Consider the following 41528-nt stretch of genomic DNA (forward strand, 5'->3'; position numbering starts at 1 on the left):
GGATCGTCGCCACCGTCGTCCGGCAGCGATGGGGCAGGCTCATCAGGGGCAGGAGGCAGTCGGCCTCGGGAAGCGGCTCGCCGCGCGCCACCAGCGCGTCAACGCCCGGAACGCCGGTGAGGAGACGCTTGAGCGGCGGCTGGCATTCGAAAATGGTGCGGGCGCCCATGGCCTTGAGCACGGTCATGTAGCGGATGAATTGCACGGTGTCGCCGAGCCCCTGCTCGAAATGGACCAGGATGGTCTTGCCGTTCAGCGGGCCGCCGTCCCACAGCGGTGTGTCGGGACGGTCGCGGTTCCATTGCCAGACGGCTTGGCGGGTGCGCCATTCGTACTCGGCCGTGCCCTCCGCGAAGTTTCCAGCGGTGAGCAGGCTGACGCCGAGGTTCTTGTGATGCTCGGCGGAGCCCGGCTCAAGCCGGACGGCCCGCCGGTAGCTCACGGCGGCCTCCTCCGGCCGTCCTTGCGACAGGAAGGCCGCGCCCCGGTTGTTGTTGGCCGCCGCCGCGCCCGGTTCCAGCAGCAGAGCCAGCCGGTAGGCGGCTTCGGCCCGTTCGGGCTCGTCCACGGCCATCAGCGCGTTGCCGAGGCTGAACGCCGCGTCCGGGTAACCGGGCCGCAACGCCACGAGACGGAGAAGCGGCGCCACCGCCTCCCCGGTCCGACGGTGCTCGACGAGCAGCGACGCCCATTGGAACAGCGTGTCGGCGTCGTCGGGCCGCAGGCGATGGGCGGCCCGCAGTGCCACCGCCGCGCCGTCTCCACGCCTCAGCCCGCGCAGCACCAGCCCCAGGACGAACCAGGCCACCGGATGCGCCGGCCGGATCGCCGCCGCCGTTCGGAAGGAACAGGCCGCCGCTTCCAGCGATTCGGCGTCGACATGACGCAGTCCAGCGCCGAAGCACCGGTCGAACGCTTCGCCGGCCCCGTCGAACGTCGCCTCGATCACCCAACCTCTCCATCCAATCGGTCGACCCGGCAAATGGGTTTGGAATTGCCGCGCCCGATGGTAACCCTTTTCCCGATGATTTCACGCTCCGCACGCCTCCTCGACGGTCCGGGAGGGGCGGCGGCACCGAGGGGAAGCATGAGCACGGCCCGGCATTTCGCGTCCCCCGCCGAAGCGCTGGGCTATGCCTTGACGCTGCATCAGAACGGCCGGCACGCCGAGTGCGGTGCGGTGTGCCGCGCGATTCTGACCGTCCAGCCGGACCACCACGGCGCGTCCTTCCTGCTGGGCGTCGTTGCCTTCACGCTCGGTCGGATCGAAGAGTCGCAGCGCCACCTCGCCGTCACCATCGCCCTGAAGCCGGATCTGGCCGACGCCTGCTCCAATCTGGCGCTTCTGCTGCGCCGCCGGGGCCGTCTTGCCGAGGCGGCGGCGCTTCAGGCGCGGGCGATCCGGCTGGCCCAACAAGCCGATGCAGGGCAGGCTGATGCTGGACCGATCACCACTCTGGGCGGGATGCTCCGCGAACTGGGCCGGGTCGCGTCGGCCCGCGCCGTTCTTCGCCGGGCGGTCGCGCAGGCCCCGGACGACGCCGAGGCATGGCGCGAGTCCGGCCATGCGCTGCGCGATGCGGGGGAACCGGGTGCGGGGGCCGTCGCCTACGCGCGGGCCTACCGGCTCGACCCCAGCCGCACCGAATCCCTCGGTGACCGGCTCCATGCCGCCCTCTCGTACTGCGACTGGAGGGGGTACGACGCTCTGTGCCAGGAGGTCCTGGCAGTCATCGACAGCGGCCGGGGGATCGCCCTGCCGCTGCTCACCCTGCTGATCGACACCGGCCCGGCGCAGCAGGACCGCGCCGCCCGCCATTTCCACCGCGCGGTGGTGCAGCCGGCGGCGCTTCCGCAAGCCGCCGTTCCGGCGGCGCCTCCCCCCGGCGGCGGCGGGCGGCTCACCGTCGCCTACCTCTCCGCCGACTTCCACGAGCACGCCACCGCCTATCTGGCAGCCGAGCTGTTCGAGTTGCACGACCGCGACCGCTTCCGCGTCGTCGCCTGCTCCTACGGTCCCAACGATGGCAGCCCGACGCGCCGCCGCCTGGAGGCCGCCTTCGACGCTTTCTACGACATCCGTGGATGTGATGCGGAGCGGGTGCAGGCGCTGCTCGCAGCCGAGGGTGTCCACATCCTGGTTGACCTCAAGGGCTACACGCGGCACGTCCGCTTCGACCTGCTGGCGCGCCGGCTGGCGCCGGTCCAGGTCGCCTATCTCGGCTATCCCGGGACGATGGGCAGCGACGTCATGGACTATGTGATTGGCGACCGCTTCGTCACGCCGCCGGAGCATCAGCCCCATTACCGGGAGCGGCTGGTCATCATGCCGGACTCTTATCAGGTCAACGACCGGCGCCGGCCGCTGGACGCCCCCGTGCTGGACCGTGCCGCCTGCGGCCTGCCGCCGGACGGTTTCGTCTTCTGCGCGTTCAACGCGCCGTTCAAGATCACCCCGTCGCTGTTCGGGCTGTGGATGCGCGTGCTGGCGCGGGTGCCGGGGAGCGTGCTGTGGCTGCAGCAGCCCGGCCGGGACGGTGCGGACAACCTGCGGCGCGAGGCGGCGCAGCGTGGGGTCGATCCCGGCCGTCTGGTTTTCGCCCCCCACAGGCCGCAGGCCGAGCATCTCGCCCGCTATCGTCTGGCCGACCTGTTCCTCGACAGCTTTCCCTACACCGGCCACACCACCGTTTCGGACGCTCTATGGATGGGCCTGCCGGTGGTGACGCGGATCGGCGACACCTTCGCGTCGCGCGTCGCCGCCGGCTTGCTGAACGCCGCCGGCCTGCCCCAGATGGTCACCACCAGCTTCGACGGCTACGAGGCGCTGGCGGTGCGGTTGGCCGGCGATCCGGCGACGCTCGCCGCTTACCGCCGCCGCCTCGCCACCGCGCGGGCGACGGCCCCACTGTTCGACAGCCCCCGCTTCACCCGTCACCTGGAGCGCGCCTACCGGACGATGTGGGACTGCCACGCCGCCGGCCTGCCGCCCGCGTCCTTCACGGTGCAGCCCCTGTAGCCACCAGTTGTTCCAGCGCGGCCCGCACCTCGGCGACGATGGACGTCCAGTCGCCCGGCGCCGCCTGCCGGAACAGGCGCATGGTCGGGTACCAGGGGGAGGTGTCGCCGCGCTCCAGCCAGCGCCAGTCGGCGATGTCCGGCAGCAGCGTCCAGACCGGCCGGCCGAGCGCCCCGGCCAGATGGGCCGGCGCGGTGCAGGAGCTGATGACGAGGTCGAGGCTCGCCATGATCGCCGCGGTGTCGGCGAAGTCGGCGATCTCCGCGCCGAGGTCGGTGAAGGACGGCGGAAGCGGCCCGCTGCGCTCCAGATCCTGCCGCCCGGCCCCCTTCTGCAAGCCGAAGACTGCGATGCCCGGAACCTTCAGCAGCGGCCGCAGGGCGGCCAGCCCCGGCGAGCGCCGACGGTCGTCCTTGAATTCGGGGTTGCCGGCCCAGACCAGCCCCACCCGCAGTCCCGTCCGCGGACCCAGGCGCGTCGCCCAAGCCGCGACCAGCGCCGGTTCGGCGCGCAGGTAGGGGACCTCGGCCGGAACGGTCGCCAGCGTGGTGCCGAGGCGGTGCGGCAGGCTGAGCAGAGCGGCGTGGGCGTCGTGCGGCGGCGGTGCGTCGGACCGGCCGACGACTCCGTCCACGCCGGGGAGCGTGGCGAACAGGCGGACGAGCCGGTCGTCGCATTCGACGATCACGCGGGCGCCCCGGCGGCGCAGCAGGGGTGCGTAGCGGGCGAACTGGATGCCGTCGCCGAGCCCCTGTTCGTCGTGCAGCAGGATCGTCAGGCCATCCGGGTTCCCATCCTCCCACACCGGGGTCGTCAGGCCGCGCGGCGCGACCTGACGGTCGGCCAGACGGGTGCGCCATTCGTATTCCCGGAATCCCGCCTCCAACTCGCCGCGCAGCAGCAGGCAGGTGCCCAGCAGGGTGTGCGCCTCGGCGTTGTCGGGAGCGCGGTCGAGGAGGCGCCGGCATTGGGCCTCCGCGTCCCCCATGCGCCGCAGCTTGCTGAACACCAGCCCGAGGTTCAGCCGGGCCGAGGTGAAGTCCGGGTCGATCGCCACCGCCCAATGCAGCATGCGGGCCGCCTCCGCGTCCCCGCCGGTCCGCAGCGAAAGGGCAAGCCCCAGGTTGCTGAGCACGCCGGGCTCGGCGGGGGCCAGCGCCAGCGCCCGCCGTCCGACGCCGACCGCCTCGTCGTGGCGGCCCATATTCTTCAGAGCGATGCCCAGGTTGGCGCGGGCGCGAGGGTCGTCGGGGGCGAGGCGGACCAGCTCCCGCAGCACGCCCTCCGCCTCGCCGTAGCGTTGGCGCATCAGCAGCGTGTGGGCGAGATGGAAGCGGTGGAAGGTGCCGAAGGGATCGAGGACGATGCAGCGGCGCAGCGGTCCGTCGGCCTCCTCCGGCGCGTTGCGGCCGAGCCGCTCCATCGCCAAGGCATGGAAGGCGTCGATGGAGGCGGGGTCGAGGACCAGGGCACGACGATGCTCCGACCCGGACTCCGCAATCGGCTCCTCCGGGACCGGTGGGCCGGCGTCCGGCGAGATCCAGCCGAGCGCGCGGAAATGGTCGATCCGCTCGCGGATCAGCCGGGGGAAACCGGCGTCGATGGGGACGGGCGCCAGGGACGTCCACATGCCGGGAACGGCGCCGCCGTCGAAGCGCCCGGTGGCGTAGAAGCGGTCCAGCCGTTCGCGGTTCGCCGCCGGGTCCTGATCGAAGGCCGCGATCATCTCGCGGTGCGCGAAGGCCTGCAGCTTGGCGCGGAAGCGCTCGATCCCGCCCATCCAGGTGAAGTGCCAGCCGGCGTCCGGGACGACCCGCCCATGCCCCAGCTTGGTCAGGTAGCGGGCGCGGTTGGCGCCGATCCGGCGGATCAGCTCCCACGGCGCAGCGGCCACCGACACCCAGGGGTCGGGCGATTTGAGGTCGAGGAAATAGAGGAAGATGTCGAGGTGCGGCGCGAACAGCGAGCGGCCATCGTCCGGTTCCCGGCGCAGCCGCTCCACCACCCAGGGGCGGAGGATTTCGTCGGCGTCCGAGACGACGATCATGTCCGTTGGATCGCAGCCGTCGAGGCCGCGGATGATCGCGTCGCGCTGGTGGGCCTCGCGCTGCCACGCGAAGCCGCCGGGATCGTCGTTGACGACGACGTGGATGATCTTGTCGGCGTAGGCGGCGAAGCGCGCGCGGTTTTCCGCGTAATGGAGGGGTTTGGGATCGCCGGCGTGGGTGAAGGTCGCCTCGACCAGGACGAAGCGGTCGACCACCGCGTCCAGCTCGGCCAGCCGCACCTCCAGAAGGTCCAGCTCGTTGTAGAACTGGAAGCAATCGTAGATCCGCCGCCCGCCGGGTGGCGGGGCCGCGGGCGGCGGCGTGTCCGTCAGCGTCGTGACGTAGGCGAACCAGGCGTCGAACCCGCGCAGCGTCGTCCAGACGGCCGAGCGGTTCTCCTCCGTGTTGTGGTCGAGCCGCAGCGAACGCTCGATCAGCGCGATCAGCGCCCGCGCCTCCGCCCGCCAGGCCTGTTCCTCTTTGGCCGGGGGGCGGGCGTTCAGGTGGGCGCCCAGCGCGTCCAGCAGGCGCTGCTGCGCATCGGCCAGAGTGGCGGTGACGGCCGCCCCCGTCGTGCCCGCTGCGGCGGCGTCCTTCCGGTTGCCTCTCAACTCATCAAGCCACGCCAGCCAGTCCCCGGCCCTTCCGGCCCAGCTCATTTCGGTGGTGACGTGATCGACCTGTTCGCGAAGCTGGCGGGCGGTGGTCGCGCCCTCGTCGCGCCACTGCAGCAGGGCCGTCCGGGCGGTCTCGGCGAAGCGGACGGCGTGCTCCGCCGGGTCCTCGGGGACCGGGATCAGCCGGGCGAAGCCGGCCGTGGTTTCCGGCAACGCCCCCAGCGCGCTGGACACGACGAGGCAGCCGGCGGCCAGCGCCTCCATGACAGCGATGCAGGAGGTCTCGGCGAAGCGGTTGGGGTAGGCGAGGCCGGTCGCGCCGCGCAACGCCTCGGCCAGGGCGCCTTGGGAGACCGCCCCCACATAGTCCACGCCCTCGGTCTCGCGGCAGCGCCGGTAGAGGGCGCCGTAGGGGTCGCGGTCGGCGGGAACCTGATAGCCGTCCAGGCTGGAGAACACCCGGACGGTGGTGCCGGGGATCGCCGCCCGCAGGCGGGGAACGCTGTCGAGCAGCACGTCGAGGCCGCGGAAGGGCGTGCTGGTGTAGGCCAGGACCGGCGGCCAGGGCTTCGCCGCCCTGATGTCGGCCCCCGGCGGGAACAGGCCGGAGAAGGCCGGGGCAATGCCGTTGCGCAGGATGCAGCAAAGCCGGCGGTCGAGGCCGAAGGTCGCGAGGTAGCCGTCCATCTGCCAGCGGCTGACGAAGGCGTAGCCGTCCCAGCAGGCGCGGGCCTCCGGCTCCGCGACGCATTGCGCGGCGGGCTGGTCGATGGCGTGCTGCATCCACAGGATCAGCTTCCGCCCGCCGTCCAGCGCCGCGCGCAGCCGGGTCAGCGCTTCCGTCGGGCAGCCGTTGAGCAGCACCACGACGTCGAAGGCGCGCAGGCCCTCCCAGGACACCGCGCCGGCAGGAAGGCAGCGCACCCCGCGCACCAGGCCGGGCGTCCGGGTGCCGTTGACCAGCGTGACCTCAAGCTTGGAGGCGGCCAGCGCCTCCGCGAGGTAGCACAGGGCTGATTGCGAACCGCCGAGCGGGTGCAGGCGCGGCGTGTCCGGCGTGTAGTCCCCACCCGCCGGGTCGAGAAAGGCGATCTTGACGGTCATGCTGGCTCGGGCTGGCTCGCTCGCACGTGATGGCTGGCGCTGAACAGCGGCTCACACTGTGGATCGGTGCCCGCGTTCTGCTATCCTACCATCCAAGGCCGTGGGCAAAAAGGATGGGCAAAACGGATGTGCGGCGCGTGACGGAGTCGGCAGCGGTGGATGGGGGGACCCCGCGCGTGGAGCAGAATCCGGCGCAGAATCTGGCATTGACGTGGCAGCTTTCGGAAATCCACGGCTGGGGTCTGGTCGGCGTCCACACGGCGCTGCATCTGATCGACCGGGGACGGCCGCCGCTCCTGCTGGAAAAGCCGCTTCTGTCCACCCTGCGGCCGGAGAACCGGGAAAAGCTGGAAAGCCTGATGGACGGCCATCGGCAGATCACCGCCATCGCCGACCGGTCGGGCGACCGGATGCTCGGCCTCAACGACTGCACCGTCCTGCACGCGCTCGGCAACGGCTTCGTCGCGGGACCGTTCTCCGCCCGGTTCCGCGGCAGCCGCAACGTTGGGGTCATCGCCTTCGAGGACACCCGGTTCGACGAGGACACGCTGCGCCGCGCGCGGAGCTACGACAAGCTCGTGGTCCATTCTGAATACAACAGGGCGCTGCTGGCCGAACAGGGCATCACCGACGTCGGCTGCGCCTTCCAGGGCGTGGACCCGGACGAGCTGGCGCCGGTCCCGTCGGCCCGGCGCTTCGGCGACCGCTTCGTCGTCTTTTCGGGCGGGAAGGTGGAGTTCCGCAAGGGGCAGGACATTGTGCTGGCCGCCTTCCGCCGGTTCCACGAGCGCCATCCCGACGCGCTGCTGGTCACCGCGTGGCACAACCCCTGGCCGCACACCTCCGCCGACATCGCCGAGTCCCCACTGGTGCCCTCCGCCCCCGCCGTTGGCGACAACGGCAAGCTGCGCATCGTGGAATGGGCGATGGACTGCGGCGTGCCGCCGGAGGGCTTCGTCGACATGGGCTTTCTCGGGCGCGGCCAGATCGCCGCCATCCTGGCGGACTGCCACGCCGCCCTCTTTCCCAACCGTTGCGAAGGGGCGACCAACCTCGTCGCCATGGAGGCGATGGCCTGCGGCGTGCCGGTCATCCTGTCGGCCAACACCGGTCATCTCGACCTGATCCGTGATGGCAACTGCCTGCCGCTGTCCCGGCAGGACCCGGTGCCCGACCCCGAATCAGGTCAAGGGGGCCGGCGCCGCGGTTGGGGGAATCCTCCGTCGAGGAAGCCGTCGCCCATCTCGAAACCCTCTACACCGACCGCGCCGCCGCCCGCGCCCGCGCCGACACGGCGCGGGCCTTCCTGCGCGGCGAGCGGACGTGGCGCGCCTTCGCCGAGGCCTTCGTGGCGGCGGTGGCCTAGGGATGGCACGGGATGCCAAGGCCCCCGAAGGCGGCCCGATCCACCGGCGGGCGCTGGCGAACGACCCGGCGGACGCGGTCGCGTGGCAGCACGCGGCGCTCGCCGCCCGCACGGCGGGCGACGGCCTGCGGGCGATCGCGCTGTTCGTCCGGGCCGCCCGCCTGCACGGTGACTTCGAGGCGCTCGGCCGGCAGATCGGGGAGCACCTGACTCTCGCCGCCGGCCGGGCCCTGGCGCAGGTGCAGGACGGGACGGCCGACGAAGCGGCGGCGATGCTGGAGCCCTTGGCGGGCCTCGTCCCGCCACAGGGCGACCTCGCCCGCGCCCTGGGTATCCTGCGGCTGGTCCAGGGCCGCGACGCGGAGGCCGAACGGCTGCACGCGGCTGCGAATTCCGGTGATTGCGGGTTGGGAGTCGCTCTGCGGGGGATCGCGCGCCACAAGGCCGACACCGACTTCCTCGGCACCGTGGTGATCCCTGCCCACCGGATGGAGGACACCATCGAGCGGGCGCTGGACAGCGTCGCGGCGGCGGCCCGCGTCTACCGCGAGACGGTGCGGAACCCGCGGGCGCAGGTCCATGTCTGCGTCGTCGACGACGCCTCCCCCGACGAGACGGCGTCGCGGGTCCTGCGCTGGGCGCGGGCTCATCCGGAGCAGAGCGTCGCGCTGATCGCGAACAACCGCAACCAGGGGGCGGGCCGGTCGCGCAACATCGGCGCCGCCGCGGCGCTGGGCCGGTACATCTGGTTCCTCGACGCCGACGATTATTTCTTCGAGCGGCATTTCGTGCTGACGGCAACGGTGCTGGACCGCACCCCCGACGCGGGGTTCGTCCGCACCGGGATGCACTTCGACACCATCGACGGGGAGATCACCCCGGCGTGGCGCGAGGCGTCGGAATTGAGCTACCCCTGCAACCTTTGTGTACGGCGCGCCTGCCATGAGATGATCGGCGGCTTCCCGGAGGAGGCGCCGTTCCACCCGGCCGTGGCCGACGACGTGGCCTACGGCCGGGCGCTCCACAGCATGTTCGGCGGAGTCCGGATCGTGGAGAAGACGGTCCATTACACGATGCGGGCGGACAACGCCCTGGCGCGGCAACGCCAGACGATGACCAGCGGCGTCAAGCCGACGGAGCAGGTCGCGTCCGACCCCCGCTTTGTGGCGATCGAGATACTGACCCAGCGTCGCCTCCACGCCCTGAAAGCCAGGAGAGACGCTTTTCTGCGCGACGGCGGCTGGACCGGACCGCCGTTCCTCAGGGCCAAAGGGGAGCCCGAGGGACCGCCCCCGACGCCGGTAGCCGCCCCGTCGGAAAGCCGGGACGCCCCGCGTGCCATCGACCTCGTCGCCATTGATCTCGTCGCAGTGGCGAAGGAGGCCATCCAGACCGGGCAACTCGACCGTGCCGTCGCCGCGCTGACCCGCGCCGCCTCCGAGGACCCCGGCCGCACCGAAGCCTGGTTCGAGTTGGGGTTGCTCGCGCACCGGCTTCGGCGCGACCGGCTTGCGCTGACGGCCTTCCGGGCGGTGGCGTGCCTTCACCCCGGCGCGGCCGCCGCGTGGTGCAATCTCGGCTCCATGCTGATCGACGCCGACGCTCATGCCCAGGCCGTCCCCCGGCTGCGCCGCGCCCTGGCGCTCCAGCCGGGCCATGCCAATGCCCAGTGCCTGCTGGGTCGCGCGACCCGGCGGCTCGGGCAGGACCGGCAGGGGGCGCGGGAGTTGGAGCGCGCGCTCCGGTTGGACCCGATGCGGCCCGATCTGAACGCGGACTGTGCGATCGCCGTCTTGGCCCTTGGCGACGGAGCGGGTGCTGCGGAGCACGCCCGGCGGGCGCTGCGGCTCAGCCCGGAGCTGTACGGCGGCCACGCGGCGCTGGCCGCAGCCCTGGAATCGCTCGGCCGCCCCGACGCGGCGCTGGTGGCCTGGGAGCGGGCGATCCGCTGCAACCCTGGGTTCGGCGAAGCCTTCACGCGCCGCGCGCTGTCCCTGCTGGCGCGGCGCTGGGGGCCGCCTCCGGCGCCTGCCCCGGCGGGCGGGCCGGGCCGCCGCCTCGCCTCGACCGTCCTGGGGCTCAACGGGCGGTTCGGCAACCAGCTTCTCCAATACGGCGCCCTGCGCCTCTACGCCGCCCGGCACGGCCTCACCCTGGAGGTTCCTCCCTGGCTCGGCCGCCACCTGTACGATCACGACGATCCGCTGCCCGGTCCGGCGCTGCCGCGCGTGGCGGAGGCGGAGGGGGAGGCCGCCGTGACCGCTTCCCTCCGCGGGGAGCCCTCCACCGTGTTGGCGGACCGCGAGGTGTCCGGCTATTTTTGCGGCGACACCACACCCCTGGCGCCGTTCAAGGAGGAGTTCCGCGCGCTGTTCACGCCGGGCCGCCACCTCCAGCCCCACGCGGATGCGCTGCTCGGTCGTCTGCGTGACGCCGGGCGGACCGTCGTGGCGCTGCACCTCCGGCGCGGGGATTTCGGCTGGGGGCGGTTCTGGATCGCCCCGGCGTCCTGGTATCGGCACTGGCTGGAGACCGTCTGGCCGACGCTCGACCGGCCTGTCCTGTTCATCGCGACCGACGATCCCGCCCAACTGCGGGAGTTCGCCGCCTACCGCCCCGTCACCGCCAGCGATCTGGCCGAGCCGATCGCGGGTGCGGAGTTCTTCACCGACTTTCACGTCCTTTGCCACGCCGACCGGGTCGCCATTTCCAACAGCTCCTTCTCCTTCGTCGCCACCATGCTGAACCGCAACGCCGGCGGGTTCCATCGGCCGGACCCGGCGCGCCGGGCGCTGGTCCCCTACGATCCCTGGGCAGCCCCGGTCCTGATCTGATCGACGATTCGAAAGCTCGCACGCATGGCCTTCTCCACCAAAGCCACCCTGGATCGACCCGACCCCGCGGCGCTTGTCGCGGCGGGCCTCGCCCATCACGGGGCGGGCCGGCTGGCCGAAGCGGAAAGCGCCTACCGGCGGGTTCTCGCCGACCACCCCCGCCACCCGGACGCCCTGCATCTTCTGGGCGCGCTGGCGCTGCAGTGCGGCAAGCCGGCGGAGGCCGTGGAGTGGATGAGGCAGGCCATCCGCTCCGCCCCCGACAACGCGGCCTGCTTCTCCAACCTCGCCAGCGCGCTGCGGCGGCTCGGCCGGCGCGCCGAGGCCGTGGCCTGCTGCCGGCGCGCCCTGGCGCTGGACGCCGGCTCCGCCGATGCGCTCAACAACGTTGCGAACGTGCTGTCGGACCTGGGCCGGCACGGCGACGCCGCGACCGCGCTGCGCCGACTGCTGCGCCTCAAGCCCCAGCTGACCGACCAGCGGCTTCTGCTGGCGCAGGCACTCATCCTGGACGGCCGCGCCGAGGCGGCGATCGAGGAGCTGATGGTGCTGCTCGGCATGACGCCGTCGTCGGTCGCCGCCTACGCCAACCTGGGCATGGCCCACCGCCGTCTCGGCCGGGCCGAGGAGGCGGTCCGCTACTACTGCTGCGCGCTGGGCTTTGCACCGGGCGATCCCGGCGTCCTCAACAACCTGGGCGTCACGCTTCAGGATCTCGGGCGGCTCGACGAGGCGGTGGCCTGCTTCCGGCAATCCATCGCGATGCAGCCGGGTGCTGCGCACACCCACCTCAACCTCGGGCTGGCGGCCCGTGACCTGATGCGGATTGACGAGATGATCGCCCTGACGCGGTCCGCGGTCCGGCTCGACCCGTCCTTGGCGGAGGCACACACCGCGCTGAGCTTCGGGCTGCTCATCAAGGGCGAACTGGAAGAAGGGTTCGCCGAGTATGAATGGCGGTCGCGCATGGCCGACTTCCCGTCGCCCCGGCGCAGCTTCGCCTCACCCGCCTGGGACGGCTCCGACCTCAGCGGCCGGACCCTTCTGGTCCATGACGAGCAGGGGGTGGGCGACACCATCATGTTCGCCCGGTTCGCCCAGCGGCTTCAGGCGCGGGGTGTCCGCGTCGTCATCGAGTGCAACAGCCAGCTCGTCCGCCTGCTCTCCGCCATGCCGGGCATCGAGGGCGTGGTCAGCCGGTTCGACCCGCCGCCGCCGCACGACGCGCACGACGCCCTGGCCAGCCTGCCGCATCGGCTCGGCACCATGCTCTACACGATCCCCGCCGACACCCCCTATCTGCGCGCCGAGCCGGAACTGGCGACACGCTGGGCGGCGCGCCTGGGGCCGCGGGAGAGGCTGCGGGTGGGGCTGGTGTGGGCGGGAAACCCCGGTTTCAAGGCGGATCACATCCGTTCGCCGCGCCTGAAGGCATTTCTTCCGCTGCTGGACGTTCCAGGCGTCACGGTCTACGGCCTGCAGAAGGGGGCGGGGCGGCAGGACCTGGAGACCTGCGGGCCTCTGCCGCCGTCCTTCATCGACCTCGGCGCGGAGATTTCGGACTTCGCCGACACCGCGGCGATCATGGGAAACCTCGACCTCGTCATCAGCTCCTGCACGGCGCCGGCCCATCTGGCCGGGGCGCTCGGCCGTCCAGTCTGGACGGTGCTGCCCTTCGCCCCCGACTGGCGCTGGCTGGACCAGGGGATGTGCACGCCGTGGTACCCGACCATGCGCCTGTTCCGCCAGGCCCGGCGCGGCGAGTGGGCGCCCGTCGTCGGCCGCGTCCGTGCGGCTCTCCAGGCCCTGGCCCGGTCCCGCCCGTAACCCATCGCGCAGGGCGTCAGGGCGTAAATCTCAGTGCGTAACTCTCAGGACGTCCAGGGTTCGAAGGGCCGGACGCGGCGGGCGGCGACGTCCGGCTCGACGAACAGGCGGGCGCGGGTGTTGAGGCGGGCGGCCAGCGTGCTGAAGCCGCTGGCGGCGCTGGTGCCGACCACGTCGGCGTTCATCAGCACGTGGAAATCCTGAAGGAAGTCCAACCCAACCCACTCCTCCACGACGTCGGCCCGGGTCAGGGGATGGAACTCCGCGAAGGCGTGCCGGATCACCGCGACGTCGTCGCTGGCCACATAGAGCACCGGCCGGTCGAGACGCGGCCACCAATCGCGCAGCCAGTCGACGTACCAAGCGGTCTCGGTGATCGGGTAGTTGGACGTCACGAAGTCGCCGCGCCGGATGTGGAGCGCGACCACCGTGTTTCCCGCAGCCCGCAACCGCTCGACCGCCGGGGCGAGGTGCGGCTCCCAGACCCGGCGCGGCCTCAGCCAGGACTGGACCCGCTGCCGGTATTCCCGCTTGTGCTCGAACAGGAACAGGGGCGAAAGGATGTCGCGGTCGGCGATCGGCGCCCGCTCCGTGGTGCCGCTGACCAGATCGTTGAGGATGCGGCGGGAAAACAGCAGCGGCGGCAGCGGGTCGCTCTGCGGCGGATCGTTCAGCTCGAAGAAGGCGCCCCCCACCCAGTCGGGAGTCTCCAGCACGAAGCCGTGCTTCTCGGCGTAGAGCCGGACCAGGATGTATTCCAGGACGGTGTGGGCGAAGCGGCCGCGGGTGGCCAGGGACGAGGAGGTCACGCGCGGCGGCCGGTGCCCGCCGTCCGCCCCCACGGCGGCGGGGCGGATCAGCTGAAGCCCCTGATCGGCCAGGGTCGCGCGCAAGGCGGCGAGCGACTTCACGGTGAAGAACCAGCCGTTGTCCCCGCGGACCGCCGCCAGCCGGTCGCGGGCCGCCCGGGGGGCGCCGTCCCGCAGGTCGAGCGCGGCGAGCGCGGTCAGGCACTCCCCGCGATAGACCACGCCGCCGAGCGGCGCCGAGGCCAGCCGGGTGAAGAACGCCCGGCCCTCGGTCAGCCGGTCGCCGCGCAGGAAGACGTTGGTCAGCAGCTCGATGCTGAGGGACACATCGGCGCCGGGGAGCGGCAGGCTTTCGATCAGTTCGCCTTCGGCCTCGGCCAAGCGGCCCAGATCGCTCAGCACCGTTGCCACCCGCAGATGGGCGAGGGCAAGCCCCAGCCGCGCCGACCGCCGGTAGGCGCGCAGAGCCTGCAGGGGATCGCCGTGGGCGTACAGGGCGTTGCCGAAATTGTACCAGTATTCCGGGCTGGCCGGTTCGAGAGCCAGCGCGCGCCGCAGGCTGGCCTGGGCCGCGGCGTCATCGCCGCGTTCGAGCAGGGTGTTGCTCAGATTCATGTGGGCGGGCGCCAGATCGGCCTTGACCGCGATGGCGCGGACCAAGCTGTCCACCGCCTCGTCGAGCTGGCCGGCGCGGCGGAGAACCACCCCCAGATCGTGATGGACCTCGGCCAGACCGGGGTCGAGGTGGGCGGCACGGCGCAGCGCGTGAAGGGCTTGCGGCGTCCCGGCATCGCCCTGGGCCTGGAAGGTGTTGCCGAGATTGCGCCAAGCCTGCGGGTGGCCCGGATCGAAGAGGGTCAGCCGCCGCCAGTCGGCGGTGGCCTCCGCGGGATAGCCGGCCTTGTCCAGCATGATGGCCCGGTTGGCGCGCGCCTCGATCCAGTCGGGACTGAGCCGGAGCGCCCGCCCGATCAGGGTCAGGCCCGCGGCCGGCCGGCCGGTCTGCCACTCGGCCATTCCGAGCAGATACAAGGCGTTGGGGTTTGCCGGGTCGGCTTCTATGATGCGGCGATAGAGAACGGCCGCCTCGGAAACGCGGCCGGCGCGATGATCGGCGAAGGCCTTGGCCAGGATTTCACCGATCGTGGCCATTACCCTCTCCCTCAGTCTTCGAACCGCGGCCCGGATTATCGACACCCGTGCGGGCGTGTTCAGGCGGCCGAAGGTAGCCCAGCGGCGGCCGGCCGATCAACTCGGAGCGGGCCGGATGGCTCCTGTGCAAGACGGAACGGTCAAAACATCGTCAGTTGATCGCCGCGGGCCGGAGGGGGCTTGAAGTCGCCGCAGTTGAGGGCGGCGTCGCGGGCGTTGAGCCCGAGGCGCCGGCAAGCCAGTTTGAACCGCTTCGACAGCAGCTCCGCCACCGGGCCGGAGCCCTTCATGCGGCTGCCGAATTGGGACTGGTACAATTCCCCCTCACGGCACTGGCGGATCAGGCTGAGCACCCGTTCGGCGCGGTTGGGCGCGTGCTCGCGCAGCCACTCCTCGAACAGGTCTTTGATCTCCAGCGGCAGGCGCAGCAGGATGTAGTTGGCTTGCGTCGCCCCGGCCTCCGCCGCCGCGGTCAGAATGGCTTCCAGCTCATGGTCGGTGAGCCCCGGGATCATCGGGCTGGCCAGCACCGCCACCGGCACGCCGGCCGCCGTCAGCTCACGCATGGCGGCGAGGCGCCGGACGGGCGTGCTGGCCCGCGGCTCCATCCGGCGGGCGAGGTCGCGGTCGAGCGTGGTGACCGACAGCGCGACGTTGACCAGCCCCTTGGCCGCCATCGGCGCCAGGATGTCGAGGTCGCGCAGGACCAGCGCCGACTTGGTGATGATCATTACCGGCTGGTTGAAGTCGCGGCAGACCTCCAGCACGGCGCGGGTGATGCGCTGCTCCCGCTCGATGGGCTGGTAGGGATCGGTGTTGGCGCCGAGCGCCAGCGGCTGGCAGCGGTAGGATTTTGCGCGAAGCTCCGCCGCGAGAAGCTCCGCCGCCCTGGCCTTGCGGAAGATCTTCGTCTCGAAATCCAATCCCGGTGACAGGCCGAGATAAGCGTGGGTCGGCCGGGCGAAGCAGTAGATGCAGGCGTGCTCACAGCCCCGGTAGGGGTTCACCGACCGTTCGAAGATCACGTCGGGCGACGTGTTCTTCGACAGGACCGAGCGGGCGGTGTCGTCGAAGACCTGGGTCGGGACGGTCTCCGTCACCGCCTCGTTCCCGCCCCAGCCGTCGTCGGCCAGCACCCGCGTCTCCCGCTCGTAGCGGGAGGTCAGGTTGCTGATCGCTCCCCGTCCTTTCAGGGCCTGCCGCGGAATCTCGTCCATGGGGACAGGATAGCCGCGGCAAAGAAGAACGTAAAGGGAACGATTGTGTGCCGGCTGGTGCAGCGGCCGGGTCGGGCCTTACTGGACCTTCGGCGGCGCCGCCTCGGCGGCCTTGGGGTCCACCAGTCCCTTGTCCAGCTTGGCCTGGATGTCCTCCTTCAGTGGCTCCTCCTCCGCGGTGCGGAGCGCGCGGGTCCATTGGAAGCGGGCCTCGTTGCGGCGCCCGACGCGCCAGTAGGCGTCGCCCAGATGGTCGTTGATGGTGGCGTCGGTCGGCTTCAGCTCCACCGCGCGCTCCAGCTTCTCCACCGCCCCTTCGAAATCGCCGGTGCGGTAGAGCGCCCAACCCAGGCTGTCGACGATGTAGCCGTCCTTGGGGCGCAGGGCGACGGCCTTCTCGATCATTGTCTTGGCCTCCTCCAGGTTCAGCCCGCGGTCGACGTAGCTGTAGCCCAGATAGTTCAGCAGGAAGGCCTCGTCCGGCTTCAGCGCCAGCGCCGCCCGCAGGTCGCGTTCGGCGTCCGGCCAGCGGTCCACCTTGTCGTAGGACATGGCGCGGGCGTAGAGCACCGCCCAATGCCGCTCCTCCGGCGTGCCGATGCGCTCCAGCGCCTTGCTGTAGCTGTCGGCGGCCTCGCCGTAGCGCTTGGCGACGCGGTACAGGTCGCCCAGCCGGATCAGCGCGTCCGTCCGCTCGGGACGCTCGGCGGACAGGGCGGAGAAGGCGGCGATGGCGTCGTCGGTGCGCTCCAGCCGGGCGAGGCTCTCGGCGGCGCGCAGCCGGGCGGTCCAGCCCAGCACCGGGTCCTTCTCCAGCGCCTGGAACTCGACCAGCGCGTCGGCGTGGTGGTCGCGGTTCTCCATGATGTCGCCGATCATCAGCCGCGCCAGGGACAGGTCGGGGCGCAGATGAAGGGCGATCCGTCCGAACAGCAGGGCGGTTTCCTCCGCCCCCTCGTGATGGATGGCGCTGCCAAGGTCGAACAGGGCCTCCGCCAGGCCCTGCTTGGCGTCGGACACCACCGGGGCGGTGGTCTTGCCCTCGTCCAGCGCCTTCAGCGCCGGCTCGACCATCAGGCTGTCGGGGTTGCCGGCGCGGAAGGACTCGTAGAGCTTGCGGGCCTCGTCCTTGCGGCCGGTGCGCTCGTAGAAGCTGCCGACGATCTGGATGACGCGCAGCGGCGTCTCCTTGTCGAGCACGCGGGCGAAGCGCTCCGCGGCGGCGTCCTTGCGCCCGCCCAGCTCCAGCACCAGACCGGCGTGAAGGTCGTGCAGGGCGGCGAAGCCGCTGGCGGTGGACAGCGGCTCCAGCGCCTTCAGCGCCGCGTCGGTCTTGCCCTCCGCGGCGGCCAGCCAGGCGTCGATCAGCGGGCCGATGTATTTCGCCATGCCCTCCTTGGGCATGCGCGCGGCCATGGCCTTGGCTTCCTTCAGCTTGCCGCGGGCCAGATTGTCGGAGGCCAGCAGGGCGATGGCCATCTGCGGGTCGTTGTCCTGCTCCAGCAGCCGCTTGGCGAGGTCGATGGCGGCGTCGAACTGCCCTTCGCCCAGCTTCAGCAGGTAGGTGCGGCGCAGCAGCGTCAGGTCGCCGGGGTCAGCGGACAGGGCGTGCGCCATGAACAGGGCGGCGGCGGCCCAATCGTCCTGACGCTGGGCGAAGCGCCCGGCCAGATAGCTGCCGGTCGCCGAGGTCAGCGACGGACGTTCCGTCGCCGCCGGGGCCGCGGCGACGGCGTTGCCGGCCGGCAGGAGGCCCGCCGTGGAAAGGAGCAAGGCACCGAGCGCCGTCCGACCCAACCGGGTCCGCCCAAATCGGAATGTCATCATGCCGCGTCCACCTGCACGCCTACGGAGTCCGGATCAGGAAAGCCTGAAACTCGATTCCTCAGTCTAACACCAACCGCTGGCAAGGGTTAACACGCTGCAGCCCGAGCCATCGCATGTCTCGGCCGCCCGGCACCCTCCGGTCAACGCCACTCGGCGGCGACCCGCCCGATGATCTCCGGACGCAGGACGTCGACCGCGTGGGCGTCCATGTGGGCCGCCAGCGAGTCCGGCATGTCCGGCGACAGGGCGGCGCCCTCGACCCGCCAGCGGGCCATCCAGGACAAGGTGCGCAGCCAAGTCAGCCGGCGCAAGGGCTGGCGCCACGGGCGCACCGCCTCGGCCAGCGCGGGCGGCACCGCCGCCTCCCAGGCTTCGTGGAACGCCGCGACCTCGTCGGGGGCCAGCACCGCCGCGACCTCCCGCTCCCACATGGTGGAGGTGTAGAGGCTGGCGTGGGCGAGGTCGATGGCCGGGTGGCCGTACTGGGCCTTCTCCAGATCGGTGAACCACGCCTTGCCGGCGGCGTCGATCAGGAAGTTGCCGGGGTGGACGTCGCTGCCGACCAGCGTGATGGGGATCGGCGCCGCGCAGTGGAAAGCGCGGGCGTCGTCGAGTTCCCGCTCCAGCAGGGCGAGAGCGTCCGGCGCCAGTCCGGCGCGCTCGAACCACACCGCCTGCCGCTCCACTTGGGCCAGGGTCGCTGCCACCGGGTCGGCAGGGGCGGGCAGGGGGGCACGCTCGCCGTCCGGCGGCAGGGGCAGGGCGTGCAGGGCGGCGAGCGCCCGCGCGATGGCCGGCATGTCGCCCGGCAGGCGCGGCGGGCGCCCGACGATCTCCGTCACCACCAGTGCGCCCATGGGCAGCTCCGGCCCCGGCGGCAGGACGGCGGCCAGCTCCGGCGTGTGTCCGCTGGGGGCGGCGCGGCGGAAGGCGGTGGCCTGCTGCTCCAGATTGGCGAAGGGGTCGAGCCCGAGCTGGCTCCAGCGCGGGACTCGGGCGACCAGGCCCTTTCCCGACAGCCTCACATGGTCGTGTGCCACGCCCCGGCGCGGCATCGGTTCCAGCGCGCCGGAGGGCAGGCCGGCAAAAGCCGGCAGCCGCGTCAGGGCGCCGTGCAGGCCGGCTGTGCCGGTCACACCTGATGCTCGCGCAGGCGCGGCATCAGTTCGACGAGGTTGCAGGGACGGTGCCGGTTGTCGAGCTGGAAGACCAGGATGTCGTCCCAGGCGTCGCGGCAGGCGCTGGGCGACCCCGGCAGGGCGAAGATGTAGGTGCCGTTGGCAACCCCGCCGGTCGCCCGGCTCTGGATCGTCGAGGTGCCGACCTTGGCGTAGCTGAGCTGGCGGAACAGTTCCCCGAAGCCGGGGATCGCCTTGTCGAACAGGGCTTCCACCGCCTCAGGCGTCACGTCGCGGCCGGTCACGCCGGTGCCGCCGGTGGTCAGCACCACGTCGATCTCCGGATCGGCGATCCAGGCCTGGACCTGGGCGCGGATGGCGGCGACGTCGTCCTTCACGATGGCGCGGGCGCCCAGCCGGTGGCCGGCGTCGGCCAGCCGCTCCGCCAGCGCGTCGCCCGAACGGTCGTCGGCGGGCGTGCGCGTGTCGGACACGGTCATGACCGCGATGTTGACGGGCAGGAACGGGCGCGATTCGTCGATCTTCGGCATGGTGGGGCTTCGGTCAGGGGGCGTCGCCGTGTTGCGCGACCTGGGTGGACCGGGCCGCCGGGAAGACATCCACCGGCATATAGACCGGCCAGCCGCCCGCCGCAACGGCGTCCAGCGATTCGATTTCCTGCCCCAGCCGCAGCCGGTAGATCCAGAAGTTGGCGACGACCTTCTCGACGTAGTTCCGTGTCTCGGCGTAGGGCAGGCTCTCAATGAAGAGCAGCGGGTCGTTGCCGATGTCTGACAGATCGCGGCGCCAGCGCGCCAGCGTGCCGGGGCCGGCGTTGTAGGCGGCAGCCAGCAGGAACAGGTTGTTGCCGATGTCCTGGCTGTTCAGCAGCTCCGCCATGTAGCGCTGCCCGAGTTCCATGTTGGTGGAGGGGTCGAACAGGCCCGTACGGCCGGCGTCGGCCTCGCCGATGTCGGCGTTGCGCTCCTGCACGTGCTGGGCGGTGGCCGGCATGATCTGCATCAGGCCGGTGGCTCCGGCGGAGCTGACCAGCTTGGGGTCGAAGCGCGACTCCTGACGCATCACTGCGAAGACCAGCGCGCGGTCCACGGCGAAGCCGTCGCGCGGCTTCCAGTGCGGCACCGGGTAGAGGGCCGCCGTGTAGGGTGCGCCGTCCGGACCGGCCACCGCGTTGCCGACCTGGAGCGCCAGCCCCGGCAGCCCGGCGCGGTCGGCCAGCGCCACCAGCGCCTGTTCGGCCAGCGTGTCGCCGCGCGGGTGGATGCGGCGCAGTTCCAGCTCCGCCGCTTCGCGCTGGCCGGCCTGGATCAGGGCGATGGCGCGGGTGCCGCCGGGCAGGGCGGACAGCGCCTTCAGATGCTCTCCGGTCAGCTCCGGCGTGCGCCAGTTGAGGTCGCCCGAGCCGCCCAGCTTGCGGTGGGCGAGCAGCCCATAGAAGGTGTGCGGGTAGCGCGCCGAGGCGGCCAGATGGGTGCGGGCCTGCTCCTCGCGGCCCCGGCGGGCGTGGGCGCGGGCGGCCCAGAAATCGGCGGCGGAGGCCAGCCAGGGCGATCGCGGTCCAGCCTCGGCCAGATTGGTGAAGTGGCGGGCGGCGCGGTCGTACTGCTTCAGCCGCCAGGCGGCGAGGCCGGCGATCCAATGCGCCTCCGTCAGCGCCGGGCCGGAACGGGCGGCGCTGGCCGAGGCCAGCGACAGCGCCTGCGTCACGTCGCCGGAATAATAGAGCGAGGCGGCGATGCGTGCCCGCGCCTGGTCGTACTGCACCGAGTCGAGGCTGCGCCCGAAGTCGTCCTGGTTGAGCAGGGCGAGCGCCGCCGCCGGCTTGCCGGCGCGCAGCAGGTCGGTCACGCGGGACGGGGTGGTGTGATTGGCACGGCTGGCGGTGCGGCTGCGCGGGGCGACGGTGAGCTTGGTCTTGTCCTCGGCGGCCTCGGCGCTCTTGTCCGGGTCGGACTGGTCCTCGTCGGCGACGGCCTCCGGCAGCGGTTCGGGGCGCAGGCCGCCCAGCCGCTCCAGCGATCCGGTCAGCCGCTCCCCGTCGCTGCCGCGCGGCGGCTTCAGGGCGCGCTGCTGGCCGGCGGGGGCGCGGCGCTGGGCCAGGGCGTGGATGCGCTCCGCCCCCGGCAGGTCGCCGTAGCGCTGGAGCCAGCCGGCCAACTCGTCGTAGCTGGCCTTGCGGTCGGGGTGCAGATAGCGCTGGCGCAGCACATGGCCCAACAGGCGGCGGTCGCGCAGCAGGCGGATTTCCCAATCGGCGCCTTCCCATTCGCCCCGCTCCTGGAGCGCGAAGATGCGCCGGTAATGGCGGGCGTCCTCTTCCGTCAACTGGACGGCGCGCGCGTCGGCGTCCGTCGCCAGGAGCAGGGTCTGCTCGGCACGATCAAATCCCGGCGGGACGACGGGGCGTCCATCCGGTGCGTGAATCACAAGGCCGGCCTGGGCCGGGCGATAGCCGCCCGTCGGGTCGGGTGCCGCGCACAGCGCCAGCGCCACCCCCGCCATTCCCAGGACCTTCCGCCGCAGCGAGACGGTGTTTGCTGCGCTGCACAATATCCGGAACATGTTATTCGAATAACCGCAGTGGAGGGGAATCGCAAGAAGATGATTCCCCAACAGCGGTCAATGCCGTCTGTTCGCAAGGCTTTTCAGCAACTTAGTGGGGGCGGAAAAATGGCTCTAGCCCAGTGGGAAGACCCTTTTGGCGTAAGGTCATGGGTCTTTCTGTGCCGCTTGGCGCAACGGCATAGCGGCGACTTGGTAAACCACTCCGATCTTTCGAAGTACTTGGGCAATGTTTGGAATGTCTATGGATCTCGAATGTTCGAATGACCGTGCAAGAATAAACGCAATAAGCGGGACATTTTAGAAAATCAGCGGCGTTAACCATCGCGAAGGCGTGCCCCCACCCCGGCCCTCCCCCGCTGCGAGGGAGAGGGTGCCTTATGCGAAGCGACGTCCGTCCCCTCCACCTCGAAGAGGGGGAGGGTTAGGGAGGGGGCAGAAAGCCGCCTTTTTAAGGGCCGCCCTTTTAAGGTTTGCCCGGAAAGCGCTGGCGCAGGGTCAGCAGGTCGCGCCACGCCTCGCGCTTGGCGATGGGGTTGCGCAGCAGGTAGGCCGGGTGAAGCATCGGCAGGACCGGCACCGGGCCGGGCAGGCCGGGGGACGCGTAGTCGAACCAGCGGCCGCGCAGGCGGGTGATGCCCTCCGCCCGGTTGAGCAAGGTCTTGGCGGAGGTGCCGCCCAGCGGCACCAGCACCTTCGGCCCGATCAGCTCGACGTGCCGTTCCAGGAAGGGCAGGCAGGCGGCGATCTCCGCCTGGGTCGGCGAGCGGTTGCCGGGCGGACGCCAGGGCAGGATGTTGCTGATGTAGACCGTGCCGCGGTCGAGCCCCACCTGGGCCAGCATGCGGTCGAGCAGCTTGCCGCTGACCCCGACGAAGGGCTTGCCCTGCCGGTCCTCGTCCTCGCCCGGCGCCTCGCCGATCAGCATGATGTCCGCGGCGGGGTTGCCGTCCGCGAACACGGTGTTCATCGCCGTTGCCTTCAGCGGGCAACCGTCGAAGGCGCGCAGCGCCGCCTCCAACTCCTCCAGGCTGCGCGCCTCGGCGGCGCGGGCCCGGGCGCTCGCCCCGGCCTCGCTGGCGCCCAGCGGCAGGTCCGACCCGGTCGCCGCGCCGAACATCGACGCGCTGGAGGGACCCCCGAACGCCGACCGCGGCGTCGTCGCCGGGGCGGGGCGCGCCGCGGCGGGCGGCAGCGCCGATGCGCCGGCCGGCGCACGCGCCGCCGCCGGCCGGGCGGCCAGCGTCGCCCAGTCCAGGGGCTCGTCCCCGATGGCCTCGTCGCACCCGATGTCGACGTGCCAGCGCAGGGCGGCGAGGATGTCGGATTGGTCAATCATCGTTTGACCTTACCACGGCTCCTGTGGTCTTACATGGGCTTAGATATCCTTTTTGGCGGGTGCGAAAGGCATACGCCGTTCCGAAAGCCGCCGGACCCTGCGGAAATGGCCCCGGCGCTTCAATCAACCGGGAGGCATGGGGACCATGGATCGCGATCCGCGCGAGGTGATGGAGTACGACGTCCTTGTCGTCGGAGCCGGCCCGTCGGGCCTGAGCGCGGCCATCCGCCTGAAACAGCTCGCCAACGAGGCGGGGCAGGAACTGTCGGTCTGCGTCGTGGAGAAGGGCTCGGAGGTCGGTGCCCACCTGCTCTCCGGCGCGGTGTTCGAGCCGCACGCGCTGGACGAGCTGATCCCGGACTGGAAGGAGAAGGGCGCGCCGCTCACCACCCCGGCGCGCGAGGACCGCTTCCTCTTCCTCACCGAGACCAAGGCCCTCAAGTCGCCCTTCGCCCCGCCGCAGATGCACAATCACGGCAACTACATCATCAGCCTCGGCAACCTCGCCCGCTGGATGGCCGGGCAGGCCGAGGAGCTGGGTGTGGAGATCTACCCCGGCTTCGCCGCGGCGGAGGTGCTCTACGACGACACGGGCGCCGTCAAGGGGGTCGCCACCGGCGACATGGGCATCGGCAAGGACGGCGAGAAGACCGCCAACTACACCCCGGGCATGGATCTGCACGCCAAGCAGACCATCTTCGCCGAGGGCTGCCGCGGCTCGCTGACCAAGACGCTGTTCGAGCGCTTCGACCTGCGCCGCGACGCCGATCCCCAGACCTACGGCATCGGCATCAAGGAGCTGTGGGAGGTCGATCCCGCCAAGTCGCAGCCCGGCCTGATCGTCCACACCATCGGCTGGCCGATGGACCCCAAGACCTACGGCGGCTCCTGGCTCTACCACATGGAGGGCAACCTGGTGTCGGTCGGCTTCGTGGTCGGGCTCGACTACGAGAACCCGCACCTGTCGCCGTTCGAGGAGTTCCAGCGCTACAAGACCCACCCGGCGATCCGTCCGACCTTCGAGGGCGGGCGGCGCATCGCCTACGGCGCGCGGGCGCTGTCGGAGGGCGGGTTCCAGTCGATCCCCAAGCTGACCTTCCCCGGCGGTGTGATCGTCGGCGACGCGGCGGGCTTCCTCAACGTGCCCAAGATCAAGGGCAACCACACCGCCATGAAGTCGGGCATGCTGGCGGCCGAGGCGGTGTTTGAGCTGCTCTCCGCCGAAGCCCCGGCGCGCGAGGCGGTGGCCTATCCGGAGAAGCTGAAGGCGTCCTGGGTGTGGTCGGAGCTGTTTGCTGTGCGCAACATCCGCCCCGGCTTCCAGAAGGGCCTGTGGGCGGGTCTGGCGAACGCGGCCTACGAGACGGCGACCAAGGGCAAGTCGCCGTGGACGCTGCACCACCGGCACGGCGACCACGAGACGCTGAAGAGGGCCTCGGAGATGCCGAAGATCGCCTATCCCAAGCCGGATGGCGTGGTGTCGTTCGACCGGCTGTCCTCGGTGTACCTGTCGAACACCAACCACGAGGAGGGCCAGCCGGCGCATCTGACGCTGAAGGACGCGTCAGTGCCGATCGCGGTCAATCTGGCGCTCTACGACGCGCCGGAGACGCGCTACTGCCCGGCGGGCGTGTACGAGATCGTACGGGCGGAGGACGGCCGCGACCCGCGCCTGCAGATCAACGCGCAGAACTGCGTGCACTGCAAGACCTGCGACATCAAGGACCCCACCCAGAACATCAACTGGGTCGTCCCCGAGGGCGGCGGCGGCCCGAACTATCCGGGCGGGATGTAAGGCCCCGCTCCACCGCCGCTTTACCGCCGCGGGCCGAAGCGCTTGCGCGGGGCGCCGCGGAAACCGGCCTTGGGCGGCGGCTCGCGCCGCTGCCCGGCGGACCGCGCCCCGCGCGTGGCGAGCAGGTCGGCCAAGCGCCGGCTGATCTCGCCGCGGCGGCTGCGCACCGCCTCCCGTTCCGGGAACAGCGACGGGAATTTGCGCGCCGCCCAGTAATAGAGGTCGCAGGCCCGCGACAATCCCTCCAGCGCTGCCCCGTCCAGCCCGTCGAGCCGCGCCGGGGCGAAGCGCCCGAGGGGCGACGGCTCCCCGGCCTCCACCGCGCCGAGGATGGCGGCGAGGATGCGGGCCTCCGCCTCGTCCTCCAGATCGGCGGGGATCAGCAGCAGGTCCAGTTTGGCGGGCAGGGTCAGCCGCCGCTCGTCCAGCATCACCGCCAGCCGCCGCATTCCCGACAGGTCGCCCACCCGGTAGGGCGACCCCGCCGTGCGGGCGTCGGCGAAGCAGTCCAGCAGCAGGACCGTCTCCTCCGTCCCGATGTGATCGGCCAGACGGGCCAGCATGGCGCGGGTCGGCCGCACGGTCAGCGGAGCGTCGGCGCGCAGCCGCCCGTCCGCCTTCTCCAGCAGGGTGCGCAAGGCCTGCGGCGTGCCGCGGCCGACCACGCCGAACTCCCCCGACTCGAACTTGCCGAACCGCCCGGCGCGGCCGGCGATCTGCTTCACCTCCGTCGCGCTCAGCGGGCGAACGCTGGTCCCGTCGAACTTCTCCAGCGCGGTGAACAGCACGCGGCGGCAGGGCAGGTTCAGCCCCATGCCGATGGCGTCGGTCGCCACCACCACGTCGGCCTCGCCGGACAGGAAGCGCGCCGCCTCCCGCCGCCGCACCTCCGGGGCCAGCGCGCCGTAGACCGCGGCGACCGACAGGCCCTTGGCGCGCAGCGTGTCGCGCACCGTGTGGATCTCCCGCCGGGAGAAGGCGATCAGCGCGTCGCCGGGCTCCACCTCCTCCCAGTTCAGGCGGCGGTCGATCAGGGTCAGCGGCACCTTGCGCTCCAGTTCGATCACCTCCAGCCGCTCGCCGAGATGGGCCGCCACCCGCTCGACCAGCGGGCGGGCCTCCGGAGCGCCCAGGATGTAGACGGTCTCCGCCGGGGCGCCCATCAGCGCCGCCGTCCAGGCCCAGCCGCGGTCGGGGTCGGCGAGCATCTGGATTTCGTCGATCACCGCCACTTCGACCGGTCGGTCGGGGTCCATCACCTCGATGGTCGAGGCGGTGTGGCGGGCGCCAGGGGTTGAAATCGCCTCCTCGCCGGTCAGCAGGGAGGCGGGCGTGCCTTCGGCGTTCAGCCGCTCCATCACCTCGAGCGCCAGAAGGCGGAGCGGCGCCAGATAGATGCCGTCCCAGGCGCCCTTCAGCGCCTCGATGGCGTGGTGGGTCTTGCCGGAGTTGGTCGGGCCGATCACCAGGACCAGCCGCCGCCCCAGCCCGCGGGCCACCGGGAACAGCTTCTCGAAGCGGGCGAGATCGAAATGCCGGTCCACATAGGCGCGCCCACGCGCCTCCGCCCGCTCGCGGCGCCAGACGGCGAACTCGCGGTCCCAGCGCTCCAACAGCTCGTCCACCCCGTGGCGGTTGCGGGCGGCGCGGGACAGCCGCTCGGCCAGCGACGCGAAGGTCCAGGCATCGTCCGCACCGTCCGCCTCCCCGGCGTAGCGGTGCAGCCGGGCGGCGGTGCGCGACAGCGCGTCCTCCAGCGCGGCGGCCAGCGCCGGGTCGCCCTCCAGCCGCAGGGCCAGATCGTCGTCCGTCAGGTCGGCCAGTTCCATGGCGTCGAGCACGCGCGACACCTGGAGCCGCACCGGGGCGGGCAGGCCGGGCCAGGGCAGGTCCTCGCCGCGCACCGCCCTGACCCGCGTGAGGTCATCCGCCGGGTGCAGGCTGGTCGACCAGCCCTCCAGCGCGCGGCGCCCCTGGGCGAGCAGGGCGTTGCGCCGCCGCGCGCGGTCGAGCGTGCCCTGGATCTCCAGAAGCACCGCCTCGCGGCGCTCCGCCGGAACCAGCAGGTCGCGCTTGCCCTTGGGCAGCGGCAGGCCGAGCGGCACCAGACCCAGCCCCTCGCCATGGGCCACCCGCGTCACGCCCGCGGCGGCGGCGGTCACCACGTCGGGGTGGGCGCTGGCCAGCTCGTGCACCAGATGCGGGTCGGCGGGCTCGCTGGTGTTGGAAGGGCCGGCGTGGGAAGGGTCGGGAGAGGTCATGTCCATAGGGCGCGGTCTCTGGAGAGCTTTTCACAAATTCGCACTGGCGGTCCGCGGCCATCCATGTCATGAGCCACGTCCCGCAGGGGCAGTCCCGGCCCCGAGGCAGGCATCAAGCCATGACCAGACCGCTCCGCGCAAAGATTCTCCGACCCGACCTCGATCCGGCCAACCGCAAGGGCTCCAGCGGGGAGAACCGCTGCCGCTGCTGCGGGCGGCCCGGCGGCGCCGTCGTGCGCTGCCTGCCGGACGGCCGCTGGTACGATGCCGCCGACCAGACCTGGCGCGACGGACGCGGGCGGCGGGCGGCCTGGCCCGACGTGGTGGAGTATGCCGAGACGCGCGACGTGCAGGTCGTGGTGCGCCCGGTCCGCCCCTCCGGCAACCCGGAAGCCCGCCCGAAGAACCTCTGCCGCCGCTGCCACATGCAGGAGGAGGCGCTGCGCAACGCCATACGCTCCCGCATCCGGGCGCGGATGCGCCGCGCGCTGGGCGACCTGTTCCTCGGCGACTATTCGTCGCCCGGAATCCTGGAACGCGCCATGGCGCTCTACCGCCGCAAGCCCTGAGTCCAAAGCGAACGTCCGTTCGCATTGGACTCACATCGCCTCACTCGCCGGCGGGCTTCGGCCGCACGTGCGGCCGGGACCGCCGTCGCGGTCCAAAGCGAGAGGTTTCTACACCGGTTCCTGCGGCTCGCCGGGCATCGGCGGGGCCTCCACCGGCTCGTCCGGCGGGGCGTCGGGGGGCAGCGGCATGGGGATCGGCACATCGGGTTCCTGCCGGGGCGGCGGGTAGGGGCTCATGTCCGGTCTCCGGTGATGGGGTGGGGCCGTTCTGTGGAAACACCGCCTCCGCGCAATCGCTCCCTTGGTTCCTCTACCGGTGCGGCGCATGACCAAAATCAAAGCGGCGGACCGGGGCATCGCGGACAATGCCCGCGAAAGGATCGCCCGCCCATGCCCAGAAGCTTCATTCTCGCTCCGCTTGCCAAGACACAGGCCGATCAGGCGCTGCCCGTCGTCCAGACCCTGCACCGTGACATGACGCTGGACGAGTGGCGGCAGGTGGCCGCCCTGTTCCTGCAGGATGGCGGCGACGGTGGGGTGATGGCCTGCGAGATGAGCGACGGCCACATCCGCGGCCTGTTCTGCTACCGCGTCAGCGCCGAAGGGATGATCCGCGTGCTGACGGTGCCGATCTTCATCGCGGTTGGGCTGTTCGACGCCGCGGTGACCTCGGCGGCGCAGGCCGACGGCATCGACCTGCTGGCGCGCAAGCTGGGTTGCTCGTCGGTGGTGGTGGACGAGCGCGGCTGCGTCGTCGCGGCGACCGCGCCGAAGCTCGACGCCGCGGGCCTGTTCGGCCGGCTGGGCTACCGCCGGGTCGGGCAGGCCTTCGTGAAGGACGTGGCGGCGGGATTCGGCGGCGAGGGCTATCCGGTGGCGGGCCGGGCCTGAAACGGAATGGAGCGGGGGATCAGGCGGCGGCTTCGAGCACCGCCGGATTCTCGATGCGGATGCGGTCGTTGGTCAGGCGGGTGATCGCCCCGGCGACCTCCAGCTTGCGCAGCACGCGCGACAGCGTTTCGGGGCGCAGGCCGAGATAGGCGCCGATGTCCACCTTCGGCATGGGAAGGAAGACGCTGGGCGTTCCGTCGGCCAGCGGCCGCGACCGCCGCGACAAGGCGAGGAGGAAGCTGGATACCCGCTCCACCGCCGTCTTGCAGCCGAGCAGCAGGATCTGGTCCTGCGCCGCCGACAGCTCGACCGAGGTCATGGCGAGCAGCCGCCCCTGAACCGCCGGGTGCCGTTCCATCAGGCGGCGCAGCGCCGTCCGCGACATCCGGCAGACGGTGGAGGCGGTGACGGTCTCGGCGGTGTAGGCGTAGCCGCTGCCCACGGCCAGCCCGATCACGTCGCCCGCCGTGGCGAAGCCGGTGATCTGCTGCCGGCCGTCCGGCAGGGTCTTGTAGAGCTTCAGCATGCCCGACATGACGGTGAAGACGGCCTCGGCCTCTTCCCCCTCCATCACCACCGGGGTCGCCGACAGCAGGTCCAGCGGACGCGACGTCGTCGACAGGTCCGGCAGGTCCCCGGCGGTCAGGGCGCCGCACAGTCCCTTGCTCCGCGCCGAGCAGCCGGCGCAGCGGCCGGTCACCGTCTCCGCCGCCCGCGTCGGCGGAGCGGGAATCGGCGGCGGGACAATGGCTGCGGTGGTGGCGGCGGCGACGGAGAAGGTCATGACATGTACCCCTGGGCTGTCTCGCTTCGGCGCCGTGGGACGGCGCGCTCGCTTCGGACGTCCGGTCCGGACCAAAGCATCAAACTAAGGTCTTGAAACCGAGCCAAAGGTATGAGGTATGACCAGGACCCGCCCTGATCTGGATCAACCGGGCCCCGGATCGGTCCGGCGGTGGGGCAACCGGACAGGGCAACGGCCCGGAGGGTGATCCGGGCCGCGAGGCATGATTTCGTTGCGGTTCAGAGAGTCCGGCCGGGCCGTCCGCGCGGCGGGAAGCGGCTGGAGGTGGCGCGCATGGTGCCGTCCGCCATCGGCATGTCGCCGGATTCCGCGTCCTCGTCGTCGCCGCGGGGGCGACGGGACTCGCGGTCCGTCACGCGTGCCGCTTCGGCGCGGGTGACCGAGGCTTCCAACTCACGGATGCGCGCCTGCAGGCTGCCGACGACCGCGGCGCCCGCCTGACGGGACTTGAACTGTTCGAGATCCTGCTTCAGGCGGAGCAGTTGACTCTTCTGTTCCTGGAGGCTCGGACCGTCCCGGCGCTTCGTTACGCGATAGACTTTTTCGTCAAATCGGTTCACTGCGTTTCTCCTGTCTGCTCTTAAGCAGATTGGGTCGACGCGCCGCTGCACCATCTCTCGAATGGGATAGGCCCTGCATTTCCACCGCTGGTGGCAGCGGAGGGAACGTCCTTTGCGGTGATTCTTCGTGGCGATCAGGGCATCCGTTCGTTGACGCTCCGTTCCGCGGCGACCGCGGCGGCCAGCGCGTCGCGGTAACGGCGCAGCCGCGCGTAGGTCGGCCAGACCATGCCGACCAGCGGGTCGCACCAGTGGACCAGGACCATCAGCCCCATTCCGGCGAATCCGCCGATCAGGGTGCCGGTGAGCAGGCCGGGCAGGGCGCCCAGGATCCAGGGATCGGACAGCCGCCCGGCGTCGTAGGCCTGCACCGCCGCCATCCCCACCGTCGCCGCCAGGGCCAGCGCGACCCCGACGCGCCCCGGCGCGTACCAGATCCGCAGATCTTCCCGGGTCAGCCCGTAATCCTCGGGGATCGGGCGCGCCGCGGCCTCCACAACGCCGTCCGGTACGCCGTCCGGGCGCGCATCGCCATCGCGCGGCGCGCCGAACACCGCGACGGGAGTCCCGCCGCCCTCGATCACCCGCCAGCGCCGCCGCGGGTCGCCGCCATCGTCTTCCAGCCGTTCCATCGCGCGATATTGCGCGGGCGGACGGGTTTCGGCAACGACGCTCTTGCCCGCCGCCGCCAGCCCGAGACTCAGCCGGGGCTTCCCGCCGCCGTGCCGGCTCCGGCAGACGGCGGCGGGAAGCCGCCATCGGCGGGCACCGCCTCGCAGTCCGCCTCCAGGGCGTATTTCACGATGGTGCCGTCGATCAGCCTCAGATCGTAGGATGGGTGCCCACCCAGGGTCCGCGCGATCACCATGGCGTCCCGTCCATGATGCCGGACCTTCGTGCCCAGTCGCAGCATGGTTCCAACCCCCGCATCCCGTGTTTCGTTAACGAAACCTTACGCCGGAGTGCCGCCGCCGGACGAGCAACAAAAAGGGGCATGCGGATGGGGCGACGGGCCTTTGCTTTGGGCATTGCCGGGATGATGTTTGCGGTCCATCATCCGCGGGTCGCACAAATCAAGAAGCCGAACCGTACAGAGGAAACGCACGGGTATGGATGCACAGGATCTGCGCGCGCTCCAGGCGCCGCTGAAGGACAAGTACAAGGAGGCCCCGGAGTCGGCGGTGGTCACGCTGAAAGCCCGCGGCGCGCTGGACGATTCCGGCATCGCCTGCAAGGTGGATACGGGCCGCGCGCTGGTCGAGGCCGGCCTGCACCCGGCGACCGGCGGGCCGGGCACCCAGGCCTGCTCCGGCGACATGCTGCTGGAGGCGCTGGTGGCCTGCGCGGGCGTGACGCTGAAGGCGGTCGCCACGGCGCTGGAGTTCAAGCTGCGCGGCGGCACGGTGTCGGCCGAAGGCGACCTGGATTTCCGCGGCACGCTGGGCGTGGCGAAGGACGTGCCGGTCGGTTTCCGCGCCATCCGCCTGCGCTTCGAGTTGGACACCGACGAACCGGCGGAGCGCATCGCCAGCCTGACCAAGCTGACCGAGCGCTATTGCGTCGTCTACCAGACCCTGGCCAACCCGCTGCCGATGGCGCTGTCCGTCGAGACGGGAGCCTGATGGAAGGATGGCCGGTCCAGCGGGTCCGGATCGGCCATTCCCCACCCATCAATCGTTGAGGCCATCAATCGTTGAGGAAGGGGTTGTACAGCCGCTCTTCCCCGATGGTCGAGGTCGGGCCGTGGCCGGGGATGAAGGTCACGTCGTCGCCCAGCGGGAACAGCTTGCTGCGGATCGATTCGATCAGGTCGCCGTGGTTGCCCTTGGGGAAGTCGGTGCGGCCGATGGAGCCCTGGAACAGCACGTCGCCGACGATGGCGATCTTGCTCGGCTTGTGAACGAAGACCACATGGCCCGGCGTGTGGCCCGGACAGTGGTGGACGTCCAGCGTCAGATTGCCGACCGTCACCGTGTCGCCTTCCTCCAGCCAGCGGTCCGGCGTGAAAGAGCGGACCGGCGGGAAGCCGAACATCTGGCTCTGCATCGGCATGCCGTCGATCCAGAACTGGTCCTCGCGGTGCGGCCCCTCGATGGGCAGTTTCAACTCGTCGGCGAGGTCGGCGACGGCGCCGGCGTGGTCGATGTGGCCGTGGGTGACCAGGATCTTCTCCAGCGTCACGCCCTTCGACTGGGCGGCGCGCAGGATGCGCGGAAGATCGCCGCCGGGATCGACGGCGGCGCCCTTCATCGTCTCCGGACACCAGAGCACCGTGCAGTTCTGCTGGAACGGAGTGACGGGAACGATGATGGTCTGCATGCCGCGTCCTTCGCCGGTCAATGATCAATGGTCAGGGATCAATTCGTGTTCGACCTTACGCGCCACCGTTTTCCAGGGCAAGAACCGGTACCAATTCCTGGGCAACACGGCTATATGGAGTGCACTTTATCTTTATCCCATTCCGCCGCGGGGGGCGGTGCCGGACCGAATGCTGTCGCAAAAAGCCAAATACGCCCTGCGTGCGCTGATCATGCTGGCCGAACGGACGGACGACGAACTCGTCCTGATCGCCGAAATCGCCGAGCGGGAGAACATTCCGCGCAAGTTCCTGGAAGCCATTCTGGTGGAACTGCGCAAGCATGGCCTGCTGTTCGCCAAGCGCGGCAAGAGCGGCGGCTACCGTCTGGCGCGCCCGGCGGAGGAGATTTCCTTCGGCGAGGTGATCCGGCTGATCGACGGGCATCTGGCGCCGATTCCCTGCGCCAGCAAGAATTCCTTCCGTCCCTGCGAGGACTGCATCGACCCGCCGACCTGTTCGGTGCGCTGGCTGATGGTCCAGGTGCGCGACGCCACCGCCCAGGTGCTCGACAACCAGACCCTGTCCGACGCCCTGCGCCACCGTCAGGCCACCGGCGGCCTGCCCGTCAACTTCGACATCTGACCGGCTTCCGCCCCGTCAGGGCATCAGATCCACGGCGATGAACACCCGGTCCAACGCGCGGTTCGTCGCCTCGCGCAGGATTCCCACCTCCAGAAGCTCGTCCACCAGAAGCTGGGCGCCGCGGAAGGTGCTGCCCAGCCGCTTCTGCACCCGCCGCACGGTCAGGGCGGGCTCCTCGAACAGAAGCTCCAGCAGGTCCGGGGTGCGGGAATTGCGGCGCTTGGCCCCCACCCGCTGCTGCCAGCTCTCTGCGGTGCGGTCCAGAGACAGGGCGCGTTCCCGCTCCCGCCGCGCCGTCTCCGCCACCGTGTCGGCCAGCCACAGCCGCCATCCCTCCTCCCGCCCGCGGGCGGCGAGGCCGGCGGTCGTGCGGTCGGCGTGCAGCGAGACGGACATTGGCAGCCAGACGTTCGGCACCCGGCAGCAGCGCGCCACGGCCAGCGCCGCCATCAGCCGGGCCGAGGGCACCGCCCAGGCGGGAATGCGCAGATCGGGCGCCGGGCGCAGCAGTTCGGCCAGCATGCCCACGCCGCCGAGCAGGGCCGGCGAGTCGCCGGCCTGATCCAGACGCTTGAGCAGGGTGGCCGCCTCCGCCTCGCGGTCCGCGGAGAAGGCCAGCCGTCCGGGATCGCGGCCGGACACCTCCGCCTGAAGGCAGCGCCACAATGCCTCAGCCCAGCCCAGCGTCCAGGCGGGAGGTGTGTCGTCCGCCGCAGGTGTGGCGTCGCCATCCTCGTCGTCGGGCGGGAAGGAAAAACGGACGTCCGACCCGGCCTCCAGTTGCGCCACCGCCCGCCAAGCATCGGCGGCGGCCCCGCTGGACGGGATCGGCGCCCGCGTGTTTCCCGCGTGGCGAGCCGGGGCGGCGATGACGCCTTGGGTGAACAGAGCGCCTTGCCACAGCGCGCGGACCGATTGCGCCGCCCCCCGTCCGGCGGTGGGGACGAGGTCGGTGCCGATGGTCGCCACCAGGAATTCCGCCGGGTCCACGGCCACCCCGTCGAGCCGCGCCGCCGCGCAGGACTCGCGCCGCGCCGCGTCGGCCCACAACCGGCGCCGGCGTGCCGGGTCCTGGACCACCTCCGCCAGCCGGCCGAGCGCGCGTTCGGCTTCCAGAAGAGCGGTCAGCAGTGCGGGGGAGAGGGGCTGGACTGTTGCGGACATGGCCGTTCGGGACAGGAGGCGGAGAGGGCGCGCATGATAGCGATCCGACGCATCGCTTCCAGCCCGATCCGTGAGGAAGCGATTTCACAGTGCGATGTGAAATTAACGCGGCTTGGCGTGGGAAATGACAAAAAACAGCCTTGCGGCATCCGAGGAATCATGCAAACTCTAGGAGGCAAATGGATATTGCATATACATTATAAAGAGTGTGGATACGGCGCGAGCGCCGGGTTTGTGAACAGCGGTGCGGCGCATGGTCTTCGGGCCGGTGCCGCCCCCCAATGAACCATACTGAGGGAGTGTGCCATGTCGTTTCGTGATCGGCTCTCCGCGCTCCGCGCGAACCGGTTTTCCATTGGCCGGCTCTCCGTAGGCCGCCTGTCCGCAATGGCCGCGGGTGTTGCCCTCGCCATGCTGACCATCGCGCCCGCCAAGGCGCAGACCACGCTGCTGAACGTCTCCTACGACCCCACCCGTGAATTCTATGTGGAGTTCAACAAGGCGTTCGCCAAGAAATGGCAGGCGGAAAACGGCCAGACGGTGACCGTCAAGCAGTCGCACGGCGGGTCGGGCAAGCAGGCGCGCTCGGTCATCGACGGGCTCGACGCCGACGTGGTGACGCTGGCGCTGGCCTACGACATCGACGCCATCGCCGACTCCGGCGCCCTGCCGAAGACGTGGCAGACACGCCTGCCGAACAACAGCTCCCCCTACACCTCGACGATCGTCTTCCTGGTCCGCAAGGGCAACCCGAAGCAGATCAAGGACTGGGACGACCTGCTGAAGCCGGGCGTGCAGGTCATCACCCCGAACCCGAAGACCTCGGGCGGGGCGCGCTGGAACTATCTGGCGGCCTGGGCCTACTCGCTGGAGAAGAACGGCAACGACGAGGCCAAGGCCAAGCAGTTCGTCGCCGACCTGTTCAAGAATGTCCCGGTGCTGGACAGCGGCGCCCGCGGCTCCACCGTCACCTTCACCCAGCGGCAGCTCGGCGATGTTCTGCTGGCCTGGGAGAACGAGGCCTTCCTGTCGCTCCAGGAATTCGGCGCCGACAAGTTCGACATCGTCGTGCCGTCGCTGTCGATCCTGGCGGAGCCGCCGGTCACGGTCGTCGATTCGGTGGTCGACCGCAAGGGAACGCGCAAGGCGGCGGAAGCCTACCTGAACTTCCTCTACACCCCCGAAGCGCAGGAGATCGCGGCGAAGAACTTCTACCGCCCGCGCCTGCCGGAGGTCGCTGCGCGGTATGCGGATCGCTTCCCGAATGTTAAGCTTGTGACCATCGACGGTTCCTTCGGGGGCTGGCGCACGGCGCAGGAGAAGCATTTCGCGGATGGCGGCGTCTTCGACCAGATTTACCAGAAGGGCCGCTGACCCGTGGTCGCGGCAACCACCAGCGACGCCGTGCTTCCCAATACGGGGGGCACGGTGTTGAGCGTTCTTCGAAAACCCAGCGTCCTGCCCGGCTTCGGGCTGACCCTGGGATTCACGCTGACCTATCTGTCCCTGATCGTCCTGCTGCCGCTGGCCGCGCTGGCGCTGAAGGCGGCTGGGTTGGGCTGGTCCGGCTTCTGGGACGCGGTGCTGACGCCGCGCGTCCTGGCCGCCTTCAAGGTCAGTTTCGGGCTGTCGCTGGCCGCCGCTGCGGTCAACGCCGTCTTCGGCTTCATCGTCGCCTGGGTGCTGGTGCGCTACCGCTTCCCCGGCGACCGGATCGTCGACGCGCTGGTGGATCTGCCCTTCGCCCTGCCCACCGCGGTCGCCGGCATCGCGCTCAGCGCGCTGTACGCACCCAACGGTTGGATCGGCTCCCTGCTGATGGAGTGGTTCGGGCTGAGGGTGGCCTTCACGCCGCTGGGCATCGCCATCGCCTTGACCTTCATCGGCCTGCCCTTCGTGGTGCGCACCGTGCAGCCGATCCTCCAGGACCTGCCGCCGGAGGAGGAGGAGGCCGCCGCGGCCCTGGGGGCCACGCGCTGGCAGGCCTTCCGGCGGGTGGTGTTCCCGGCGCTCCTGCCGGCCCTGCTGACCGGCTTCGCCCTGTCCTTCGCCCGCGGGGTGGGGGAGTACGGCTCGGTGATCTTCATCGCCGGCAACATCCCCGGCCTGTCGGAAATCCTTCCGCTGCTGATCGTCATCAAGCTGGAGCAGTACGACTATGCCGGCGCTGCCGCGGTCGGCGTGCTGATGCTGATGGCGTCCTTCGTGCTGCTGCTGGCCCTGAACCTGCTGCAAGCCTGGATGAGGTCGCGCCATGCTCGTTAAGAAAGCCGTCGGGTTCACCCCGGCGCTGGCCGACAGCCGCTGGGTGAAGGGGCTTCTGATCGCCACGGCGCTGGCCTTCCTGATGCTGTTCCTGGTGCTGCCGCTGGTCGCGGTCTTCGTCGAGGCGCTGCGCCGCGGCACGGACGCCTACTGGGCGGCCCTGATGGAGCCGGACGCGGTGGCGGCGATCAAGCTGACGCTGATCGTCGCGGTCATCGCCGTGCCGATGAACCTTCTCTTCGGCGTGGCGGCGTCCTGGTGCATCGCCAAGTTTGACTTCCGCGGCAAGGACGTGCTGATCACCCTGATCGACCTGCCCTTCTCGGTGTCGCCGGTGATCTCCGGCCTGATCTACGTGCTGCTGTTCGGGCTGCACGGGCTGATGGGGCCGCTCCTGAAGTCGCAGGGCATCCAGATCATCTTCGCGGTGCCGGGGCTGGTGCTCGCCACCGTCTTCGTCACCTTCCCCTTCGTCGCCCGCGAGCTGATCCCGCTGATGCAGGAGCAGGGCAACGAGGAGGAGGAGGCGGCGCTGGTGCTGGGCGCGTCCGGCTGGCAGACCTTCTGGCGCGTCACCTTGCCCAACATCAAATGGGGCCTGCTGTACGGCGTCCTGCTGTGCAACGCCCGCGCGATGGGCGAGTTCGGCGCGGTGTCGGTGGTGTCCGGCCACATCCGGGGCGAGACCAACACGATGCCCCTGCATGTCGAGATCCTCTACAACGAATACAACTTGGTCGCTGCCTTCGCGGTGGCCTCGGTGCTGGCCATGCTCGCCCTCGTCACGCTGGTCGTGAAGTCGGTGCTGGAATGGCGCTTCGGGGCTGAGCTGGCGGCCACCCGGCATTGAGGCGACGCACGTCATGGCGATCCAGGTTTCGGGCATCACCAAGCAATTCGGCAGTTTCCGCGCGCTCGACGCGGTGGACCTCGAGGTCCGTTCCGGCGAGCTTCTGGCCCTGCTCGGCCCGTCGGGCTCGGGCAAGACGACCCTGCTGCGCATCATGGCGGGGCTGGAGTTCGCCGATTCCGGCAGCCTCCTGCTCAACGGGGAGGAGGCGCTGAGCCTCACCCCGCGGGAGCGGCAGGTCGGCTTCGTCTTCCAGCATTACGCGCTGTTCCGCCACATGACCGTCTTCGAGAATGTGGCCTTCGGGATGAAGGTGCGGCCACGCGGCCAGCGCCCGGCCTCGACCGAGATCAAGCGGCGTGTCATGGAACTGCTGGAACTGGTCCAGCTCGCCCATTTCGCCGACCGCTATCCGGCGCAGCTCTCCGGCGGGCAGCGGCAGCGCGTGGCGCTGGCCCGCGCGCTCGCCATCGAGCCGAAGGTGCTGCTGCTCGACGAGCCGTTCGGCGCGCTCGACGCCAAGGTGCGCAAGGAGCTGCGGCGCTGGCTGCGCAAGCTGCACGAGGACATCCACATCACCTCCGTCTTCGTCACCCACGACCAGGAGGAGGCGCTGGAGCTGGCCGACCGCGTCGTGGTGATGAGCCAGGGCCGGATCGAGCAGGTGGGCAGCCCGGCGGAGGTCTACGACCGTCCGGCCTCGGCCTTCGTCTACGAGTTCCTCGGGCAGGTGAACCGCTTCGACTGTGTGGTGACCGACGGGGTGGCGCGGACGGCCAACGGGGCGCTGTCGATCCCCGCCGACGGCACGGTCCGCGGCCCGGCCATCGCCTATGTGCGCCCGCACGATCTGGGCCTCAGCCCCAGCGCCGGCGGGCCGGGCCGGGTGTCGGGCATCCATGTGGTGGGTCCGGACGCGCGCATCGAGATCGACCTCGCCGGCCTGCCGCTGGAGGCCGAGATGGACCGCGAGCGGCTGACCGCTCTGGGCCTGCGCCTCGGCGACCAGTGCAGCGTCCACATCGACCGCGCCCGCGTCTTCCCGCAGCCGTGACTGCTACACCGACGGCGCCCGGCCTAACCGCGAAAAGGGGCGGGCGGGGCGCCCCGCCTCATGCGAACGGGATTTCTGCGGGCCATGGAGCCTGCCCCGTCCGGGCCACGGACTAAGTCCAACGCCGACTCGTAACGCCATTGCCTTCTGGCGATGCGGACAGTGGATGTGTTGAGCCTTCCGCATTGCACCAAATGCAGGAGGCTCCGGTGGACCATTCAGGACTGTCGCAGGCCCCCGGCCCCGGCGCCGCCGCCCTGCGGACGGGCACCGGGGCCGGAGCCTGGTCGCCGCCGTTGCTGCTCGTGCTGCCGGTGATCCTGGCGCTGCTTCTCCTGCCGCTCATCCTGGTGGAGATGCCGCCGCTGCTCGACTACCCGAACCATCTGGCGCGGGTGGACGTGCTGCTGCATTACCGGACCGACCCCTTTCTGGGCGACCATTACTCCGCCTCCCTGACGCCGGTGCCGAACCTGCTGATGGAGGCGGTGATGCTGCCGCTGGCCAGCGTGCTGCCGCTGTACATCGCCGGGCGCGTCTACATGGCGCTGGCCGGGCTGCTGACCCTGTTCGGGGCGATGCTGCTGAACCGCACGCTGTTCGGGCGGTGGAGCCTGTGGCCGCTGTGCGGCGCGCTGTTCATCTACAACGCGACGCTGATCGGCGGCTTCATGAGCTTCTCGCTCGGCCTCGGCTTCCTGCTGGTCGGGCTGTCGCTGTGGATCGCGCTGGCGGGACGGCGCTGGCAGGTGCCGGTGGGGATGGGCTGCGCGCTGTTCCTCTATTTCGCCCACGCCATCGTGCTCGGCTCCTTCCTGCTCTGCCTGTTCGCGGTGGAGGCGGTGAAGTATGTGGGGCAGGGGCGCAAGCCGCCGACGCTCGCCAATCTCGGGCGCGACGCCCTGCGCTTCGCCGCGCTTCTGGTCCTTCCCGTGGCGCTGTTCGCCGGCACGGTGGGGACGCACCTCCTGCAATCCGATGCGGCGGCGGTGGGCGCCCGCGACAGCACGCCGGTCCTGCTGCTGAAGGAGGTCTATTGGCGGCTGAAGAAGCTGACCGAGCTGAAACAGTGGGGGTACCGGCTGCACGACATGCTGGCCCCGGTCCTGAACTACAACACGCTGCTCGACGTGGCGACCCTGCTGCTGATCCTGGGCGGCATGGTGGCGGCGCGTCTGGCCGGCTGGCTGCGCGCCGCGCCGGCGATGATGCTCGCGGTGGGGCTGTTCGTGCTGGCCTTCTTCGTCGTGCCGGACCCGTTCTTCGGCACCTATTTCGTGTCGATCCGCTTCTGGATCCTCGCGGCCTTCCTGCTGGTGGCCGGCACCGACATCCGCTTTCCCAGCGCCCGCGCCGCGGCGGCCTTCGCCGCCGGCCTGCTCGCCCTGCTGACGGTGAGGACCGGCGTGCTGACGCTCAACTGGCTGGCCTATGAGGACGATGTGGCCGACCTGCGCCGCGCCATGGAGCGGATCGAGCCCGGACGCTCCGTCCTGATCGCCTGGGCGGGGCAGGAGGCCGGCTGCTGCAACACGCGGGAGTTCCTGCTCACCCAGCCGCCCTGGCGGCACGCGCTGGTCGCCTTGCCCAGCCTGATCCATCTGCCGTCGCTCATCACCGTGGAGCGGCGCGCCTTCGTCCCGACCCTGTTCAGCCACCCGGGCAAGCAGCCGCTGACCGTGACCCAGCCCTACCGCGACCGCTGCATGGCGATCTACGAGGGGGTTCCGGTGGACGTCCGCCTGCTCTCCCGACCCGAGGAAGCGACCCTGCGCGACCATGTCGAGCCCTGCCCGCACTACATCGGCTGGCGGGACAAGTACGATTACGTGCTGGTGATGTTCTCCAACGTCTTCCACGCGGCCGGGCTGACGCCGCCGCCGGGAGCGCAGGAGGTCTACCGCGGCACCGTCTTCGACCTGTGGCGGGTCGAACGCTGAGGCGATTGCCCAGTCGTTCCGGTCAGTCGTTCTGGCCGGCCGGCTCGCTGAGCGCGTCGTAGCCGCGGTCGCGGACGCTCTTCAGGCTCTGGTCGATGGTCTCGGCGTCCACCCCGGCGGTGCGCAGCACGAGGCTGGCCAGTTGCAGGCTGGCCTCCAGCGTCTCCGGCACCACGGCGCTGGCCCCGGCCCTCTTCAGTCGCGCGCCGCGGTCGAGATCGTGGGCGCGGGCGGCGATGGCCAGCCGCGGGGCGGCACGGCGGATGGCCTCCACGGCGCGCTCCGCCATGTCGGGGCGGTTGACGGTGATGACAGCGGCCCGCGCCCGCTCGATCCCGGCGGCGCGCAGCACGCCGATCTGGCTGGAGTCGCCGTAATAGACCGGCAGCCCCTCGGCCCGCGCCGCCGCCACCCGCTGCGGGTCGAGGTCCAGCGCGACGTAGGGGATGTCGTGGGTGCGCAGCAGCCGGGCGACGGCGCGACCGACCCGGCCGTAGCCGGCGATCAGCACATGGCCGGTGATGTCGCTGGTCTCCACCCCGAAGGCCTCGGCGCCGTAGCGGGCCTCGACCTTCTGGGCCAGCCGCTGGGCGATGGCGCCGACCAGCGGCGTGACCGCCATGCTGAGCGCCACGCAGGAGGACAGCAGCAGCCCCGTCTCGCCCTCCAGCACCGCCAGCCGCGTCGCTTTGCCGATCAGCACGAAGGCGAACTCGCCGCCCTGCGACAGCAGCAGCCCGATGCGCAGCGACGTCGCCAGCCCGAGCCCCGACAGGCGGCAGAGCAGGAACAGCAGGATGCTCTTGCCGACCAGAAGCGCGGCGGTCACCATCAGGATGTGGTCGGCGCGCTGGAGCATGGCCGGCAGGTCCAGCGTCATGCCAACGGTCATGAAGAACAGGCCGAGCAGCAGGCCGCGGAACGGCTCGATGTCGGCCTCCACCTGATGGCGGTAGGCGGTGTCGGCCATCAGCATGCCGGCCAGGAAGGCGCCCAGCGCCATCGACATGCCGGCCGCCGCCGTCAGCCAGGCGACCGCCAGGACGACCAGCAGGTTGGTCGCCGTGAAGACCTCCGGGCTCTTGGCCGAGGCCACGAAGTGATAGACCGGGCGCACCACGAAGCGGCCCAGCAGCATGATGGCGCCGATTGCCGCGACGGCCTTGACCCCGGCCAGGGCGAGCGCCCAGGGAATGCTGGTGTCGCCGCCGGCCAGCAGCGGCAGCAGGGTCAACAGCGGCACGACGGCCAGATCCTGGAAGATCAGCACGGCGACCGACACGCGCCCGAACCGCGCCACCGTCTCCCCGCGCTCGACCAGCAGCTTCAACACCGTGGCGGTGGAGGAAAAGGCCAGCATGCCGCCAATCACCAGCGCCGCCGCCATGCCCTCGCCCAGCGCGTAGGCGACGGCGGCGATGGCGGCGCTGGTCAGGACGACCTGCATCAGCCCCAGCCCGAAGATGTAGCGCCGCATCGCCCGCAGGCGCGACAGCGGCAGCTCCAGCCCGATGGCGAAGAGGAGGAAGACCACCCCGAATTCGGACAGGACCTGCGGCAGCTCCATGTCCAC

General features: G+C 70.9%; 32 protein-coding genes (2 of these 32 only partly in view). 14 read left to right on the forward strand and 18 right to left on the reverse strand.

All coding sequences use genetic code 11. From position 1 onward, the window contains the following. Nucleotides 1-949, reverse strand: the 5' portion of a protein-coding gene (locus ACWPN7_RS01835; protein WP_492273098.1) for a tetratricopeptide repeat protein. It extends 563 nt beyond the left edge of the window; only the first 949 of its 1512 coding nucleotides appear in the window; it begins with the start codon at nucleotides 947-949; its stop codon lies beyond the left edge, outside the window. Between the two features lie 138 nt (nucleotides 950-1087). On the opposite strand from ACWPN7_RS01835, the gene ACWPN7_RS01840 reads away from it, so the two are divergent. Next, nucleotides 1088-3019, forward strand: a complete 1932-nt coding sequence (locus tag ACWPN7_RS01840) for an O-linked N-acetylglucosamine transferase, SPINDLY family protein (RefSeq protein ID WP_459198189.1) — start codon at nucleotides 1088-1090, stop codon at nucleotides 3017-3019. Here the strand turns inward: ACWPN7_RS01840 and ACWPN7_RS01845 are convergent. Further along, complete coding sequence (locus tag ACWPN7_RS01845; RefSeq protein WP_459198188.1) at nucleotides 3000-6788, reverse strand: tetratricopeptide repeat protein; 3789 nt, start codon at nucleotides 6786-6788, stop codon at nucleotides 3000-3002. The two genes, ACWPN7_RS01840 and ACWPN7_RS01845, sit on opposite strands and share 20 nt — an antisense overlap. A gap of 137 nt (nucleotides 6789-6925) precedes the next feature. Between ACWPN7_RS01845 and ACWPN7_RS01850 the strand changes: the two genes are divergently transcribed. From ACWPN7_RS01850 to ACWPN7_RS01860, 3 genes are read left to right on the forward strand one after another with little or no spacing between them, the layout of a single operon-like run. Next, nucleotides 6926-8326, forward strand: coding sequence for a glycosyltransferase family 4 protein (locus tag ACWPN7_RS01850; protein WP_492273099.1), 1401 nt, complete (start codon nucleotides 6926-6928; stop codon nucleotides 8324-8326). Next, complete coding sequence (locus tag ACWPN7_RS01855; protein WP_492273241.1) at nucleotides 8208-10988, forward strand: glycosyltransferase; 2781 nt, start codon at nucleotides 8208-8210, stop codon at nucleotides 10986-10988. The genes ACWPN7_RS01850 and ACWPN7_RS01855 overlap by 119 nt, the downstream gene beginning before the upstream one ends. 24 nt (nucleotides 10989-11012) lie before the next feature. After that, on the forward strand, nucleotides 11013-12815 hold the full coding sequence (locus ACWPN7_RS01860; protein WP_459198185.1) for a tetratricopeptide repeat protein: 1803 nt from the start codon (nucleotides 11013-11015) through the stop codon (nucleotides 12813-12815). A 44-nt stretch (nucleotides 12816-12859) separates the two neighbouring features. On the opposite strand, the gene ACWPN7_RS01865 is transcribed toward ACWPN7_RS01860, so the two are convergent. The 7 genes from ACWPN7_RS01865 to ACWPN7_RS01895 all read right to left on the reverse strand — a co-directional run bounded on the left by ACWPN7_RS01865 (nucleotide 12860) and on the right by ACWPN7_RS01895 (nucleotide 22860). Next, nucleotides 12860-14776 carry a tetratricopeptide repeat protein gene (locus ACWPN7_RS01865; protein ID WP_459198184.1) on the reverse strand — a complete coding sequence of 639 codons (1917 nt, stop codon included), beginning with the start codon at nucleotides 14774-14776 and terminating at the stop codon, nucleotides 12860-12862. Nucleotides 14777-14916: 140 nt separating this feature from the next. Then, nucleotides 14917-15993, reverse strand: coding sequence for a PA0069 family radical SAM protein (locus ACWPN7_RS01870; RefSeq protein WP_040134587.1), 1077 nt, complete (start codon nucleotides 15991-15993; stop codon nucleotides 14917-14919). A gap of 78 nt (nucleotides 15994-16071) precedes the next feature. After that, nucleotides 16072-17766, reverse strand: coding sequence for a tetratricopeptide repeat protein (locus ACWPN7_RS01875; RefSeq protein WP_456531819.1), 1695 nt, complete (start codon nucleotides 17764-17766; stop codon nucleotides 16072-16074). Nucleotides 17767-17960: 194 nt separating this feature from the next. Continuing rightward, on the reverse strand, nucleotides 17961-18956 hold the full coding sequence (locus ACWPN7_RS01880) for an aminoglycoside phosphotransferase (protein WP_459198183.1): 996 nt from the start codon (nucleotides 18954-18956) through the stop codon (nucleotides 17961-17963). Beyond that, a complete protein-coding gene (gene moaB, locus ACWPN7_RS01885) occupies nucleotides 18953-19489 on the reverse strand; it encodes a molybdenum cofactor biosynthesis protein B (RefSeq protein ID WP_349621891.1) in 537 nt (178 codons plus the stop codon). The genes ACWPN7_RS01880 and moaB overlap by 4 nt, the downstream gene beginning before the upstream one ends. A 13-nt stretch (nucleotides 19490-19502) precedes the next feature. Further along, on the reverse strand, nucleotides 19503-21461 hold the full coding sequence (locus ACWPN7_RS01890) for a lytic transglycosylase domain-containing protein (protein WP_459198182.1): 1959 nt from the start codon (nucleotides 21459-21461) through the stop codon (nucleotides 19503-19505). A gap of 526 nt (nucleotides 21462-21987) precedes the next feature. Beyond that, nucleotides 21988-22860: a uracil-DNA glycosylase gene (locus ACWPN7_RS01895; RefSeq protein ID WP_407825622.1), complete on the reverse strand. Its 873-nt coding sequence runs from the start codon at nucleotides 22858-22860 to the stop codon at nucleotides 21988-21990. 145 nt (nucleotides 22861-23005) lie between these two features. Between ACWPN7_RS01895 and ACWPN7_RS01900 the strand changes: the two genes are divergently transcribed. After that, nucleotides 23006-24655, forward strand: coding sequence for an electron transfer flavoprotein-ubiquinone oxidoreductase (locus tag ACWPN7_RS01900; RefSeq protein ID WP_459198204.1), 1650 nt, complete (start codon nucleotides 23006-23008; stop codon nucleotides 24653-24655). A gap of 20 nt (nucleotides 24656-24675) precedes the next feature. Here ACWPN7_RS01900 and ACWPN7_RS01905 read toward each other — a convergent pair whose 3' ends face one another. Next, a complete protein-coding gene (locus ACWPN7_RS01905) occupies nucleotides 24676-26922 on the reverse strand; it encodes a helicase-related protein (protein WP_459198203.1) in 2247 nt (748 codons plus the stop codon). Between the two features lie 113 nt (nucleotides 26923-27035). Between ACWPN7_RS01905 and ACWPN7_RS01910 the strand changes: the two genes are divergently transcribed. After that, nucleotides 27036-27485 (forward strand): hypothetical protein, encoded by a 450-nt coding sequence (locus tag ACWPN7_RS01910; protein ID WP_051658290.1) that lies wholly within the window; start codon nucleotides 27036-27038, stop codon nucleotides 27483-27485. 108 nt (nucleotides 27486-27593) lie between these two features. Here ACWPN7_RS01910 and ACWPN7_RS01915 read toward each other — a convergent pair whose 3' ends face one another. Continuing rightward, nucleotides 27594-27722, reverse strand: coding sequence for a hypothetical protein (locus tag ACWPN7_RS01915; protein WP_014197696.1), 129 nt, complete (start codon nucleotides 27720-27722; stop codon nucleotides 27594-27596). Between the two features lie 153 nt (nucleotides 27723-27875). On the opposite strand from ACWPN7_RS01915, the gene ACWPN7_RS01920 reads away from it, so the two are divergent. Continuing rightward, nucleotides 27876-28376 (forward strand): hypothetical protein, encoded by a 501-nt coding sequence (locus tag ACWPN7_RS01920; protein WP_014197695.1) that lies wholly within the window; start codon nucleotides 27876-27878, stop codon nucleotides 28374-28376. Between the two features lie 19 nt (nucleotides 28377-28395). Here ACWPN7_RS01920 and ACWPN7_RS01925 read toward each other — a convergent pair whose 3' ends face one another. The 4 genes from ACWPN7_RS01925 to ACWPN7_RS01940 all read right to left on the reverse strand — a co-directional run bounded on the left by ACWPN7_RS01925 (nucleotide 28396) and on the right by ACWPN7_RS01940 (nucleotide 30654). Then, nucleotides 28396-29160, reverse strand: a complete 765-nt coding sequence (locus tag ACWPN7_RS01925; protein WP_051658289.1) for a Crp/Fnr family transcriptional regulator — start codon at nucleotides 29158-29160, stop codon at nucleotides 28396-28398. Nucleotides 29161-29399: 239 nt separating this feature from the next. Then, nucleotides 29400-29741, reverse strand: coding sequence for a hypothetical protein (locus ACWPN7_RS01930; RefSeq protein WP_040134581.1), 342 nt, complete (start codon nucleotides 29739-29741; stop codon nucleotides 29400-29402). 134 nt (nucleotides 29742-29875) lie between these two features. After that, nucleotides 29876-30373: a hypothetical protein gene (locus tag ACWPN7_RS01935; protein ID WP_349622001.1), complete on the reverse strand. Its 498-nt coding sequence runs from the start codon at nucleotides 30371-30373 to the stop codon at nucleotides 29876-29878. Nucleotides 30374-30441: 68 nt separating this feature from the next. Further along, on the reverse strand, nucleotides 30442-30654 hold the full coding sequence (locus ACWPN7_RS01940) for a hypothetical protein (RefSeq protein ID WP_040134579.1): 213 nt from the start codon (nucleotides 30652-30654) through the stop codon (nucleotides 30442-30444). 196 nt (nucleotides 30655-30850) lie between these two features. On the opposite strand from ACWPN7_RS01940, the gene ACWPN7_RS01945 reads away from it, so the two are divergent. Further along, the gene (locus ACWPN7_RS01945; RefSeq protein ID WP_200775683.1) at nucleotides 30851-31363 is read left to right on the forward strand and encodes an OsmC family protein; all 513 of its coding nucleotides are present in this window, start codon (nucleotides 30851-30853) and stop codon (nucleotides 31361-31363) included. A gap of 64 nt (nucleotides 31364-31427) precedes the next feature. Here the strand turns inward: ACWPN7_RS01945 and ACWPN7_RS01950 are convergent, their stop codons facing one another. Then, nucleotides 31428-32060: an MBL fold metallo-hydrolase gene (locus ACWPN7_RS01950; protein WP_040134577.1), complete on the reverse strand. Its 633-nt coding sequence runs from the start codon at nucleotides 32058-32060 to the stop codon at nucleotides 31428-31430. Nucleotides 32061-32229: 169 nt separating this feature from the next. Between ACWPN7_RS01950 and ACWPN7_RS01955 the strand changes: the two genes are divergently transcribed. Next, nucleotides 32230-32682 (forward strand): RrF2 family transcriptional regulator, encoded by a 453-nt coding sequence (locus ACWPN7_RS01955; protein WP_014198135.1) that lies wholly within the window; start codon nucleotides 32230-32232, stop codon nucleotides 32680-32682. A 15-nt stretch (nucleotides 32683-32697) separates the two neighbouring features. Here the strand turns inward: ACWPN7_RS01955 and ACWPN7_RS01960 are convergent, their stop codons facing one another. Beyond that, nucleotides 32698-33846, reverse strand: coding sequence for a hypothetical protein (locus ACWPN7_RS01960; protein ID WP_459198202.1), 1149 nt, complete (start codon nucleotides 33844-33846; stop codon nucleotides 32698-32700). A gap of 306 nt (nucleotides 33847-34152) precedes the next feature. Here ACWPN7_RS01960 and ACWPN7_RS01965 point away from each other — a divergent pair, with 306 nt between their 5' ends. The 5 genes from ACWPN7_RS01965 to ACWPN7_RS01985 all read left to right on the forward strand — a co-directional run bounded on the left by ACWPN7_RS01965 (nucleotide 34153) and on the right by ACWPN7_RS01985 (nucleotide 39955). Then, complete coding sequence (locus ACWPN7_RS01965; RefSeq protein WP_459198201.1) at nucleotides 34153-35220, forward strand: sulfate ABC transporter substrate-binding protein; 1068 nt, start codon at nucleotides 34153-34155, stop codon at nucleotides 35218-35220. A gap of 57 nt (nucleotides 35221-35277) precedes the next feature. After that, on the forward strand, nucleotides 35278-36111 hold the full coding sequence (gene cysT / locus ACWPN7_RS01970) for a sulfate ABC transporter permease subunit CysT (RefSeq protein WP_207197903.1): 834 nt from the start codon (nucleotides 35278-35280) through the stop codon (nucleotides 36109-36111). Continuing rightward, nucleotides 36101-36961 carry a sulfate ABC transporter permease subunit CysW gene (cysW, locus tag ACWPN7_RS01975; protein ID WP_451994552.1) on the forward strand — a complete coding sequence of 287 codons (861 nt, stop codon included), beginning with the start codon at nucleotides 36101-36103 and terminating at the stop codon, nucleotides 36959-36961. Before cysT ends, cysW begins: the two co-directional genes overlap by 11 nt. A 13-nt stretch (nucleotides 36962-36974) precedes the next feature. Beyond that, entirely contained in the window at nucleotides 36975-38015 is a 1041-nt protein-coding gene (locus ACWPN7_RS01980) for a sulfate/molybdate ABC transporter ATP-binding protein (protein WP_040134573.1), read from the forward strand. Nucleotides 38016-38224: 209 nt separating this feature from the next. After that, nucleotides 38225-39955: a hypothetical protein gene (locus ACWPN7_RS01985; RefSeq protein ID WP_459198200.1), complete on the forward strand. Its 1731-nt coding sequence runs from the start codon at nucleotides 38225-38227 to the stop codon at nucleotides 39953-39955. A 22-nt stretch (nucleotides 39956-39977) separates the two neighbouring features. Here ACWPN7_RS01985 and ACWPN7_RS01990 read toward each other — a convergent pair whose 3' ends face one another. Next, nucleotides 39978-41528: the 3' portion of a monovalent cation:proton antiporter-2 (CPA2) family protein gene (locus ACWPN7_RS01990; protein WP_459198199.1), read on the reverse strand. Its footprint extends 150 nt past the window's final position; only the last 1551 of its 1701 coding nucleotides appear in the window; its start codon lies off the right edge, out of view; the stop codon is at nucleotides 39978-39980.

It is taken from the genome of Azospirillum sp. UENF 312511 (genome assembly GCF_058780635.1).

What these genes read in the sequence shown, in the direction of transcription:
- ACWPN7_RS01940 (WP_040134579.1), bottom strand. Translation starts at nt 30,654, where the DNA reads ATGCTGCGACTGGGCACGAAGGTCCGGCATCATGGACGGGACGCCATG.
- cysW (WP_451994552.1), top strand. Translation starts at nt 36,101, where the DNA reads ATGCTCGTTAAGAAAGCCGTCGGGTTCACCCCGGCGCTGGCCGACAGC.
- ACWPN7_RS01900 (WP_459198204.1), top strand. Translation starts at nt 23,006, where the DNA reads ATGGATCGCGATCCGCGCGAGGTGATGGAGTACGACGTCCTTGTCGTC.
- ACWPN7_RS01895 (WP_407825622.1), bottom strand. Translation starts at nt 22,860, where the DNA reads ATGATTGACCAATCCGACATCCTCGCCGCCCTGCGCTGGCACGTCGAC.
- ACWPN7_RS01960 (WP_459198202.1), bottom strand. Translation starts at nt 33,846, where the DNA reads ATGTCCGCAACAGTCCAGCCCCTCTCCCCCGCACTGCTGACCGCTCTT.
- ACWPN7_RS01945 (WP_200775683.1), top strand. Translation starts at nt 30,851, where the DNA reads ATGGATGCACAGGATCTGCGCGCGCTCCAGGCGCCGCTGAAGGACAAG.
- ACWPN7_RS01910 (WP_051658290.1), top strand. Translation starts at nt 27,036, where the DNA reads ATGACCAGACCGCTCCGCGCAAAGATTCTCCGACCCGACCTCGATCCG.
- ACWPN7_RS01965 (WP_459198201.1), top strand. Translation starts at nt 34,153, where the DNA reads ATGTCGTTTCGTGATCGGCTCTCCGCGCTCCGCGCGAACCGGTTTTCC.
- ACWPN7_RS01955 (WP_014198135.1), top strand. Translation starts at nt 32,230, where the DNA reads ATGCTGTCGCAAAAAGCCAAATACGCCCTGCGTGCGCTGATCATGCTG.
- ACWPN7_RS01890 (WP_459198182.1), bottom strand. Translation starts at nt 21,461, where the DNA reads ATGGCGGGGGTGGCGCTGGCGCTGTGCGCGGCACCCGACCCGACGGGC.
- ACWPN7_RS01920 (WP_014197695.1), top strand. Translation starts at nt 27,876, where the DNA reads ATGCCCAGAAGCTTCATTCTCGCTCCGCTTGCCAAGACACAGGCCGAT.
- ACWPN7_RS01840 (WP_459198189.1), top strand. Translation starts at nt 1,088, where the DNA reads ATGAGCACGGCCCGGCATTTCGCGTCCCCCGCCGAAGCGCTGGGCTAT.
- ACWPN7_RS01980 (WP_040134573.1), top strand. Translation starts at nt 36,975, where the DNA reads ATGGCGATCCAGGTTTCGGGCATCACCAAGCAATTCGGCAGTTTCCGC.
- ACWPN7_RS01925 (WP_051658289.1), bottom strand. Translation starts at nt 29,160, where the DNA reads ATGACCTTCTCCGTCGCCGCCGCCACCACCGCAGCCATTGTCCCGCCG.
- moaB (WP_349621891.1), bottom strand. Translation starts at nt 19,489, where the DNA reads ATGCCGAAGATCGACGAATCGCGCCCGTTCCTGCCCGTCAACATCGCG.
- ACWPN7_RS01870 (WP_040134587.1), bottom strand. Translation starts at nt 15,993, where the DNA reads ATGGACGAGATTCCGCGGCAGGCCCTGAAAGGACGGGGAGCGATCAGC.
- ACWPN7_RS01860 (WP_459198185.1), top strand. Translation starts at nt 11,013, where the DNA reads ATGGCCTTCTCCACCAAAGCCACCCTGGATCGACCCGACCCCGCGGCG.
- ACWPN7_RS01935 (WP_349622001.1), bottom strand. Translation starts at nt 30,373, where the DNA reads ATGGAACGGCTGGAAGACGATGGCGGCGACCCGCGGCGGCGCTGGCGG.
- ACWPN7_RS01845 (WP_459198188.1), bottom strand. Translation starts at nt 6,788, where the DNA reads ATGACCGTCAAGATCGCCTTTCTCGACCCGGCGGGTGGGGACTACACG.
- ACWPN7_RS01905 (WP_459198203.1), bottom strand. Translation starts at nt 26,922, where the DNA reads ATGGACATGACCTCTCCCGACCCTTCCCACGCCGGCCCTTCCAACACC.
- ACWPN7_RS01915 (WP_014197696.1), bottom strand. Translation starts at nt 27,722, where the DNA reads ATGAGCCCCTACCCGCCGCCCCGGCAGGAACCCGATGTGCCGATCCCC.
- ACWPN7_RS01865 (WP_459198184.1), bottom strand. Translation starts at nt 14,776, where the DNA reads ATGGCCACGATCGGTGAAATCCTGGCCAAGGCCTTCGCCGATCATCGC.
- ACWPN7_RS01950 (WP_040134577.1), bottom strand. Translation starts at nt 32,060, where the DNA reads ATGCAGACCATCATCGTTCCCGTCACTCCGTTCCAGCAGAACTGCACG.